51 protein-coding genes (1 of these 51 running past the window's edge) are annotated in these 55,023 nt (G+C 74.4%); 37 read left to right on the top strand and 14 right to left on the bottom strand.

Annotated features, from left to right (window positions below):
• The first annotated feature begins 172 nt into the window (after positions 1-172).
• From ABZ836_RS14660 to ABZ836_RS14630, 7 genes are all read left to right on the top strand, one after another.
• Positions 173-1,126: a WYL domain-containing protein gene (locus ABZ836_RS14660; RefSeq protein ID WP_361142114.1), complete on the top strand. Its 954-nt coding sequence runs from the start codon at positions 173-175 to the stop codon at positions 1,124-1,126.
• Between the two features lie 14 nt (positions 1,127-1,140).
• The gene (locus ABZ836_RS14655; protein ID WP_356138085.1) at positions 1,141-2,208 is read left to right on the top strand and encodes a WYL domain-containing protein; all 1,068 of its coding nucleotides are present in this window, start codon (positions 1,141-1,143) and stop codon (positions 2,206-2,208) included.
• A gap of 21 nt (positions 2,209-2,229) precedes the next feature.
• Positions 2,230-2,424, top strand: coding sequence for a hypothetical protein (locus ABZ836_RS14650; protein ID WP_356138123.1), 195 nt, complete (start codon positions 2,230-2,232; stop codon positions 2,422-2,424).
• A gap of 272 nt (positions 2,425-2,696) precedes the next feature.
• On the top strand, positions 2,697-2,975 hold the full coding sequence (gene tatA, locus ABZ836_RS14645; protein WP_356138083.1) for a Sec-independent protein translocase subunit TatA: 279 nt from the start codon (positions 2,697-2,699) through the stop codon (positions 2,973-2,975).
• A gap of 94 nt (positions 2,976-3,069) precedes the next feature.
• Positions 3,070-3,972, top strand: a complete 903-nt coding sequence (gene tatC, locus ABZ836_RS14640; protein ID WP_356138081.1) for a twin-arginine translocase subunit TatC — start codon at positions 3,070-3,072, stop codon at positions 3,970-3,972.
• A gap of 41 nt (positions 3,973-4,013) precedes the next feature.
• On the top strand, positions 4,014-4,907 hold the full coding sequence (locus ABZ836_RS14635) for a diacylglycerol kinase (RefSeq protein ID WP_361142111.1): 894 nt from the start codon (positions 4,014-4,016) through the stop codon (positions 4,905-4,907).
• Positions 4,908-4,966: 59 nt separating this feature from the next.
• Positions 4,967-7,774, top strand: coding sequence for a DEAD/DEAH box helicase (locus ABZ836_RS14630; RefSeq protein ID WP_356138077.1), 2,808 nt, complete (start codon positions 4,967-4,969; stop codon positions 7,772-7,774).
• Positions 7,775-7,846: 72 nt separating this feature from the next.
• On the opposite strand, the gene ABZ836_RS14625 is transcribed toward ABZ836_RS14630, so the two are convergent.
• The 3 genes from ABZ836_RS14625 to ABZ836_RS14615 all read right to left on the bottom strand — a co-directional run bounded on the left by ABZ836_RS14625 (position 7,847) and on the right by ABZ836_RS14615 (position 10,811).
• Positions 7,847-8,770, bottom strand: coding sequence for an RluA family pseudouridine synthase (locus ABZ836_RS14625; protein ID WP_356138075.1), 924 nt, complete (start codon positions 8,768-8,770; stop codon positions 7,847-7,849).
• A gap of 139 nt (positions 8,771-8,909) precedes the next feature.
• The gene (locus ABZ836_RS14620) at positions 8,910-9,779 is read right to left on the bottom strand and encodes a siderophore-interacting protein (protein ID WP_356138073.1); all 870 of its coding nucleotides are present in this window, start codon (positions 9,777-9,779) and stop codon (positions 8,910-8,912) included.
• 126 nt (positions 9,780-9,905) lie between these two features.
• Positions 9,906-10,811, bottom strand: coding sequence for a 5'-3' exonuclease (locus ABZ836_RS14615; protein WP_356138121.1), 906 nt, complete (start codon positions 10,809-10,811; stop codon positions 9,906-9,908).
• Positions 10,812-11,012: 201 nt separating this feature from the next.
• Here ABZ836_RS14615 and ABZ836_RS14610 point away from each other — a divergent pair, with 201 nt between their 5' ends.
• The 3 genes from ABZ836_RS14610 to ABZ836_RS14600 all read left to right on the top strand — a co-directional run bounded on the left by ABZ836_RS14610 (position 11,013) and on the right by ABZ836_RS14600 (position 15,616).
• The gene (locus ABZ836_RS14610; RefSeq protein WP_361142108.1) at positions 11,013-12,098 is read left to right on the top strand and encodes a betaine/proline/choline family ABC transporter ATP-binding protein; all 1,086 of its coding nucleotides are present in this window, start codon (positions 11,013-11,015) and stop codon (positions 12,096-12,098) included.
• The gene (locus ABZ836_RS14605) at positions 12,098-14,716 is read left to right on the top strand and encodes an ABC transporter permease/substrate binding protein (protein WP_361142106.1); all 2,619 of its coding nucleotides are present in this window, start codon (positions 12,098-12,100) and stop codon (positions 14,714-14,716) included. The genes ABZ836_RS14610 and ABZ836_RS14605 overlap by 1 nt, the downstream gene beginning before the upstream one ends.
• A gap of 270 nt (positions 14,717-14,986) precedes the next feature.
• The gene (locus tag ABZ836_RS14600) at positions 14,987-15,616 is read left to right on the top strand and encodes an XRE family transcriptional regulator (RefSeq protein ID WP_361142104.1); all 630 of its coding nucleotides are present in this window, start codon (positions 14,987-14,989) and stop codon (positions 15,614-15,616) included.
• 16 nt (positions 15,617-15,632) lie between these two features.
• On the opposite strand, the gene ABZ836_RS14595 is transcribed toward ABZ836_RS14600, so the two are convergent.
• On the bottom strand, positions 15,633-16,805 hold the full coding sequence (locus tag ABZ836_RS14595) for a C4-dicarboxylate ABC transporter (protein WP_361142102.1): 1,173 nt from the start codon (positions 16,803-16,805) through the stop codon (positions 15,633-15,635).
• Between the two features lie 70 nt (positions 16,806-16,875).
• Between ABZ836_RS14595 and ABZ836_RS14590 the strand changes: the two genes are divergently transcribed.
• Positions 16,876-17,847: a LysR family transcriptional regulator gene (locus ABZ836_RS14590; RefSeq protein ID WP_361142100.1), complete on the top strand. Its 972-nt coding sequence runs from the start codon at positions 16,876-16,878 to the stop codon at positions 17,845-17,847.
• A 9-nt stretch (positions 17,848-17,856) separates the two neighbouring features.
• Here the strand turns inward: ABZ836_RS14590 and ABZ836_RS14585 are convergent, their stop codons facing one another.
• Entirely contained in the window at positions 17,857-18,555 is a 699-nt protein-coding gene (locus tag ABZ836_RS14585) for a gamma-glutamyl-gamma-aminobutyrate hydrolase family protein (RefSeq protein ID WP_356138061.1), read from the bottom strand.
• A 259-nt stretch (positions 18,556-18,814) separates the two neighbouring features.
• On the opposite strand from ABZ836_RS14585, the gene ABZ836_RS14580 reads away from it, so the two are divergent.
• Genes ABZ836_RS14580 through ABZ836_RS14565 form a run of 4 tightly spaced genes read left to right on the top strand, consistent with a single transcriptional unit; the run spans position 18,815 to position 23,780 of the window.
• Positions 18,815-20,179, top strand: a complete 1,365-nt coding sequence (locus tag ABZ836_RS14580) for a glutamine synthetase family protein (RefSeq protein WP_361142098.1) — start codon at positions 18,815-18,817, stop codon at positions 20,177-20,179.
• An 8-nt stretch (positions 20,180-20,187) separates the two neighbouring features.
• Positions 20,188-21,582, top strand: a complete 1,395-nt coding sequence (locus ABZ836_RS14575; protein ID WP_361142096.1) for an aldehyde dehydrogenase family protein — start codon at positions 20,188-20,190, stop codon at positions 21,580-21,582.
• On the top strand, positions 21,579-22,400 hold the full coding sequence (locus ABZ836_RS14570; protein WP_361142094.1) for a 3-oxoacyl-ACP reductase: 822 nt from the start codon (positions 21,579-21,581) through the stop codon (positions 22,398-22,400). The genes ABZ836_RS14575 and ABZ836_RS14570 overlap by 4 nt, the downstream gene beginning before the upstream one ends.
• Positions 22,401-22,427: 27 nt before the next feature.
• Complete coding sequence (locus ABZ836_RS14565) at positions 22,428-23,780, top strand: HAD family hydrolase (protein WP_361142092.1); 1,353 nt, start codon at positions 22,428-22,430, stop codon at positions 23,778-23,780.
• Positions 23,781-23,826: 46 nt separating this feature from the next.
• Here the strand turns inward: ABZ836_RS14565 and ABZ836_RS14560 are convergent, their stop codons facing one another.
• Entirely contained in the window at positions 23,827-25,029 is a 1,203-nt protein-coding gene (locus ABZ836_RS14560; RefSeq protein ID WP_356138052.1) for an amino acid deaminase/aldolase, read from the bottom strand.
• A gap of 206 nt (positions 25,030-25,235) precedes the next feature.
• Between ABZ836_RS14560 and ABZ836_RS14555 the strand changes: the two genes are divergently transcribed.
• From ABZ836_RS14555 to ABZ836_RS14545, 3 genes are all read left to right on the top strand, one after another.
• Entirely contained in the window at positions 25,236-26,333 is a 1,098-nt protein-coding gene (locus ABZ836_RS14555) for a hypothetical protein (RefSeq protein ID WP_361142090.1), read from the top strand.
• A 116-nt stretch (positions 26,334-26,449) separates the two neighbouring features.
• Positions 26,450-27,613 carry a type VII secretion-associated serine protease mycosin gene (gene mycP / locus ABZ836_RS14550; protein WP_361142123.1) on the top strand — a complete coding sequence of 388 codons (1,164 nt, stop codon included), beginning with the start codon at positions 26,450-26,452 and terminating at the stop codon, positions 27,611-27,613.
• Between the two features lie 170 nt (positions 27,614-27,783).
• Entirely contained in the window at positions 27,784-28,509 is a 726-nt protein-coding gene (locus ABZ836_RS14545; RefSeq protein WP_356138049.1) for an SseB family protein, read from the top strand.
• A 48-nt stretch (positions 28,510-28,557) separates the two neighbouring features.
• Here ABZ836_RS14545 and ABZ836_RS14540 read toward each other — a convergent pair whose 3' ends face one another.
• On the bottom strand, positions 28,558-28,953 hold the full coding sequence (locus tag ABZ836_RS14540) for a DUF1844 domain-containing protein (RefSeq protein ID WP_356138047.1): 396 nt from the start codon (positions 28,951-28,953) through the stop codon (positions 28,558-28,560).
• Between the two features lie 426 nt (positions 28,954-29,379).
• Between ABZ836_RS14540 and infC the strand changes: the two genes are divergently transcribed.
• The 9 genes from infC to ABZ836_RS14495 all read left to right on the top strand — a co-directional run bounded on the left by infC (position 29,380) and on the right by ABZ836_RS14495 (position 39,584).
• Positions 29,380-30,024 (top strand): translation initiation factor IF-3, encoded by a 645-nt coding sequence (gene infC, locus ABZ836_RS14535; RefSeq protein ID WP_356138118.1) that lies wholly within the window; start codon positions 29,380-29,382, stop codon positions 30,022-30,024.
• A gap of 142 nt (positions 30,025-30,166) precedes the next feature.
• Positions 30,167-30,361, top strand: a complete 195-nt coding sequence (rpmI, locus tag ABZ836_RS14530; protein ID WP_007829094.1) for a 50S ribosomal protein L35 — start codon at positions 30,167-30,169, stop codon at positions 30,359-30,361.
• Between the two features lie 101 nt (positions 30,362-30,462).
• Positions 30,463-30,846, top strand: a complete 384-nt coding sequence (rplT, locus tag ABZ836_RS14525) for a 50S ribosomal protein L20 (protein ID WP_151774738.1) — start codon at positions 30,463-30,465, stop codon at positions 30,844-30,846.
• A 496-nt stretch (positions 30,847-31,342) separates the two neighbouring features.
• The gene (locus ABZ836_RS14520; RefSeq protein ID WP_361142087.1) at positions 31,343-32,215 is read left to right on the top strand and encodes an RNA methyltransferase; all 873 of its coding nucleotides are present in this window, start codon (positions 31,343-31,345) and stop codon (positions 32,213-32,215) included.
• A 50-nt stretch (positions 32,216-32,265) separates the two neighbouring features.
• The gene (locus tag ABZ836_RS14515; protein WP_356138044.1) at positions 32,266-33,441 is read left to right on the top strand and encodes an ATP-binding protein; all 1,176 of its coding nucleotides are present in this window, start codon (positions 32,266-32,268) and stop codon (positions 33,439-33,441) included.
• A gap of 209 nt (positions 33,442-33,650) precedes the next feature.
• On the top strand, positions 33,651-34,784 hold the full coding sequence (gene pheS / locus ABZ836_RS14510) for a phenylalanine--tRNA ligase subunit alpha (protein ID WP_356138042.1): 1,134 nt from the start codon (positions 33,651-33,653) through the stop codon (positions 34,782-34,784).
• Positions 34,784-37,294: a phenylalanine--tRNA ligase subunit beta gene (gene pheT, locus ABZ836_RS14505; RefSeq protein WP_356138041.1), complete on the top strand. Its 2,511-nt coding sequence runs from the start codon at positions 34,784-34,786 to the stop codon at positions 37,292-37,294. The genes pheS and pheT overlap by 1 nt, the downstream gene beginning before the upstream one ends.
• A gap of 264 nt (positions 37,295-37,558) precedes the next feature.
• Positions 37,559-38,911, top strand: a complete 1,353-nt coding sequence (locus ABZ836_RS14500) for a transcriptional regulator (RefSeq protein ID WP_361142084.1) — start codon at positions 37,559-37,561, stop codon at positions 38,909-38,911.
• A 127-nt stretch (positions 38,912-39,038) separates the two neighbouring features.
• Positions 39,039-39,584, top strand: a complete 546-nt coding sequence (locus ABZ836_RS14495; RefSeq protein ID WP_361142082.1) for an NUDIX domain-containing protein — start codon at positions 39,039-39,041, stop codon at positions 39,582-39,584.
• 167 nt (positions 39,585-39,751) lie between these two features.
• Here ABZ836_RS14495 and ABZ836_RS14490 read toward each other — a convergent pair whose 3' ends face one another.
• The gene (locus tag ABZ836_RS14490; RefSeq protein WP_361142080.1) at positions 39,752-40,009 is read right to left on the bottom strand and encodes a hypothetical protein; all 258 of its coding nucleotides are present in this window, start codon (positions 40,007-40,009) and stop codon (positions 39,752-39,754) included.
• 114 nt (positions 40,010-40,123) lie between these two features.
• Complete coding sequence (locus ABZ836_RS14485; RefSeq protein ID WP_356139175.1) at positions 40,124-40,585, bottom strand: universal stress protein; 462 nt, start codon at positions 40,583-40,585, stop codon at positions 40,124-40,126.
• 111 nt (positions 40,586-40,696) lie between these two features.
• Here ABZ836_RS14485 and ABZ836_RS14480 point away from each other — a divergent pair, with 111 nt between their 5' ends.
• Entirely contained in the window at positions 40,697-41,791 is a 1,095-nt protein-coding gene (locus ABZ836_RS14480; protein WP_361142078.1) for a hypothetical protein, read from the top strand.
• An 86-nt stretch (positions 41,792-41,877) separates the two neighbouring features.
• Here the strand turns inward: ABZ836_RS14480 and ABZ836_RS14475 are convergent, their stop codons facing one another.
• Positions 41,878-42,927, bottom strand: a complete 1,050-nt coding sequence (locus ABZ836_RS14475; protein WP_361142076.1) for a lactonase family protein — start codon at positions 42,925-42,927, stop codon at positions 41,878-41,880.
• 385 nt (positions 42,928-43,312) lie between these two features.
• On the opposite strand from ABZ836_RS14475, the gene ABZ836_RS14470 reads away from it, so the two are divergent.
• The 4 genes from ABZ836_RS14470 (at position 43,313) to ABZ836_RS14455 (ending at position 47,665) form a co-directional block, all read left to right on the top strand.
• Positions 43,313-45,154, top strand: a complete 1,842-nt coding sequence (locus ABZ836_RS14470; protein ID WP_361142075.1) for a glycoside hydrolase family 15 protein — start codon at positions 43,313-43,315, stop codon at positions 45,152-45,154.
• Positions 45,151-46,569, top strand: coding sequence for a glucose-6-phosphate dehydrogenase (locus tag ABZ836_RS14465; protein ID WP_361142073.1), 1,419 nt, complete (start codon positions 45,151-45,153; stop codon positions 46,567-46,569). Before ABZ836_RS14470 ends, ABZ836_RS14465 begins: the two co-directional genes overlap by 4 nt.
• 11 nt (positions 46,570-46,580) lie before the next feature.
• Positions 46,581-47,126, top strand: a complete 546-nt coding sequence (locus ABZ836_RS14460; RefSeq protein WP_356139168.1) for a gluconokinase — start codon at positions 46,581-46,583, stop codon at positions 47,124-47,126.
• A gap of 125 nt (positions 47,127-47,251) precedes the next feature.
• Positions 47,252-47,665 carry a hypothetical protein gene (locus tag ABZ836_RS14455; protein ID WP_361142071.1) on the top strand — a complete coding sequence of 138 codons (414 nt, stop codon included), beginning with the start codon at positions 47,252-47,254 and terminating at the stop codon, positions 47,663-47,665.
• A 79-nt stretch (positions 47,666-47,744) separates the two neighbouring features.
• Here the strand turns inward: ABZ836_RS14455 and ABZ836_RS14450 are convergent, their stop codons facing one another.
• Positions 47,745-49,175, bottom strand: coding sequence for a DHA2 family efflux MFS transporter permease subunit (locus tag ABZ836_RS14450; RefSeq protein WP_361142069.1), 1,431 nt, complete (start codon positions 49,173-49,175; stop codon positions 47,745-47,747).
• Positions 49,176-49,342: 167 nt separating this feature from the next.
• Between ABZ836_RS14450 and ABZ836_RS14445 the strand changes: the two genes are divergently transcribed.
• Together ABZ836_RS14445 and ABZ836_RS14440 are read left to right on the top strand one after the other, a co-directional pair.
• Positions 49,343-49,855, top strand: a complete 513-nt coding sequence (locus ABZ836_RS14445) for a MarR family winged helix-turn-helix transcriptional regulator (protein ID WP_356139163.1) — start codon at positions 49,343-49,345, stop codon at positions 49,853-49,855.
• Positions 49,852-50,211 carry a DoxX family protein gene (locus tag ABZ836_RS14440; RefSeq protein ID WP_361142066.1) on the top strand — a complete coding sequence of 120 codons (360 nt, stop codon included), beginning with the start codon at positions 49,852-49,854 and terminating at the stop codon, positions 50,209-50,211. Before ABZ836_RS14445 ends, ABZ836_RS14440 begins: the two co-directional genes overlap by 4 nt.
• 27 nt (positions 50,212-50,238) lie before the next feature.
• Here ABZ836_RS14440 and ABZ836_RS14435 read toward each other — a convergent pair whose 3' ends face one another.
• On the bottom strand, positions 50,239-51,777 hold the full coding sequence (locus ABZ836_RS14435; protein ID WP_356139159.1) for an MFS transporter: 1,539 nt from the start codon (positions 51,775-51,777) through the stop codon (positions 50,239-50,241).
• Positions 51,777-52,328 carry a helix-turn-helix domain-containing protein gene (locus tag ABZ836_RS14430; RefSeq protein ID WP_356139157.1) on the bottom strand — a complete coding sequence of 184 codons (552 nt, stop codon included), beginning with the start codon at positions 52,326-52,328 and terminating at the stop codon, positions 51,777-51,779. The genes ABZ836_RS14435 and ABZ836_RS14430 overlap by 1 nt, the downstream gene beginning before the upstream one ends.
• Before the next feature lie 138 nt (positions 52,329-52,466).
• Here ABZ836_RS14430 and ABZ836_RS14425 point away from each other — a divergent pair, with 138 nt between their 5' ends.
• Both ABZ836_RS14425 and ABZ836_RS14420 read left to right on the top strand, forming a co-directional pair.
• Positions 52,467-53,123: a TetR/AcrR family transcriptional regulator gene (locus tag ABZ836_RS14425; RefSeq protein ID WP_361142064.1), complete on the top strand. Its 657-nt coding sequence runs from the start codon at positions 52,467-52,469 to the stop codon at positions 53,121-53,123.
• Entirely contained in the window at positions 53,120-54,109 is a 990-nt protein-coding gene (locus ABZ836_RS14420) for an EamA family transporter (RefSeq protein ID WP_361142062.1), read from the top strand. The genes ABZ836_RS14425 and ABZ836_RS14420 overlap by 4 nt, the downstream gene beginning before the upstream one ends.
• 193 nt (positions 54,110-54,302) lie before the next feature.
• On the opposite strand, the gene ABZ836_RS14415 is transcribed toward ABZ836_RS14420, so the two are convergent.
• On the bottom strand, positions 54,303-54,743 hold the full coding sequence (locus ABZ836_RS14415; RefSeq protein ID WP_356139153.1) for an arsenate reductase ArsC: 441 nt from the start codon (positions 54,741-54,743) through the stop codon (positions 54,303-54,305).
• A 95-nt stretch (positions 54,744-54,838) separates the two neighbouring features.
• On the opposite strand from ABZ836_RS14415, the gene ABZ836_RS14410 reads away from it, so the two are divergent.
• A protein-coding gene (locus ABZ836_RS14410) for a metalloregulator ArsR/SmtB family transcription factor (protein ID WP_356139151.1) crosses the window boundary here: on the top strand, positions 54,839-55,023 show its 5' portion. The gene runs 124 nt beyond the window's last position; 185 of the gene's 309 nt are visible here — the first part of the coding sequence; it begins with the start codon at positions 54,839-54,841; its stop codon lies beyond the right edge, outside the window.

Here is a 55,023-nt window from a genome sequence, read left to right as displayed (position 1 = left end):
CTTCTCCCCCGGCCCCCCCCCCCGCGCGTCTGCCCCCCCCCTAACCCCCCCGGGGGGGGGGGCGCGGGCGCCCCCCCCCGCCCCCCCCCCCACCCCTCGGCTTTCCCCCCGGCCCTCCGAAACGGTACGGTCGGCCGTCGGAAGTGTGTGAGGGAGAGGGCGTAGGGCGTCGATGGCGATTGCCAAGGCAGAGCGGCTGATGAACCTGGCACTGTGCCTGCTGGGCACCCGGCGGCCGCTCAGCAAGCGGGAGCTCCGCGCCTCCCTGGAGGCCTACCTGGAGGCCTCCACCGACGAGGCGTTCAACCGCATGTTCGAGCGGGACAAGGACGACCTGCGGGAGCTCGGACTGGTCATCGAGACCGTCGAGAACCTCGACGGCGAGATCGGCTACCTCGCCCGCCACGACTCCAACCAGCTGCCGCCCATCACCCTGGACGCCGAGGAGGCCGCCGCCCTGGGCCTGGCCGCCAGCGTCTGGCAGCAGGCCCGGCTGGCCGGCGCGGCCAGCGGCGCCCTGCAGAAGCTGCGCGCGGCCGGACTGCCCGAGGACGTGGACCCCTACGCGGCCCACGGCGCCCTCGAACCGCGCATCCCGGTCCACGAGGCCGCGTTCGAGCCGCTGATGCTGGCCTGCCGCGACCGCCGCCCGGTCGTCTTCGACTACCGCAAGGCCACCGCCGTCGCCCCCGAGACCCGTCAGGTCGAGCCCTGGGCGCTGGAGTGCTGGCGCGGACACTGGTACCTGGCCGGCTGGGACCGCGACCGCGGCGCCGAGCGGGTCTTCCGGCTCTCCCGCATCACCGGCAAGGTCCGCGCCCGCGCGGGCGCCTTCACCGCCGAGGTCCCCGACGTGGTCGGCATCCGCGAGACGGTCGCCCGCTGGGCCGGCGAGAGCGCCGACCGGTCCGCCCTGATCCGGCTGCGCACCGGCTGCGGCTACCCGCTGCGCGCCCGCGCCACCGCCGTCCGCCCGCTCGGCGACGGCTGGGACGAGGTGGAGATCCCTTACGGCCACGGGCTCGACGCCCTGCTGGTCGAGTTCGGGCCCGACGTGGTGGCACTGGAGCCGGCCGAACTGCGGGCCGACGTGATCGACCGGCTGCGCGCCGTGGCCAAGGGCTGAGGGGGAACAGCAGCATGACGACCAGCCGGGGCAGCCGCCCCGCCAACGCCATCGACCAGACCCGGCGGATGCTCTCCCTGGTCACCTACCTCAGGGAGCGCCCCGGCGCCCGGGTCGCCGACGTGGCCCGCGCCTTCGGCGTCAGCGGGGACGAGCTGATCGCCGACCTGGAACTGCTGCCCATGTGCGGGACCAGCTTCCGCGGCGGCGACCTGCTCGACATCGACACCGACGGCGAGCGCATCTGGTGGCACAACCCCGCCGCGCTCGCCGCCGAGGCCGCCCAGCCGCTGCGGCTGGCCTCCGACGAGGCCACCGCGCTGCTGGTCGCCGCCCGCGCCGTGGCGACGCTGCCCGGCCTGCGCGAGGGCGACCGGCAGGCGCTGCTGCGGGCCACCGCCAAGGTGGAGGCGGCGGCCGGCGAGACCGCCGAGGCCAGCTCCCGGCTCTCGGTGACCTTCGAGTCCGAGGGCGGCGTCTTCGCCGACGTCGACCGGGCCATCTCCGAGGGCCGCCGGCTGTGGATCCGCTACTGGTCCCCGGCCCGCGACGAGGTGACCGAGCGGGAGATCGACCCGATCCGCCTGGTCAGCGTCGGTCACACCTACGTCGAGGCCTGGTGCCGCCGCTCCGAGGCCCGCCGCACCTTCCGCCTGGACCGGGTCGCCGAGATCCGCATCCTCGACGAGCCCTCCGAGCCGCCCCGGATCGAGCCGCGCGACCTGTCCGCCGGACTGGTCCAGCCCTCCGCCGACGACCCCGAGGTCGTGGTCGAGGTCGGCCCGGCCGGGCGCTGGGTCGCCGAGTACTACCCCCACGAGGGCGCCGAGGAACTGCCCGACGGCGGCCTGCGGATCACCATCCGCACGCCCGCCCCGGAGTCCCTGCGCCGCCTGGCGCTGCGGCTCGGCCCCGACGGGCGGATCGTCGCCCCCGCCGAACTGGCCGGGAGCGCCCGGGACGCCGCCCGCGAGGCGCTGGCCGCGTACGGGGAGGGCGGCCTGTTCGAGGCCGCCGCCCCGGTGTGCCCCGCCGCTCCGGCGGACCCGGCCGGCGCGGGCGCCGCCCCGGCCGGAGCGTAGGCTCGTCCCATGTCCGGTGCGATGTTCTGGGCGATGCTCGCCGTCGCCCTCGGTTTCCTGGGGCTCACCGTCCTCGCCTTCTTCGCCGTGCGGGTCTTCGTGGAGGCCCGGCGGCTCGGTGCGCAGGTGGAGGACTCCGCCCGGCGCATCGGCGGCGCCGCCGCCGACCTGGAGGAGGCGGCGGAACGGACGGCCAGGGCGGCGAGGACCCTCTGAAGCCCTCACCTGCGAGGAGCCGTGGCCGGATGCGCGCGGTGCGGCGGGGAGGCGCGGTGGGCGGGCTGCGTGAGTCTGTTCGAGCGAGGGCGGGGGCGGGTACGCTGCTGTCTCGCGGGCCGGAAACGAGGCATCGGCTCGTGTGACCGGGAGTACGCCCCGGGGACGCCCGTCGTTCATCCCCGGACGTTACGATCGCTGGCGGAGGCCGGACTGCTGTCCGCTCCGACAGCCAAACACCCCCAGTGGCCTCGGTGAGAAGGTAAAGACTTATGGGACGGCTCGGACCTACCGAGATCATTCTGATCCTCGTCGTCATCCTGCTGCTGTTCGGCGCCAAGAAGCTGCCCGACATGGCGCGGTCCCTCGGCAAGTCGGCCCGGATCCTCAAGAGCGAGGCCAAGGCCATGAAGGACGAGGGCAAGAAGGACGAGGCGGCCCCCGCGGGCCCGCCCTCGGACGAGCCCGCGCAGCGCGTCATCCAGGCCGCTCCCGGTGACGTGACGACCTCGCGCCCGGTGAACGAGCCGACCGACACGACCAAGCGCTGACGTCCGGGCCGGACTCCTTCCGGCCTGCCGCACGAGATGAGGATGTGGGTTGCTCAGGTCTGCCCGCAAACAGGAGAAGGACCCTGAGGGGCGGATGCCCCTGACGGAGCACCTTCGGGAACTCCGCAGCCGGTTGTCCAAGGCGGTCGTCGCGATCGTCGCCGTGACGATCGGCGCGGTGTTCTTCAGCGAACAGCTGATGGACTTCCTCGCGGCTCCGGTGCCCATCTGCGAAGGCGGATTCGCGCAGAGCAAGGGCGGCAACTGCGCGGTGCTGTCGTTCAACACGCTCGCGTCGCCCTTCACCGTGACGGTCAAGGTCAGCCTCATGGCGGGCCTGATCATCGCCAGCCCGGTCTGGCTGTACCAGCTATGGGCCTTCGTGGCCCCGGGTCTGCACCAGCACGAGCGGAAGTACACGTACACCTTCGTGGCCGCCGCCGTGCCGCTGTTCGTGGGCGGCGCCTGGCTCGCGTACGTGGTGCTGCCGGTCAGCGTCAAGGTGCTGCTGAGCCTCACGCCCGACGTGGCGTCCAACATGCTGACGCTGGACGACGTCCTGGACTTCACCGTCCGGATGGTGCTGATCTTCGGTCTCGCCTTCGAGCTGCCGCTCCTGCTGATCATGCTCAACATGGTCGGCGTGGTCACCGGCAGGCGGATGGCCGGCTGGTGGCGCGGTGTGGTGATGGGCGTCTTCGTCTTCGGCGCGATCGCGACCCCCACCACCGACCCGGTCGGCATGCTCGCGCTCTCCGGCCCGATCGTGGTGCTGTTCTTCCTGGCGGTCGGCTTCTCGCTCCTCAACGACAGGCGACGGGCGCGCAAGAACAAGGACGCCGCCCTCTCCGACGACGAGGCGTCCCAGCTGGACCTGACACCGGAGAGCATCGACGAGGTGCAGCCGGTCGCGGCCGCGCCGATGCTGCCGGAGCAGGCGGGCGGCGGGCGCGCGGAACTGCCGGGCAAGGTCAACGGTTACGACGACGTGACCTGACCGGGCTCCCCCCGGGGCCGCGGACCTCGTAGGGTGCCGCCGTGACCAGCGACATCACCCTCTTCGTCAACCCCACCGCGGGCCGCGGCCGGGGCGCCCACGCGGCGCAGCCGACCGCTTCGGCGTTGCGGGACGCCGGGTTCTCCGTGCGCACCGTCCTCGGCCTGGACGCCGACGACGCGCTGGTCCGGGCCCGCGAGGCCGTGGCCGCCGGCACCGGGGCCCTGGTCGCCGTCGGCGGCGACGGCCTGGTCCACCTCGCCCTCCAGGCGGTGGCCGGCACCGGCACCCCGCTCGGCGTGGTGGCCGTCGGCACCGGCAACGACTTCGCCGGCGCGCTGGGCCTCCCGCAGCGCGACCCGGCCGCCGCGGCCCGGCGGATCGCCCGGGACCTCAAGGAGTCCCGGCTCACCGACGTCGACCTGGGCCGGGCGAACGGGCGCTGGTTCGGCACCGTGATCGCCACCGGCTTCGACTCGCGGGTCAACGACCGGGGGAACCGGATGAGGCTGCCGGTCGGCCGCTTCCGCTACGACCTGGCGATCCTCGCCGAACTCGCCGCCTTCCGCCCCCTGGCGTACCGGATGACGCTGGACGGGGGCGCGACCCGTGACGTCGAGGCGACGCTGATCGCGGTCGGCAACGGCTCCTCCTACGGCGGCGGGATGCGGATCTGCCCCGGGGCGGATCCGCGGGACGGGCTCTTCGACGTGACCGTGGTCGGCGGCTGCGGCCGGAGCACCCTGCTGAAGGTCTTCCCGCAGGTGTACAAGGGCACCCACGTCGACCACCCGGTGGTCACCACCCACCGGGCGGCCCGGATCGAGCTGGTCGCCCAGGACCTGACCGCCTACGCCGACGGCGAGCGCCTCGGCCCGCTGCCGGTCACCGCCGAGTGCGTCCGCGGCGCCGTGCGGGTGGCGGGGGCGGGCTGACCGCGCGCCCGCAAAAGATCGTTCGGTTGTCGGCGCCGACGGGTACGCTCGAACGTACGATGACAGAGGATCTCTCCCCCGCCGAACGGTACGCGGCAGCCCGCAGGCGCGCCGCGGAGCAGGCCACCGCACTCGGCACGTTCCGCGAGATGTACGACTTCGGCCTCGATCCGTTCCAGATAGAGGCCTGCAAGGCGCTGGAGGCGGGCAAGGGCGTGCTGGTGGCCGCCCCCACGGGCTCCGGCAAGACGATCGTCGGCGAGTTCGCCGTCCACCTGGCCCTGAACCAGGGCAAGAAGTGCTTCTACACCACGCCCATCAAGGCGCTCTCCAACCAGAAGTACTCCGACCTGTGCCGCCGCTACGGCGCCGACAAGGTCGGTCTGCTCACCGGTGACAACAGCGTCAACTCCGACGCCCCCGTGGTCGTGATGACGACCGAGGTGCTGCGGAACATGCTCTACGCGGGCTCGCAGACCCTGCTGGGGCTCGGCTACGTGGTGATGGACGAGGTCCACTACCTCTCCGACCGGTTCCGGGGCGCGGTCTGGGAGGAAGTGATCATCCACCTCCCCGAGTCCGTCACCCTGGTCTCGCTCTCCGCCACGGTCTCCAACGCCGAGGAGTTCGGCGACTGGCTGGACACCGTGCGCGGCGACACCCAGGTGATCGTCTCCGAGCACCGCCCCGTGCCGCTGTTCCAGCACGTGCTCGCCGGGCGCCGGATGTACGACCTGTTCGAGGAGGCCGAGGGCCAGAAGAAGGCCGTCAACCCGGACCTGACGCGGATGGCCCGCCTGGAGGCCAGCCGTCCGTCGTTCCAGGAGCGCCGCCGCGGCAAGATGATCCGCGAGGCCGACCGGGAGCGGGAGCGCCGCCAGCGCTCCCGGATCTGGACGCCCGGCCGCGCCGAGGTCATCGAGCGGCTCGACGCCGAGGGCCTGCTCCCGGCGATCACCTTCATCTTCAGCCGGGCCGGCTGCGAGGCCGCCGTCCAGCAGTGCCTCCACGCCGGGCTGCGGCTCAACGACGAGGACGCCCGCGAGAAGGTCCGCGCCCTGGTGGAGGAGCGCACCGCCTCCATCCCGACGGAGGACCTCCACGTCCTCGGCTACTACGAGTGGCTGGAAGGCCTCGAGCGCGGCATCGCCGCACACCACGCGGGCATGCTGCCGACCTTCAAGGAGGTCGTCGAGGAACTCTTCGTGCGCGGCCTGGTCAAGGCGGTCTTCGCCACCGAGACGCTGGCGCTGGGCATCAACATGCCCGCCCGCTCCGTGGTGCTGGAGAAGCTGGTCAAGTGGAACGGCGAGACCCACGCCGACATCACCCCCGGCGAGTACACCCAGCTCACCGGCCGGGCCGGCCGGCGCGGCATCGACATCGAGGGCCACGCCGTGGTGCTGTGGCAGCGCGGGATGAACCCGGAGCACCTCGCCGGTCTCGCGGGCACCCGCACCTATCCGCTGCGGTCCAGCTTCAAGCCCTCGTACAACATGGCCGTGAACCTGGTCGAGCAGTTCGGGCGGCACCGTTCGCGGGAGCTGCTGGAGACCTCGTTCGCCCAGTTCCAGGCCGACAAGTCGGTGGTCGGCATCTCGCGCCAGGTCCAGAAGAACGAGGAGGGGCTGGAGGGCTACAAGGAGGCCATGACCTGCCACCTCGGCGACTTCGAGGAGTACGCGCGGCTGCGCCGTGAGCTCAAGGACCGGGAGAACGAGCTCGCGAGGCAGGGCGCCAACGTGCGCCGTGCCGAGGCCGCCGCCTCCTTGGAGAAGCTGAAGCCCGGCGACATCATCCACGTGCCGACCGGCAAGTACGCGGGGCTCGCGCTGGTCCTCGATCCCGGTCTGCCCGCAGGCCGCACCAACGGCCACCGCGGCTTCGAGCGGCACGACGGGCCGCGCCCGCTGGTGCTCACCGCCGAACGCCAGGTCAAGCGACTGGCCGACATGGACTTCCCGGTGCCGGTGGAGGCGCTGGACCGGATGCGGATCCCCCGGTCGTTCAACGCGCGCTCCCCGCAGTCCCGTCGCGACCTGGCCTCCGCGCTGCGGACCAAGGCCGGTCACATCGCGCCCGAGCGGCACCGCAGGCGCCGCGCCGAGGCAGCCGACGACCGCGAGATCAAGCGGCTGCGCACCGCGCTGCGGGCGCACCCCTGCCACGGCTGCGACCAGCGCGAGGACCACGCCCGGTGGGCCGAGCGCTACCACCGGCTGCTGCGCGACACCTCGCAGCTGGAGCGGCGCATCGAGGGGCGGACCAACACCATCGCCCGGACCTTCGACCGGATCGTCGCCCTGCTGACCGAGCTGGACTACCTGCGCGGCAACGAGGTCACCGAGCACGGCAAGCGGCTGGCCCGCCTCTACGGCGAGCTGGACCTGCTGGCCAGCGAGTGCCTGCGGGCCGGTGTCTGGGAGGACCTGAAACCGGCCGAGCTCGCGGCCTGCGTCTCGGCGCTGGTCTACGAGTCCCGGTCCGGGGACGACGCGATGGCGCCCAAGGTGCCCTCCGGCAAGGCCAAGGCGGCGCTGGACGAGACGGTCCGCATCTGGGGGCGGCTGGACGCGCTGGAGGAGGAGTTCCGCATCCGGCAGACCGAGGGCGTGGGCCAGCGGCAGCCGGACCTCGGCTTCGCCTGGGCGGCCTACATGTGGGCCTCCGACAAGGGGCTGGACGAGGTGCTCCGGGAGGCCGAGATGCCGGCCGGCGACTTCGTCCGCTGGTGCAAGCAGGTCATCGACGTGCTCGGCCAGATCGCCGCTGCGGCCCCCTCCGAGGGGTCCACGGTGCCCAGGGCTGCCCGCAAGGCCGTCGACGGCCTGCTGCGGGGCGTGGTGGCCTACTCCTCGGTGGGGTAGACGGGCGCCGGGGCGGACGATCTTCCGCGGCGGGCGCCGGGTCGGCGGGCGCCGGGTCAGGGCGGGCGCGGGTCAGGAGGGGAAGCCCTCCAGCTCGCGCCCGCTGCGGAAGGTGTGGCGCACGCCGGTCACCGGGTCGGTGAAGCCCAGGGCGCGGGCCAGCAGCTGGAGCGGCCGGGAGAAGTCCCCGGGCGCGGCCGGCGGCAGCACCTCGGGGTACAGCGGGTCGCCGAGGATGGGCACGCCCAGCGAGCAGAGGTGGACGCGCAACTGGTGCGTCCGGCCGGTGTGCGGGAGCAGCCGGTACCGGGCCAGGCCGCCGCGCCGCTCCAGCAGCTCCACCCGGCTGACCGCGTTGGCCTCGCCCTCCACCTCGCGGGCGGTCAGCGATCCCCGCTCCTTCACCATCCTGCTGCGCACCACCCGCGGCAGCTCCAGCGCGGGGTCGAACGGAGCGATCGCCTCGTACTCCTTGGTGACCCGCCGGTCCCGGAAGAGCGACTGGTAGGCGCCCCGCTCCTCGGGCCGCACGGTGAACAGGACCAGGCCGGCGGTCTGCCGGTCCAGCCGGTGCGCGGCCGTCAGGGCGGGGATGCCGAGGTCACGCCGCAGCCGGGCCAGCGCCGTCTCGGCGACATGGCCGCCGCGCGGGGTGGTGGCCAGGAAGTGCGGCTTGTCGGCGACCACGATGTGCTCGTCCCGGTACACGACCTCGACGGGGAACGGCACCGGTTCCTCGTCGGGCAGGTCGCGGTGGAACCACACGCACAGCCCCGCCCGGTAGGGCGTCGCGGGATCCACCGGGCGGCCGTCCGCGCCGACGATCTCCCCGGCGGCGAACATCGCGTCGAGCAGTGCGGGACCGGCCGCCAGCCGGGCCCTCAGATGCTCGCCGACCGTCGCCCCCGGGCCTCCCGCGGGAAGCCGGAGCCGCACCGCGTCGACACCGTCGCGCTGCGGCAGGGGGGAGGGCGGGGCGGAGGCTCGGCGGGGCATCGGCGTTCGGGTTTCGTGGTGCGGCGGCGGAGGCGGAGCGGGCGGCGGTGGGGGGTCGGTGTCCGGCGGCGGGACGTCCGGCCGGGCGGGGCGTCGGGCCGGGCGGGGCGTCGGGCCGGGCGGGGCGTCGGGCCGGGCGTCAGGCGGCCGCGGGGGAGAGCACCGGGGCGTCCGCGGGGGCGCCCTCCTGCTCCGCCTCGACGGCGGCGTTCCACTCCGGCTTCGCGGCCTGCCAGCGGTCCTCGGTGTGGCCCAGACGCCAGTAGCCGGAGACCGAGAGGTCCTCGCGGGGGACCTGGCGCTCGACGCGCAGCAGCCGGCGCAGGTCGCGCACGAAGCCCGCCTCGCCGTGCACGAAGGCGTGCACGCGGCCCTCGGGCCACACCAGCGACTCGACGGCCGGGACCAGCAGCGAGCCCACCGGCGCGTCACCGCGGTGCAGCCAGACGATCTTGGCGTCGCAGTCGACCGGCTGCTCGTCCTCGGGACCGGCGACCTCCACGAACGCGTGGACCTCGGCGCCCTCCGGCAGTGCCTCCAGGGCGGCGGCGATGGCCGGCAGCGCGCTCTCGTCACCGGCCAGCAGGTGCCAGTCGGCCGCCGGGTCCGGGGCATAGGCGCCGCCGGGGCCCAGCATGACGAGGGTGTCGCCGGGCCGCGCGCGCAGGGCCCAGGGGCCGGCCAGGCCCTCGTCGCCGTGGACCACGAAGTCCACGGTCAGCTCGCGCGCCGCGGGGTCCCAGGCGCGCACCGTGTAGGTACGGGTGACCGGCCACTGCTCGCGGGGGAACTCCTCGCGGATCCGGGCCATGCTGAAGGGCTCGGGGTACTCGACGCCGTCGGCGGGGAAGACCAGCTTGACGTAGTGGTCCGTGCACGTCCCGGCCTCGAACGCCGCCAGGCCGTCGCCGCCGAAGACCACCCGCTGCATGTGCGGAGTGAGCCGCTCGGTGCGGATCACCCGCCCGACGTGCGGCTGAGGAGTCTTGCGGACCGGGCGCGCTGCCATGACGGGCCTCCCTGCTAGTTAGCTTAGGCTCCCCTAAGCTAACACCGAATCACGGTCGATGACCTTGTGCGGCGGTAAAGTTTCGCCGCGTTTCCCGGCTCGTCCCCGGCGGGGAGGCCGTCGCCGTCACCCCTCCAGCGTGGTGAGGAGGCGCTGCAGCGAGCCGCCCAGGTTCCACCGCGCGGCGAGGGCCCGGACCGTCTCGGGGTCGCGCGGCGCCCTGGGCAGCGCCACCTCCACCTCGGGCAGCGGCACGTCCGAGGCCACCCGCACCACCTTCGGGGCCACCGCCAGGTACGGACGCGACTCGTCCAGGCGGCGGCGCTGCGCCGGAGTGAGCCCGGAGGCGGGGTCGTCCACCGCGGCCACGATCCCGGCCAGGTCGCCGAACCTCTCCAGCAGTTTGGCCGCGGTCTTCTCGCCGATGCCCGGGACGCCCGGCAGGCCGTCGCTGGGGTCGCCGCGCAGCAGCGCCAGGTCGGCGTAGCCGCCACCGTCCACGCCGTACTTCTCCCGCAGGGCCGCCGCGTCCATGATCTGCGGGTTGCCGACGCCCTTCACCGGATAGAGCACGCGGATCCCCCGGGCGTCGTCCACCAGCTGGAACAGGTCGCGGTCACCGGTGACGATGTCCACCGGGCCGGTCGCGCGCGCGGTGAAGGTGCCGATGACGTCGTCGGCCTCGTACCCGGCCACGCCGACCCGGGCGATGCCCAGGGCGTCCAGCACGGCCTCGATCACCGGGACCTGCGGCGAGAGGGTGTCCGGGACCACCTCGGTGTCGGGGCCCTGGGCGGTCTCCTCGGCCACCCGGTGGGCCTTGTAGGAGGGGATCAGCTCCACCCGCCAGGCCGGCCGCCAGTCCGCGTCCATGCAGGCCACCAGCGCGTCGGGGCGGTGGTCCTTCACCAGGCGGTCGATGAAGTCCAGCAGGCCGCGCACGGCGTTCACCGGCATGCCGTCCGGCGCCTTCACCGATTCGGGGACGCCGAAGTAGGCGCGGAAGTAGAGGGAGGCGGTGTCGAGAAGCATCAGTCGTCCGGTCACGCCTCGCCATCTTGCCGTACCGGTGGTTGGGCCATGTCTCGGGCGGGACACGAATGTAAGCGTGCCGTGAAGGCGGCTTGAACAAGCGTTTGCCTTGGACGGGGTCGGGCAGGCACGGCTCTTGACCCGACCCGTTGCACATGCCAATGGACCTCCGATGTCGGGTGGTAGGACGAAGGGCTGAACGTGTCATCCAGGTTGCGGGCCGAGCACGTCTACAAGGTGTTCGGCAGAAGACCCGAGCAAGCGGTGGAGCGACTGCGCAAAGGCGCCGATCGTGAAGAGCTGAGGACCGACGGCGTCACCGCCGCCGTGATCGACGCCTCGTTCGCGGTGGAACCCGGCGAGATCTTCGTGGTCATGGGACTCTCCGGATCCGGCAAGTCCACGCTGCTGCGCATGCTCAACGGGCTCCTGGAGCCCACCACCGGAACCGTGAGCTTCGACGGGCAGGATCTGGCCGCGCTGAGCGCCGCCGAGCTGCGCACCCTGCGCTCACGCCGGATCAGCATGGTCTTCCAGCACTTCGCGCTCTTCCCCCACCGCACCGTGGTGCAGAACGCCGCCTACGGCCTGGAGGTCCAGGGCGTGCCGCGCGCCGAGCGGGAGCGGCGCGCCACCGAGGCGCTCGCGCTGTGCGGGCTGGAGGGCTGGGAGACGTCCTGGCCCGACGAGCTCTCCGGCGGCATGCGCCAGCGCGTCGGCCTGGCCCGCGCGCTGGCCACCGACGCCGACCTGCTGCTGATGGACGAGTCGTTCAGCGCCCTGGACCCGCTGATCCGCCGTGAGATGCAGGACCAGCTCCTGGACCTGCAGAAGACCCTCCACAAGACCATCGTCTTCATCACCCACGACCTCAACGAGGCGATGCGCCTCGGCGACCGGATCGCCGTGATGCGGGACGGCGAGATCGTGCAGATCGGCACCGCCGAGGACATCCTGGTCCGCCCGGAGGGCGAGTACGTCGCCTCCTTCATCCGGGACGTGGACCGCTCCAAGGTGCTCACCGCGGCCTCCGTGATGGACACCGCCCCGCGCAGCGACGCGGCCGACTGCAGCTGCCCCACCGCCACGCCCGACACCCCGGTCGAGGAACTCTGCGCGCTCGGCGCCCGGTCCGGCCACCCGGTCGCCGTGCTCGACGAGGACGGCGGGCTGGTCGGCTCGGTCTCCCTGGAGCGGCTGGCCGGCGTGATCGGCGACATCCCCCAGGACGCGGAGGCGGTCGCCTGCGACGCCGGCAGCGGTGACCCGAAGGGGGTGGCCGCCTGATGCCGCGCATCAGCTTCGGCCAGTGGGTCGACGCGGGGGTCGACTGGCTCCGCGAGAACGTCGCCTGGTTCTTCGACTTCTGCAAGGCCGTCTTCCTCGGCGCCTTCGACGGCATCAACGCGGTCCTCCAGGCTCCCGAGCCGCTGATCCTGGCCGGCATCCTCGCCGTCGTCGCCTGGCGCCTGCGCGGCCTCGCGGCCGGTGTCCTCTCCTTCCTGGGCTTCGCCTTCATCGACGCCCTGGGCCTGTGGTCCGACTCCATGATCACGCTGGCGCTGCTCCTGGTGGCGACCGTGATCGCCCTGGTGATCGGCGTGCCGCTCGGCATCTGGGCCGCCCGCTCGGACCGGGTGAGCGCCGTGGTCCGGCCGGTGCTGGACTTCATGCAGACCACCCCGGCGATGATCTACCTGATCCCGGCGATGCTCTTCTTCGGCACCGGCGCCCCGGCGGGCGTCGTCGCCACCCTGATCTTCGCCCTGGCGCCCGGCGTCCGGATGACCGAGCTGGGCATCCGCCAGGTCGACCCGGAGCTCGTCGAGGCGGCCGAGGCCTTCGGCACCACGCGCCGCAACATCCTGCTCCGCGTCCAGCTCCCGCTGGCCCTGCCCACCGTGATGGCGGGCGTCAACCAGGTGATCATGCTGGGCCTCTCCATGGCGGCCATCGCCGGCATGGTCGGCACCGGCGGCCTCGGCGGCGCCGTGAACTCCGCCATCGGGCAGCTCGACGTGGGCCTCGGCGCGGAGGCCGGCATCTCCATCGTGATCCTGGCCGTCTACCTGGACCGGATGACCGGCGCGCTGGGCCGCGAGGTCTCCCCGCTGGGCCGTCGCGCCGCCGCCGCGGTCCGCGCGACCGGCTACGCGCGGTTCCTCGGCCACCGTCCGCGCCCGGTCGTCGCCGGGGTCGGCGTGGTCGTGCTCGCGATGGTCGCCGGTCTGCTGGGCGTCTTCGGCGGCACCGCCGCCGGACCCGCGACCGCGGACGACCCCGGCAACGTCGGCAAGGGCGAGAAGATCACCATCGGCTACGTCACCTGGGAGGAGGCCGTCGCCTCCACCTTCGTCTGGAAGAACATCCTGGAGCAGCGCGGCTTCGAGGTGGAGACCCAGCAGTACGAGGTGGCCCCGCTCTACACCGCGCTGGCCAACGGCGACATCGACTTCCAGACCGACGCCTGGCTGCCCACCACCTCCGGCCCCTTCCTGGAGAAGCACGGCGGCAAGGTCGAGCGCCTGGGCGCCTGGTACGGCCCGACCTCGCTGGAGCTCGCCGTCCCCGCCTACATGGACGGCATCGACTCCATGGAGGACCTCAAGGGCCGCGCCGACGAGTTCGACGGCAGGATCACCGGCATCGAGCCCAGCGCCGGCGAGATGGCCCTGCTGAAGGACAAGGTGCTGGACGCCTACGGCCTGGAGGGCGAGTACCAGGTCCAGGCCAGCTCCACGCCCGCGATGCTCACCGAGCTCAAGCGCGCCTACGAGGCGAAGGAACCGATCGTGGTGACGCTCTGGTCGCCGCACTGGGCGTACAACGACTACGACCTCAAGAAGATCAAGGACCCCAAGGGCGTCTGGGGCAAGGGCGACAAGATCTACACCCTGGCCCGTGACGGCTTCTCCGGCGAGAACCCGGTCGTCGCCGACTGGCTGCGCGACTTCCGGATGGACGAGAAGCAGCTCACCGGCCTCGAGGCGGAGATCAACGCGGCGGGCAAGGGCAACCACGACAAGGCCGTGAAGGACTGGCTGAAGAAGCACCCCGAACTCGTCGACGAGTGGGCGCCGCTGCCGGGCGGATCCGGGGGCGGCAAGGAGACCGAGCACCCGCTGGAGGTCGCCTGGTTCCCGTGGGAGGAGGACATCGCGATCACCTACCTGTGGAAGCACGTCCTCGAGGAACGCGGCTACACGATGAACCTCAAGCAGATGGACGTCGGCCCGGTCTACACCGGCCTGGCGGGCGGGGACATCGACCTCAACTTCGACGCCTGGCTGCCGCACGCCCAGGGCAACTTCTGGGAGAAGAGCAAGGACGACCTCGTCGACCTCGGCAGCTGGTACGAACCCACCTCGCTGGAGATCGCGGTGCCGTCCTACGTCGAGGGCATCGACTCCATGGAGGACCTGAAGGGCCGCGCCGACGAGTTCGACGGCAGGATCGTCGGCATCGAGCCCGGCACCGGCCAGATGAGCCTGCTGAAGAAGGACGTGCTGCCGGCCTACGGGCTCGAGGAGGAGTACGAGGTCGTCGACAGCTCCACACCGGCCATGCTCACCGAACTCAAGCGCGCCTACGCGGAGAAGAAGCCCGTCGCGGTCACCCTGTGGTCCCCGCACTGGTCCTACGACGAGTACGAGCTCACCAAGGTCAAGGATCCGAAGGGGGCCTGGGGCGAGGGAAACAAGATCCACACCATCGCCGCGAAGGACTTCCCGGAGCAGTACCCGCGGCTCGCCGGCTGGATCAAGGGCTTCCGTATGACCGAGAAGGAACTGGCCTCCCTGGAGGCCGAGATCGTCCGCAGGGGACAGGGCAAGGAGCCCGAGGCCGTCGCCGCCTGGCTCGAGGAGCACCCCGACGTGCCGAAGCGGATGACCTCCGGCACCTGACGGCTCCCGGCCGGAAGCCTCCTCGTGCACAGGGAGGATTCGAACGGCCACGTAGTGCTACGCTCCCACCCCGGTTGCCCTCGCGGCCGGGGTGGGAGTCCGTTCGTACCGGACCGTCGCGCCGCGGACGCGGGACGTGACGGTCCGTCGAGTTCCGTTTGGCCGGAGGGCCGGGGGTCAAGGAAGTCCGGAGAAGGACTTCCCGCACCATGGAGTTACGCGCGGGCCGTCCCGGCGCGCGCCGACACAGCGAGGGAGGGAGCCGGAGCGATGGGCGACCACAAGGAACAGCCCCTGCGGGTGGGGGCGGCCGTCCGGCGGCGCCGCCGCGCGCTGGAGCTCACCCTCGCCGCGGTGGCCGAGCGGAGCGGCCTGTCCGTGCCGTTCCTCAGTCAGATCGAGAACGAGCGGGCGCGGCCCAGCCAACGGTCCCTGGAGAAGGTCGCCGACGCGCTGCGCACCACGGCGGTGGAGCTGCTGGCCGCGGCCGACCCGGCCTGCAGCGTGGACGTGGTGCGGGGCGAGGGCTTCGGCGACGACTCCCGCGGCGGCGCGTCCGGCACCGGGCCGCACACCGGCGACGCGACCCTGGGACCGGCCGGGGCGGAGGTGCGGACCCGGACCCTGGTGCGCGGACACCACCAGATGCACGCCACCGAGTTCAGCGGGGAGTACGACGCGGGGCGGGAGTTCCAGCACCGCAACGACGAGCTGATGTACGTCGCCGACGGGGCGGTGGAGGTCGAGGCCGAGGGCCGCGCCTACCGGCTCGGGCGCGGTGACACCCTGTACCTCACCGGCGGGGTCCGGCACCGGTGGCGGGCCACCGAGCCGGGGACGCGGGTGGTGGTGGTCGCGGTGGCCGAGCACATCGAGGCCACGCAGGACCGGGCGCGCTGACGCCTCCCCGCGGTCGCTACACCGTGACCGGCGGCGGGACCTGGCCCGTGGGCGTGGGCGTGGGCGTGGGCGCGGACGCGGGCGGGGGCACGGGCTCGCGCGGCGGCGCGGGGCCTACGGGTGGCGCGGGAGGGGCGAGGAGACGGCCCCGGAGCAGGCCCCGGACCGTGTGGAAGGCCGCGGCGGCCCAGGCCGTGACCAGGGCCGCGAAGAGGAGCACCGCGAGGGCGTCGAACACGGCCAGCCCGGTCCGAAGCCCGAGCGCCGTCGCGCCGGTGACGCAGGTGCCCACCGGGAAGGTGAACGCCCACCAGGTCATCGCGAACCCCATCCCGGCGCGCACCGCCCGCACCAGCAGCGCGGTGGCCAGGGCCAGCCAGAGCAGGGCGAAGCCGGTCACCGGCACGCCGTAGAGCACCGCAACCGCCTCCAGCGCCCCGGCGAACGGACCCGGCACGGTGCCCGGCGCGGCCACCGCGAAGTTCCCCACGGCGGTCGTGGACTGGCCCAGCGGGCCGAGGACCAGGAACAGCGTCGGGGTGAGGGCGAGCGGCAGCGGCCCCGCGGTGAGCAGACGGGCGACCACGGCCGGCAGGACCACCAGCACCGCCAGCAGACTGAGACCGAACAGCGCCAGGCACAGGACCAGCAGGGTCTGCCGGGCGGCGCCCCCGGGCAGGTGCGGGACCAACTGCGGGCCGAGCGCGGCCGAGACCATCGGCGCGACCAGGGGCAGCAGCCAGGCGGGCGCCGCGTCCGCCGCGGACGGGCGGTGGCGCACGATCATCAGGTACGGCACCGCGACGGCCGCGACCAGCCCGGCCACCGTGCCGGCCGTGAACAGCGTGAGGCCCACGGCGACGGCGGCGGGCAGCCCGATCCAGTCCCGCCCGACCGCGAGCGCGCCGCCGCCGACCGCCAGCAGCGCCATCGCCGCGCAGCCGTAGAACGGGGCGACGGCCGGGTCCAGCAGGTGACGGAGGGCCTGGTCGCGGTGGTGGCGCCAGTGGAGCGCGCGGGCGGCCAGCAGGACCGCCAGCATCAGCGCGGAGAGCGCCCACACGGCGGTCCACAGCGTCCGCGGCACCCACGGGCCGAGCGGCAGACCGGCTCCCGCCGTGCCGACCACGGCGGTCCCCATGACGGACGCGTACCAGTTGGGGCCGAGATGACGTACCGCGCGGATCATGTCCCCATCGTCCGCGGGGGCGGTCCGGACCGGGAGAGGCATCCTCCCTATGGGGGCATAAGCTGAGGTTATGAGCAGCTCCGACGATCATCACGCCGTCGCGTCCCCGGCCTCCGGGGCCGGCCACGCGGCGGCATCGGACGTCCCCGGATCGCTGGCCCACCGGGTGCCGGACCTCGGGGCGCTGGAGCTGCTGCTGGCGGTGGCGCGGCTGGGGAGCCTGGGCCGGGCCGCCCGGGAGCTGGGAATCTCGCAGCCGGCGGCCAGCAGCCGGGTGCGGTCCATGGAACGCCACCTGGGGCTGGCCCTGGTCGACCGCTCGCCGCGCGGGTCGCGGCTCACCGACACCGGGCAACTGGTCGCGGACTGGGCCCGCAAGGTCGTGGAGGCCGCGGCGGCGTTCGACGCCGGCACACGGGCCCTGCAGGACCGGCGCGACTCGCGGCTGCGGGTGGCGGCGAGCATGACGATCGCCGAGTACCTGCTGCCGGGCTGGTTGATCGCGCTCAGCGAGCGGCGGCCCGGCACGGCGGTGTCGCTGCACGCCGGGAACTCGGCGGAGGTGGCGCGCCGCGTCCGCTCCGGCGAGGCGGACCTCGGGTTCGTCGAAGGGCTCTCCGTGCCGGAAGGGCTGGACTCGGCGGTGGTCGCCCACGACCTGCTGCTGGTGGTCGTCGCCCCCGGCCACCCCTGGGCGCGGCGCCGGCGACCGGTGCCGGGGGAGGAGCTGGCCGGCACCCCGCTGATCCTGCGGGAGGAGGGGTCCGGGACGCGGCAGGTCCTCGAGGACGCCCTGGGCGGGGTGGCCCGCCCGCTGATCGAACTGTCCTCCACCACGGCGGTGAAGTCGGCGGCGGTCGGCGGCGCGGGACCGGCCGTGGTCAGTGAACTGGCGGTCGCCGAGGAGGTCGCGGCCCGGCGTCTGGTCCCGGTGACCCTCGACCCGGAGGTCCGCCTCCGCCGGGACCTCCGCGCCGTCTGGCCCGTCGGCCACCGCCCGGTGGGACCGGCCAGGGAACTGCTCTCCCTGACCCGCGTCTGAGGCCCCCGCTCACGCCCGGACGCGCGCCGCCGAGCCGACCAGGGCACTCAGCAGGCGGAGGTCGGTGCACATCTCGGGGTGCCACTGGACGCCCATGACCCAGTCGGCGCCGGGGCGTTCGACGGCCTCGACCGTCCCGTCGGAGACGGCCCGCGCCGAGACGACCAGGCCCGCCCCCAGCCGCTCCACCGCCTGGTGGTGGTAGGTCGGCACCGACGTCACCTCCGGCACCAGCTCGGCGTACCGCGTCCCGGCCACCGGCATCACCTCGTGCCGCCCGAACACCCCCGGCGCCTCCGCGTGGCCGTCCACGTGCTGCGTCAGCGTGCCCCCCAGGGCGACGTTGAGCAGCTGCATCCCCCGGCACACCCCCAGCAGCGGCACCCGCGCCCGGAGCGCCGCGTGGATCAGCGCCAGCTCCCACGCGTCCCGCTCGGGCGCCGGCGGCCCGGTGCGCGGGTCCCGCCGCGCGCCGTAGTGGGAGGGGTCGACGTCCGGCCCGCCCGCGACGAGCAGCCCGTCCAGGCGTGCCACCGCCTCCGCCGCCCGCCCGGGCACGTCCGGCGGCAGCAGCAGCGCGATCCCGCCCGCCCGCTGCACCAGCCGGTGGTAGCCGGACGGCAGCAGCGCCGCGTCCAGCTCCCAGGAGCCCCACCGCACCCCCGCCTCCAGGTAGGTGCTGAGCCCGATCAGCGGACGCTCGGACATGCGGCTGCCTCTCTCCCTGGTTCCGCCGGCGCGGCCCCGGTGGTGCCGCGCCGGCCGGGTCCCGCCCTTCCGGCCGGTCCTGCCGCACACCCTGATCGCTCCGGCCCGCCTTTTCAACCGGAACACCACCGGTCACGGTCGGCGGCGGCGGCCCCAGGAGTCCCGCCGCGCCCCCTTCCCTCGCCCGCTCCGCACGCCCTACGTTATGGATTCCGGCAGGCCGCAGGGCCTGTGCGCGAGCCCGAAGGAGGACCACCCCGTGGCCGACCGCACACCCCCGCTCGGTGTGGACGAACTCAAGGCCCTGGTGACGGCCGGGGAGATCGACACCGTCGTCCTCGCCTTCACCGACATGCAGGGGCGGTTGCAGGGCAAGCGGTTCGCCGCCCGGTTCTTCCTCGACGAGGTGCTCGACCACGGCACCGAGGGCTGCAACTACCTGCTCGCCGTGGACACCGAGATGAACACCGTCGACGGGTACGCCATGTCCTCCTGGGACCACGGCTACGGCGACTTCGCCATGTACCCCGACGTCAGCACCCTGCGCCGGATCCCCTGGCACCCCGGCACCGCCCTGCTCACCGCCGACCTCGCCTGGGCCGACGGCAGCCCGGTGGCCGCCGCGCCCCGCCAGATCCTGCGCCGCCAGCTCGACCGGCTGGCCGCCCACGGACTCACCGCCAGGGCCGGCACCGAGCTGGAGTTCATCGTCTTCAAGGACACCTACGAGCAGGCCTGGGACGCCGGCTACCGCGGCCTCACCCCCGCCAACCAGTACAACGTCGACTACTCGGTCCTCGGCACCGGCCGGATGGAACCCCTGCTGCGCCGCATCCGCAACGAGATGGCCGCCGCCGGGATGACCGTGGAGTCCGCCAAGGGGGAGTGCAACCCCGGCCAGCACGAGATCGCGTTCCGCTACGACGAGGCGCTGACCACCTGCGACCAGCACGCCCTCTACAAGACCGGCGCCAAGGAGATCGCCTCCCAGGAAGGCGTCTCCCTCACCTTCATGGCCAAGTACAACGAGCGCGAGGGCAACTCCTGCCACGTGCACCTGTCGCTCTGGGACGGCGACGGGCGCAGCGTGATGTCCGGCGACGGCGAGCACGGCATGTCCGACACCATGCGGCACTTCCTGGCCGGACAGCTCGCCGCGCTGCGGGAGTTCACGCTGCTGTACGCGCCCAACATCAACTCCTACAAGCGGTTCCAGCCCGGCTCCTTCGCGCCCACCGCCGTCGCCTGGGGCCAGGACAACCGCACCTGCGCGCTGCGCGTCGTCGGCCACGGGCAGTCGCTGCGGTTCGAGAACCGGCTGCCCGGCGGCGACGTCAACCCCTACCTGGCGCTGGCCGGGATGGTCGCGGCCGGACTGCACGGCATCGAGCGCAAGCTGGAACTCCCCGACGCCTGCCCGGGCAACGCCTACGCCGCCGGGTACCCGCGGGTGCCCGGCACCCTGCGGGACGCGGCCGACCTCTGGGAGCACAGCGACCTGGCCCGCGCCGCCTTCGGCGACGAGGTGGTCGACCACTACCTGAACATGGCCCGTGTCGAGGTCGCCGCCTTCGACGCCGCCGTCACCGACTGGGAGCTGCGCCGCTCCTTCGAACGACTGTGAGACCGCGCATGACCGACTCCTCCCCCCTCGACGTGCTCGACCCCGCCACCGGGGAGACCATCGCCTCCGTCCCCGGCGCCACCGCCGCGGACGTCGACGACGCCGTGCGCCGGGCCGCCCGCGCCCAGACCGGTTGGGCGGCGCTCGCCCCGGGCGAACGGGCCCGGCAGCTCCGCCGCTTCGCGGCCGTCGTCGACGAACACCTGGAGGAACTCGCCCAGTTGGAGGTCCGGGAGGCCGGACACATTGTCGGCAACGCCCGCTGGGAGGCCGGCAACGTCCGCGACCTGCTGGACTACGCGGCCGGCGGCGTGGAACGGCTCACCGGCCGCCAGATCCCGGTCGCCGGAGGCATCGACGTCACCTTCCTCGAACCGCTCGGCGTGATCGGCGTGATCGTGCCGTGGAACTTCCCGATGCCCATCGCCGCCTGGGGCTTCGCCCCCGCCCTGGCCGCGGGCAACGCGGTGGTCCTCAAGCCCGCCGAGACCACCCCGCTCACCGCCCTGCGCCTGGCCGAACTGGCCCTGGAGGCGGGACTGCCCGAGGACCTGCTCCAGGTGCTTCCCGGACGCGGCGACGTCGCGGGCGAGGCGCTGGTGCGGCACCCCGGCGTCGCCAAGATCGTCTTCACCGGCTCGTCCCGGGTCGGCCGACGGGTGATGGCGCTCTGCTCCGACCAGGTCAAGCGGATCACCCTGGAACTCGGCGGCAAGAGCCCCAACATCGTCTTCGCCGACGCCGACCTGGAGGCCGCCGCGGCCGCCGCCCCCATGGCCTTCCTCGACAACGCCGGCCAGGACTGCTGCGCCCGCACCCGGATCCTGGTGCAGCGGCCGGTGTACGACCGGTTCCTGGAACTGCTGGAACCCGCCGTCGAGTCGGTGCGGGTGGGGGACCCGGCCGACGAGCGGACCCAGATGGGCCCGCTGATCTCCCGCGCCCAGCTCGAGCGGGTCGGCGCCTACGTGGAGGGCGCCCGCGGCGACGGCGGCACGCCCGCGATCCGCGGCAGGGCGCCCGAGGGGCCGGGCTTCTGGTTCCCGCCGACGGTGCTCACCGGTCTCTCCCCGGAGGCCCCCGCGGCGTGCGAGGAGATCTTCGGGCCGGTCGCCGTGGTGCTGCCCTTCGAGGACGAGGCGGACGCCGTCCGGCTCGCCAACGGCACCGAGTACGGCCTCTCCGGCTCGCTGTGGACCCGTGACGTGGGCCGCGCGCTGCGGGTCTCCCGCGCCGTGCGGGCCGGCAACCTGTCGGTCAACTCCCACTCCAGCGTCCGCTACTGGACCCCCTTCGGCGGCTTCGGCGCGTCCGGCATCGGCCGCGAACTCGGCCCGGACGCCCTGGCCGCCTTCACCGAGACCAAGAACGTCTTCATCAGCACGGAGGGCACCGACCGATGAGCGACACCAGCCCGACCGGCACCGGCCGGACCGGCACCGACAGGGAAGTCGTCTGCCGCCGTCTCGTCGGCCGCACCGCCGTCGTCACCGGCGCCGGCAGCGGCATCGGCCTGGCCACCGTCCGGCGGCTCGCCGCCGAGGGCGCGCACGTCGTCTGCGGCGACGTCGACGAGACCACCGGCAAGGCCGCCGCCGAGGAGGTCGGCGGCACCTTCGTCCAGGTCGACGTCACCGACCCGGAGCAGGTCGAGGCCCTGTTCAGCACCGCGTACGAGACATACGGCTCGGTCGACATCGCCTTCAACAACGCCGGCATCTCCCCGCCCGACGACGACTCCATCCTGGACACCGGCCTGGAGGCGTGGAAGCGGGTCCAGGAGGTCAACCTCACCTCGGTGTACCTGTGCTGCAAGGCCGCCATCCCCTACATGCGGCGACAGGGCCGGGGCTCCATCATCAACACCGCGTCCTTCGTCGCCCGGATGGGCGCGGCCACCTCGCAGATCTCCTACACCGCCTCCAAGGGCGGCGTGCTCGCCATGTCCCGCGAACTCGGCGTGCAGTTCGCCCGGGAGGGCATCCGGGTCAACGCCCTGTGCCCCGGGCCCGTCAACACGCCCCTGCTGCGGGAGCTGTTCGCCAAGGACCCGGAGCGCGCCGCGCGCCGGCTGGTGCACATCCCGGTCGGCCGGTTCGCCGACGCCGAGGAGATCGCCGCCGCGGTGGCCTTCCTCGCCAGCGACGACTCCTCGTTCGTCAACGCCACCGACTTCCTGGTGGACGGCGGCATCTCGGGCGCGTACGTCACGCCCCTGTAGCGGACGCCGGTGTACGGTCCCGGACATATGGGACACCTGACGCACCGTCGCCTGCTCCTCCGTGCCGCCCGGACCCTCGCCGCGGCCACCACCCTGGTGGCCGCGGCGGTTCCGTCCTCGGCCGCGCCGGCCGCCCCGCCCGCGCCGGCCGCCCCGCCCGCCTCGGCCGCGCCGACCGCCCCGTCCGCCGGGGACGCGCCGGCCGCCGGGGTCGGCCGTGAGAGCCGCTGCCCCCGGCTCACGGGGGAGTGGAGCGGTGACAACCGGGAGCGGCTGCAGCGGCTGATCGACACCCGCGGCCCGTGCGCCACCGGCCGGCGCGGCACGCCGCCGGTCGCGGTCTTCGACTGGGACAACACCGTCGTCAAGAACGACGTCACCGACGCCACCCTGTCGTGGGCCCTGCGCCACGACCGGCTGCGGCGGCCCGCCGACTGGTCCGACACCAGCCCCTGGCTCACCCCCGCCGCCGAGACCGCCCTGCGCACCGCCTGCGGGCGCAAGCCGGCGGGCGGGGCCATGCCGACCTCCGCGATGCCGGCCTGCGCCGACGAGATCTCGCTGATCCGCGAGACCGCCCGCACCGCCGCCGGCGAACCCGCCTTCGCCGGGAACTGGAACCACCGCCGCACCGTGCCCCAGTACGCCTGGGTGCCCCGGCTGTTCGCCGGCCTCACCCCGCAGGAGGTCCGCGAGATCGCCTCCGCCGCGCGCAAGGAGGCGCTGGCCGCGCCGGTCGGGTCCACCGTCCGGCTGGGCACCCGGTCCGTGCCGGGCTGGGTCCGCCCCTACGAGCAGCAGCGGGAGCTGATCCGGGCGCTGCAGCGGGCCGGGTTCGCGGTGTACGTGGTCTCCGCCGGGTTCGAGCCCGTCACCGAGGTCTGGGCGAAGCCTGTCGGGGTGGACGCCGCCCACACCGTCGCCATCCGCGCCGTCACCGACGCCCGCGGCCGGATCACCCTGGACGCCGAAGGCTGCGGGGCGGTCGGCACGAACAGGGGCGAGGTCATCCCCTACGTCGACGGCAAGCGCTGCTGGGTCAACGAGGAGATCTACGGGGTCCGCGGCGCCGCCGCCTGGCAGCGGCAGCAGCCCGCGCGACGTCCCCTGCTGGGCGCCGGGGACGCGGACACCGACGTCACCTTCGTCGGCGACGCCTCCGGACTGCGGGTGGTGCTGGACCGGCGGAAGCCGGAGATCCTCTGCCGGGCCCGCGACAACGCCGACGGCCGGTGGCTGGTCCAGCCGATGTTCATCCGGCCGCTCCCCGCCGAGCGCGGCCACCACCCCTGTTCGACGACCGCCTTCACCCGCCCCGACGGCACCGGCGCGCCGGTCCGGCGGGACGACGGCACGGTGATCCCCGACCAGCCGCTGTAGGACCGCCCGGCGGGCGGCCCGGCGTGGTGCGGGGTGAGCCGGCGGCTCACAGGAAGGTCATGCCCTCGCCCCGGTAGGTCGGCACCGTGCGGACGACCCGGTCGCCCTCGACCAGGTGGAGGGCGGCGAAGCGTTCGCACAGCTCGCCCGCCTTGGCGTGGCGGAACCACACCCGGTCGCCCACGAGCAGGTCGTCCGCCGCCGACCCCATCAGCGGCGTCTGCACCTCCCCTGCGCCCTCCATCGGGTCGTACCGCAGCCCCTCCGGCAGGTACGGCTGGGGGAGCCGGTCCCGGCCGGGGGCGCCGGAGGCCGGGTAGCCGCCGCCCAGGACCGTCACCACGCCCACGCCGGGACGCCGGACCACCGGCTGGGCGAACAGGGCGGCGGGCCGGGCCCGGAAGGACGTGTAGTCGTCGAACAGCCGCGGCGCGAACAGGCCCGAGCCGGCGGCGATCTCGGTGACCGCCTCCTCCGCCGCCGTGTGCTGCACGCTGCCGGTGCCGCCGCCGTTGACGAACTCCAGGTGCGGCGCGGCCTCCCGCACCGCGCGGACCGCAGCCGCCCGGCGCGCCGCCAGTTCACGCCGCGCCGCCGACTGCATCAGCCGCACCGCGCGGGACTTCAGCGGCTTGCCCGCCACCGCGTCCCCCACCCCGGCGACGTGACCCTCGTACGCCATCAGGCCCACCAGCCGGAAGCCGGGGCGCCCCGCCACCGCCCGCGCCATCTCCGCCACCTGCTCGGGGGCGTGCAGCGGGGAGCGCCGGGCGCCCACCCGGACCCGTCCGCCCAGCAGCCGCAGCGAGGTGTCCAGCTCGAGGCAGACCCGGACCGTCTCCCCGCCCGCGCCCCGCGCCTCCTCGATCAGCCGCAGCTGCGCCGGGTCGTCCACCATCACCGTCACCGCGGCGGCCAGCTTGGGGTCGGAGCACAGCTCCGCGAAGGCGGAGCGGTCCGCGGACGGATAGGCGCACAGCACGTCCTCGAAGCCCGCCCGGGCCAGCCACAGCGACTCGGGCAGCGTGAAGGACATGATCCCGGCGAACCCCGGGCGGGCCAGGACGCGTTCCAGCAGGGCGCGGCAGCGCACCGACTTGCTGGCCACCCGGACCGGTTTGCCGCCCGCCCGGCGGACCAGGTCGTCGGCGTTGGCGTCGAAGGCCTCCACATCGACCACGGCCAGAGGGGCGTCGAGGTGCGCGGTGGCCCGGTCGTACCGGGTGCGATCGGTGGCTCGGGCTGTCATGGACGCAGACTGCCAGGCATGCGCACGCCAGGGTAGGGGGACGATCCGGGCAGATGCCGCGACGCCGAGAACCGGTTCCCCGGCCGGGCGCGTCTGGCCGTAGAGTGACGCGCACACCAGGCACGGAGGCGGGGGTGGAGATGAGCACGGAAGCGCGCCGTCCGTTCCCCCCGGCCCGGCCGCCGCACGATCCCCCACCCTCTCCCATGACCGTTCCCCCGCACCGCCGCGAGAGCGCGGACCCGGCCCGCGACCGGACGCCGCCGCCACCCGCCGCGTCCGCGCGCTTCCCCGACGCGCCGCCCGCCGTGGGCTCCCGGCCGACGGCCCAGGAGACCACCGTCCGGCTGCGTCCGGTCCCGCCCGGCCCCGCCGCCCCGTCGCCGCCCGCTTCCGCCCCGGTGCCGGGCGTTCCCGCCCCGGTGCCCCCGGCTTCCGCCGCTCCGCCGGCCGCCCTGTCCGCCGAGCGCCCGCCCGCGCGGCCGCCGTGGGCTCCGCCCGTCGCCGGGACCTCCGCGACGGTGACGCCGCCGCCCGTTCCCGGCGCCCCGTTCCGTCCGCGGGGACGGGGGCGGATGGGAGCGGCCCTGGCCTGCGGACTGCTCGGGACAGGACTGCTGGCCGCCGGCACCACCGCCGCGATCACCAGCGGCGGGGAGGGCGGGGGGGACGCCTACGCGGAGGCCCGCGCCCTGTGGCGCACCACCCCGGTCGACGAGCTCTTCCCGCCCACCGTCAAGGGCCGGGACCTGGGCCCCGGCGGCGCGGACCGCACCTGGAACCGCGTCGCGGTCGCCCCCGACAGCGGGTGCTCCGACGCCTTCGACCCCGCGCTGCACAAGACCCTCGCAACCGTCGGCTGCGAACGCCTGCTCCGCGCCACCTACACCGACGCCACCGGCAGCCACCTGGTCACCGTCGGCCTGCTCTTCACCGAGGGGGACGCCGACGAGATGCGGGCCCTGCGCACCCGGGTCCGGGAGGACGGGCTGGACGTCAGCGCCGACCGGCTGCCCCGCCCGTACGCGGCCGAGGGCACCCCCGCCGAGGGGTTCGGCGACGGCCAGCGCGCGGCCTGGGCGCTGGACGTGCTGACCGAGACCCCCGTGATCGTCTACGCCGTCTCCGGCTGGGCGGACGGACGGGCGGTGGAGAAGCCGGTGCCCGCGCCGGAGGCCCTCCAGGGCTCCACCAACGCCGCCCCCGCCCAGGCCGGGCTCGGTCACGACGCCGGGCGGCTGGCCGGCCTGTTCGCCCAGGACCTGCGCAGGACCGTCGCCCCCTACCGGGAGACCCCCTCGTGACCGACACCGCCGCCGCCGACGCCGCTGCTGCCGCCGTCGACGCCGCCGACGTGAACGACACGCCGGGGCCGGTGCCGCCCGCCGCCGGGCAGGCGCGGGCCTCCGGCCGCGGCCCGGTGCGCCGGGGCCGCCGCCGCGGCGCCGCGCTGGCCGCCGTGCTGGGCGCGACCCTGGTGCTGCTGCCCCTCCCCGCGGCGCACGCCGACCTGATCCGGGACGGGCAGTGGGCCCTGCGGGAGCTGCGCGCGGAGCAGGCCTGGCGGACCACGCGCGGCGAGGGCGTCACCGTCGCCGTGCTCGACACCGGCGTGGACCCCGACCACCCCGACCTCGCGGGCAACGTCCTGCCGGGCAAGGACCTGGTCGGCTTCGGCGCCGGACCGGGCGACGACGCCTGGGCCGGGCACGGCACCGCCATGGCGGGCATCATCGCCGGTCACGGCCACGGCTGGAACGACGGCGACGGCGTCATGGGGCTGGCGCCCGAGGCGCGGATCCTCCCGGTGCGGGTGATCCTCGAGGAGGACGACCCGCAGCTCGCCAAGGCCCGCCGCACCCGCGCCGACGCGCTCGCCGAGGGCATCCGCTGGGCCGTCGACCACGGCGCGGACGTCATCAACCTCTCGCTGGGCGACGACTCCCGGTCCGCGCACCCCGAGCGGGAACAGGACGAGGCGGTCCAGTACGCCCTGGCCAAGGGGGTCGTGGTGGTGGCCTCGGCCGGCAACGGCGGCGAGTCCGGCAACCGGGTGTCCTACCCGGCGGCGTACCCGGGGGTCATCGCGGTGACGGCGGTCGACCAGGACGGGAAGCGGGCCGACTTCTCCACCCGCCGGTGGTACGCCACGGTCAGCGCGCCGGGGGTGGACGTCGTCACGGCCGACCCGGACGGGCAGTACTACGAGGGCTGGGGCACCAGCGCGGCGGCGGCGTGGGTGTCCGGGGCGGCGGCGCTGCTGAAGTCCGCGCACCCGGACCTGTCGCCGGCCCAGGTGAAGCGGCTGCTCGAGGACACGGCGCGCAACGCGCCCGACGGCGGGCGGGACGACTCCCGGGGGCACGGGCTGCTGGACCCGGTCGCGGCGCTGCGGGCGGCGGAGAAGGCGGAACCGGAGGAGCGGCGGCCGGCGCACCCCTACCGCGAGCGGTACTTCGGGGACGGGCCCGAGGACGCGGCCGGGGGCCCCGGCGCGCCCGGGTGGGCGTACCCCGCGGCGGGGGCCGGCGTGGTCCTCCTCCTCGGCGCGACGGCCCTCGCCCGCGGCCGCCGCGGCGCCTGACCCCGCGTTCACCGGGCGGCGGCGGGTGGCCGCCCCGCCTGCCGGGCGCGGTGGAGCCGGCCGCCCGCCGCGCCGGGGCGACCGGTGCGCGGCGGTGGGGCCCCTACGGCCCGCCCCGCAGGGCCTTGGGTCCCGCCCGGCCGTGCGGAGCGCGGGGATAGGGTCGGGGCGTGAAGAAGAACATCCCTGATCCCGGGTTCGCGGACGACGACGGGTCCGCGGATCCGCGGCTCGCCGCGGCGCTGCGTGCGTGGTCCGAGGACCGCACCGCCCACGGCCCCGTGCTGGAGGCCCTGAAGGACGCCCGCCTCCTCGTCCCCGTCGTCGCCGTCCTCGGCGAGGTGGAGGAGGACGAGAACGGTCTGCGCCGGGAGAAGACCAGCGACATGGCCGTGCCGACGCTGAAGGCCGGCCACCGCACCGCGCTGCCCGCCTTCACCTCCACGGAGGCGCTCGCCCTGTGGGACCCGGAGGCCCGGCCCGTCGCCGTCCCGCTGCACCAGGCGCTGCAGGCCGCCGCGCACGAGAAGGCGGACACCGTGGTCCTGGACCTCGCCGGTCCGGTGCCGTACGAGCTCAACCGCCCCGCGCTGCTGGCGCTGGCCGAGGGCCGGACCTCCGTGGACCCGCCGGCCGACCCCGCCGTCGCCGCCGCGGTGCGCGCGGCCGTGGCGGCCGAGCCCGCCGTCGGCCGGGCGTACCTGGTGCCGGGGGAGCGGGACGGGATGCTGGCACTGGTCCTCGACGACCCGGAGGCCGCGGCCGCGGTGGTCCGCTCCGTCGCCGGCCGGCTCGCCGCCGACGAAACACTGAGGGCCCGCCTGCTGCGCGGTCTCGACCTGGCGGTGGTGCCGGCCGGGACCCCGCTGCCGGGCGAGCCCCTCTACGTGCGCTAGACCCCTGAGGACTACGTGACGTGCGCCAGACCCCTGAGGACGGGGCCGTCAGCCCCAGACGGGGCCCGTGTACTTCTCGCCCGGGCCCTGTCCCGGCTCGTCCGGGACGGCCGAGGCCTCGCGGAAGGCGAGCTGCAGCGACTTCAGGCCGTCCTTCAGCGGGGCGGCGTGGAAGGAGCTGATCTCGGTGGCGCTCGCGTCCAGCAGGCCGGCCAGCGCGTGGATCAGCTTGCGGGCCTCGTCGAGGTCCTTGTACCTGTCGCCCTCCTCGGTGAGGCCGAGGTTGACCGCGGCGGCGCTCATCAGGTTGACGGCGACCGTCACGATGACCTCGACGGCCGGGACCTCCGCGATGTCGCGGGTCATGGCGTCGAAGTCGGGCGTCGCGGCGGTGTCGGCGTGTTCGGCGTGCTCGTGCGCGCCCGAGGGGGAGGTCTCACTCATGGGTGACACGATAGGCGCAGGCCCCGCGCGTCCCGCGCCCGGGAGCCGGGGGCCGGACCCCGGCGGGCACCGGTTAGCGCCCCACCCCCGGAGCTGCTAACCTAGGGTGACGACCGGCCGGACACGTGCGTCGCGAAACCCTTCGGGACCGCGGAACCGGCCCACAAGTGGAGTCCTTCGAACTCCCACCTGGCTGCCCTCCGGGCGGCGGGTCACCGGTCAGCGAAGGCCGTCCGTTCCAGGACGTCGTTCGCCGAATGCGCGCCCCGCGACACTCGCGGCGGTGCTCCGGTAGCAGTTCGAGGAGCCCCGCCTGTGAGACCGTGCGGGGCATTTTTCTTGTCCCGGCGCGGTTAGGTCCGACGAAGACACAGACGTCCGCGGCTGTCATGCCAGGCTGCCGCGTGGTGCTACCGAGGAGGATCCATCAGCGCCGAGCCCCGCATCAACGACCGGATTCGCGTTCCCGAGGTGCGACTTGTCGGTCCCAGCGGCGAGCAGGTCGGGATTGTCCCGCTTGCCAAGGCCCTGGAGCTTGCGCAGGAGTACGACCTGGACCTGGTCGAGGTCGCGGCGAACGCCCGTCCGCCCGTGTGCAAGCTCATGGACTACGGGAAGTTCAAGTACGAGTCGGCCATGAAGGCCCGTGAGGCGCGCAAGAACCAGGCGCACACGGTCATCAAGGAGATGAAGCTCCGGCCGAAGATCGACCCGCACGACTACGACACCAAGAAGGGTCACGTCGTCCGGTTCCTCAAGCAGGGCGACAAGGTCAAGATCACGATCATGTTCCGCGGTCGTGAGCAGTCCCGTCCCGAGCTGGGCTACCGACTGCTGCAGCGTCTCGCGGAGGATGTCGCCGACCTCGGGTTCGTCGAGTCGAACCCGAAGCAGGACGGCCGCAACATGATCATGGTCCTCGGTCCGCACAAGAAGAAGACCGAGGCGATGGCCGAGGCCCGCGAGGCCCAGGCGGCCCGCAAGGCGGAAGCGAAGGCCAACCCCGGCAAGTCGCAGAACGCCGCCGAGGCCCCCGCCGACGGCCAGGCCGAGGCTTCGTCCGACGCCTGATCATCCAGGGCGCCCGATCCTTCGATCAGGCCTCAGGGTGTGTCCACCGAAAAACAGCGACGCTCCACAGGTGCCCGGCCTGGCCGCCGAGAGGCAGCCGAACCGGGCACCGGAGCGCCACCGACGAGGAGAGAACGGCGCTATGCCGAAGAACAAGTCGCACAGCGGTGCCAGCAAGCGCTTCAAGGTCACCGGCTCCGGCAAGGTGCTCCGTGAGCGCGCCGGCAAGCGCCACCTGCTCGAGCACAAGTCGTCCCGTCTGACGCGTCGCCTCACCGGCAACGCCGAGATGGCCCCGGGCGACGCCAAGAAGATCAAGAAGCTTCTCGGCAAGTGACGTCCCGGCGGCCCGGCCGCCGTCACGTCAGTCAGACCGGGACCCAGTCGTTTCCGGGCCGTGTGAGCATCGACCACGGCCCCGCTACAAGGAGTTAAAAAGTGGCACGCGTCAAGCGGGCAGTCAACGCCCACAAGAAGCGCCGGGCGATCCTCGAGCAGGCCTCCGGCTACCGCGGTCAGCGTTCGCGCCTGTACCGCAAGGCCAAGGAGCAGGTCACCCACTCGCTGGTCTACAACTACAACGACCGCAAGAAGCGCAAGGGCGACTTCCGTCAGCTGTGGATCCAGCGCATCAACGCCGCTGCCCGCGCCAACGGCATGACCTACAACCGCTTCATCCAGGGTCTGAAGGCCGCCAACGTCGAGGTGGACCGCAAGATCCTCGCGGAGCTGGCCGTCAACGACGCCACCGCGTTCGCGGCGCTGATCGAGGTCGCGCAGAAGGCGCTCCCCGCGGACGTGAACGCGCCGAAGGCCGCGTGACGTCTGCCGGTGACCACCGGCTGTGACACCCCGGACCCGCAGGCCTGACGGCCTGCGGGTCCGGACGTGTGTGGGCCCCGGCCCCACGACCCCCGCGTTCCGCGCCCCGGACGCCCGCCGACGGGACGCCCCGCCCGCGGACGCCTGCCGGAGGGACACCTCGCGCCGGACGTTCCGTGCGTCGACGCTCCGCGCCGGATGTCTCGTGCGTGGACGCCTGCGGACGTGACGTTCCGCCGGCGGGTGTCTCGGTGCGTGGACGCCCGCCGTCGTGACGTTCCGCGCCGGGGGTCACGTGCGTGGACGCCCGGCGACGGGACGCTCCTCGCGCGGGACGCCCGCGTGCGGGCCACCGCGCCTCCCGGACGCCGCCGTCCGTGCGGGTGGGGCGTTCCGTGTCCGTCCCGTTCCGTGCCGGCGCCCGCGGGTCCCTCCCCGCGGGGCCCCCTTACCACCGACGCCCGAGTTCCGCCGTCCCGCCACCGAAGGTGAGTACATGCCCTCCGCAGCCCCCGAGCTGATCTCCCCGCGTTCCCCTCGCGTCGGCGCCGCCCGGCGGCTGGCGAAGCGGAACTTCCGGAGCAAGGAGCGGCTGTTCCTCGCCGAGGGCCCCCAGGCGGTCCGCGAGGCCGCGGCCCACCGAGGCCCCGGCGGCCCCGGCGGCACGTCCACCCTCACCGAGCTGTTCGCCACGCCCGAGGCCGCCGACCGGTACCCCGACATCGTCGACGACGCCCGCGCGGCCGGCGCCCGGGTGCACCTGGCGGACGAGCAGGTGATCGCCGACATCTCCACCACGGTCACCCCGCAGGGCCTCGTCGGCGTCTGCCGCTTCGTGGACACGCCGTTCGAGGAGATCCTCCGCGCCCGGCCCAAGCTGGTCGCCGTGCTCGCCAACGTCCGCGACCCCGGCAACGCCGGCACCGTCCTGCGCTGCGCCGACGCGGCCGGCGCCGAGGCCGTGGTGCTCACCGACGCGTCCGTGGACCTCTACAACCCCAAGGCCGTCCGCGCCTCCGTCGGCTCCCACTTCCACCTGCCGGTCGCGGTCGGCGTGCCCGTCGAGCGGGCCGTCGCCGGGCTCAAGGAGGCAGGGGTCACCGTGCTCGCCGCCGACGGCGCCGGAACCCACGACCTGGACCACGAGCTGGACACCGGCTCCATGGGCGGCCCGACCGCCTGGGTCTTCGGCAACGAGGCCTGGGGCCTGCCGGAGGAGACCCGCGCACTCGCCGACGCCGTGGTGCGCGTGCCGATCCACGGCAGGGCCGAAAGCCTCAACCTCGCGACCGCCGCCGCCGTGTGCCTCTACGCCTCCGCCCGTGCACAGCGCGCCGCCGGAGGGTGCCGCTCCGTCACCGGCAGCTAGTAGGGTGACTGCCTCGGGGGCCCTCCCAACAGGCAGAGGCGGGTACGGGGATGAGCGTCGGCACCAGTACGTCGAAGGGCACGCCGTCCGGCACGGCGCCGGGCGCGCCACCCCGGCGCGGCAACGCGCCCGGCCCTCCCGGAACCGTCCCCGACGTCCTGCCGCCGGACGGCACCGTGTGCCCCGACGACCTGCCCGACGGCCTGGTCGTCGCCGACGAACGCGGCCGGGTGGTCTGCTTCAACGCCGCCGCCGAACGGATCACCGCCACCCCCGCGCAGGAGGCCGTCGGGCTCTCCCTGGAGCGCGCCCTGCCGCTGGAGGACCTGGACGGCCGCCGCTGGTGGCGGCTGACCGACCCCTACGGCGGCCTCGCCACCCGCACCCGCCAGCCGGAACGCAACCTGCTGCTGCCCGGCGGCCGTGAGGTCCTGGTCTCCGCCCGCTACGTGCGCGAACGCCCCGGCGGCCCGGTGCGCCGGGTGGTGGTGTGCCTGCGCGACACCGAGGCCCGCCGCCGCACCGAGCGCAGCCACGCCGAGCTGATCGCCACCGTCGCCCACGAACTGCGCTCGCCGCTGACCTCGGTGAAGGGGTTCACGGCCACCCTGCTCGCCAAGTGGGAACGCTTCACCGACGACCAGAAGCGGCTGATGCTGGAGACCGTGGACGCGGACGCCGACCGGGTCACCCGCCTGATCGCCGAGCTCCTCGACATCTCCCGCATCGACTCCGGCCGCCTGGAACTGCGCCGCCAGCCCGTCGACATCGCCGCCGCCGTGGACCGCCACATCCAGGCGTACGTCGCGGCCGGCCAGAGCCCCGACCGGTTCCGGCTCCACGTCGAGCGGCCGCTGCCCGACCTGTGGGCCGACCCCGACAAGGTCGACCAGGTGCTCGGCAACCTGCTGGAAAACGCCGTGCGCCACGGCGGCGGGACTGTCACCATCGAGATCACGGCCCAGGCCTCGCCCCGCGAGGGGGTGGAGGCCGCCACGTCGGTCACCGTGAGCGACGAGGGCCCCGGCATCCCGGAGGAGTCCATGAACCGCGTCTTCACCCGCTTCTGGCGGGGCAGCAAGCGCGGCGGCACCGGCCTGGGGCTCTACATCGTCAAGGGCATCGTCGAAGCCCACTCCGGCGTCATCACGGTCGGGCGGGCCGCCTCGGGCGGCGCCCAGTTCCGATTTACCCTGCCCGTGGGCACCCCGGCGCACCTCCTCTGAAGGACCTCCTCCGGAGATCCGGGCGCCGGACCGCGGCCCACGGGCACGTCCGCACATACCGGCCCCGTTAGACTCGGCCCTTGGCACCTTGGTGTCCCCGCCTTCTGGGACACGGCCGCCGGGACACGCCGCCCCCACCGGGACGGCGGCCGGGACAGCCGTCCAAGCGGGGCCACTCCAGCCAGCCAATCGGAAGAGCACGGGAAGAGATGTCGGCACCGAATAAGTCGTACGACCCGGTCGAGGTCGAGGCGTTGAAACCGGAAAACATCGAGCGCATGCGGGACGAGGCGCTCGCCGCCTTCGCCGCCGCCGACTCGCTCGAGGCCCTCCAGGAGGCGAAGACCGCCCACGCCGGCGGCACCTCGCCGCTGGCTCTCGCCAACCGCGAGATCGGCGCCCTGCCGCCGCAGGCCAAGGCCGAGGCGGGCAAGCGCGTGGGCCAGGCCCGCGGCGCCGTCAACAAGGCGCTCGCCACCCGCCAGGCGGAACTGGAGGCCGAGCGCGACGCCCGTGTGCTGGTCGAGGAGTCGGTGGACGTCACCCTCCCCTACGACCGCGTCCCGGCCGGCGCCCGCCACCCGCTCACCACCATGATGGAGCGCGTCGCGGACGTCTTCGTGGCCATGGGCTACGAGATCGCCGAGGGCCCCGAGGCCGAGGCGGAGTGGTTCAACTTCGACGCCCTGAACTTCGGCCCGGACCACCCGGCCCGGCAGATGCAGGACACCTTCTTCGTCAACGGCCCCGAGGGCGCCGAAGGCGCCGAGGGCGAGTCCGGCGTCGTGCTGCGCACCCACACCTCCCCGGTGCAGGCGCGCGCCCTGCTCGACCGCGAGCCGCCGGTCTACGTGGTCTGCCCCGGCCGCGTCTACCGGACCGACGAGCTGGACGCCACCCACACCCCGGTCTTCCACCAGATCGAGCTCCTCGCCGTCGACGAGGGCCTGACCATGGCCGACCTCAAGGGCACCCTGGACCACATGGTGCGGGCGCTGTTCGGCGCGGACATGAAGACCCGGCTGCGGCCGAACTTCTTCCCGTTCACCGAGCCCTCCGCCGAGATGGACATGCTCTGCTACGTCTGCAAGGGCGAGTCCGTCGGCAACCCCGACCGCCCCTGCCGCACCTGCTCCAGCGAGGGCTGGATCGAGCTCGGCGGCTGCGGCATGGTCAACCCGCGGGTCCTCACCGCCTGCGGCGTCGACCCGGAAAAGTACAGCGGCTTCGCCTTCGGGTTCGGCATCGAGCGGATGCTGATGTTCCGCCACAACGTCGAAGACATGCGAGACATGGTCGAGGGTGACGTCCGGTTCACCCGGCCGTTCGGGATGGAGATCTGATGCGGGTCCCGCTTTCTTGGCTGCGGGAGTACGTCGACCTGCCGGCGACTCAGACCGGGCGCGACGTCCAGGCCAAGCTCATTTCGGCCGGTCTGGAGGTCGAGACCGTCGAGCAGCTCGGCGCCGACCTCAAGGGCCCCCTGGTCGTCGGCCAGGTGCTGACCATCGAGGAGCTGGAGGGCTTCAAGAAGCCGATCCGCTTCTGCACCGTCGACGTCGGCCAGGCCAACGGCACCGGTGAGCCGCAGGAGATCGTCTGCGGCGCCCGGAACTTCTCCGTCGGCGACAAGGTCGTCGTGGTCCTCCCCGGCGCCACGCTGCCCGGCGGCTTCCACATCGCCGCCCGCAAGACGTACGGCAGGACCTCGCACGGCATGATCTGCTCCAGCGACGAGCTGGGCATGGGCGACGACGGCACCAAGGGCATCATCGTCCTGCCGCCGGAGCACGAGGTCGGCACCGACGCCATCGAGCTGCTCGAGCTGGTCGACGAGGTCCTCGACATCGCCGTCACCCCCGACCGCGGCTACTGCCTGTCGATGCGCGGCGTGGCCCGCGAGGCCGCCACCGCCTACGGCCTGCCGCTGCGCGACCCGGCGCTGCTGGACGTGCCCGCGCCCAACGCGTTCGGCTACCCCGTCCAGATCACCGACCCGCGCGGCTGCGACCGGTTCACGGCCCGCACCGTCACCGGCATCGCGCCGGGCACCCGGTCCCCGATCTGGCTGCAGCGTCGCCTCCAGAAGGCCGGCATGCGCCCGATCTCGCTGGCCGTCGACATCACCAACTACGTGATGCTGGAGCTCGGCCAGCCGCTGCACGCCTACGACCGCACCCTGGTCCAGGGCGCGATCGGCGTGCGCCGCGCCGAGAAGGGCGAGAAGCTCACCACCCTCGACGGCGTGACCCGCACCCTCGACGCCGAGGACCTGGTCATCGTCGACGACCGCGGGCCCATCGGCCTCGCGGGCGTCATGGGCGGCGCCAACACCGAGATCGGCGACGGCCGGGAGAACCACACCACCGAGGTGGTCATCGAGGCCGCGCACTTCGACCCGATCGCCATCGCCCGCACCGCGCGGCGGCACAAGCTGTCCAGCGAGGCCTCCCGCCGCTTCGAGCGCGGCGTCGACCCGCTGGCCGCCTCCGCCGCCGCCCAGCGCACCGTCGACCTGCTGGTCCTCCTGGCAGGCGGCACCGCCGACGCGGGCGTCACCGAGGTCGTCGCGCCCAGCGCGCCGCGTACCGTCACGATCCCCGCCGACCACCCGGACAAGGTGGCCGGCATGGCGTACGGCCGGGAGACCGTGGTCCGCCGCCTCCAGGAGATCGGCTGCGACGTCTACGGGCAGGACGAGCTGGTCGTCACCGTGCCGTCCTGGCGGCCCGACCTGACCGACCCCAACGACCTCGCCGAGGAGGTCATCCGGCTCGAGGGCTACGAGAACCTGCCCTCCACGCTGCCGCGGCCCCCGGCCGGACGCGGACTCACCCCGCGCCAGCGGCTGCACCGCCGCGTCGGGCGCGCGCTGGCCGCCGCCGGATACGTCGAGGCGCCGAACTACCCGTTCCTCGGCACCCAGGTCCTCGACCAGCTCGGCGTCCCCGCGGACGACCCGCGGCGCACCCTGGTCACCCTCGTCAACCCGCTCTCCGACGAGGAGCCGGCGCTGCGCACCACGCTGCTGCCGGGCCTGCTCGGCGCGCTGCGGCGCAACGACGGCCGCGGCTCGCACGACCTGGCGCTGTTCGAGACGGGCCTGGTCTTCCACCCGAAGGCCGAGCGTTCCGTCCCCGGCACGCCGCCGGTGCACCGCCGTCCCACCGCCGAGGAGCTCGCGGACCTGCAGGCGGCGCTCCCCGAGCAGCCGAAGCACGCCGCGGTCGTCCTCGCGGGCGCCCGGGAGCAGGCCGGCTGGTGGGGCGCGGGCCGCCCGTCCGACTGGGCCGACGCCGTCGAGGCGGCCCGGATCCTCGCCCGTGAGGCCGGGACCGAGCTGATCGTCCGCAAGGGCCAGTACGAGCCCTGGCACCCGGGCCGCTGCGCCGAGCTGGCCGTGGTGATCGACGGCGAGGAGCGTGTGATCGGCCACGCCGGCGAGCTGCACCCCGGCGTGCTGAAGACGCTGGGCCTGCCGCCGCGGACCTCCGCCATGGAGATCGACCTGGACGCGCTGGAGCGCGCCTCGGCCGGTCCGGTGGCCGCGCCGCGGATCTCCTCGATGCCGGTCGCCACGCAGGACGTGGCGCTCGTCGTCGACCAGGCGGTCCCGGCCGCCGAGGTCGAGGCGGCGCTGCGCGAGGGCGCGGGCGAACTGCTGGAGGCCATCCGGCTGTTCGACGTCTACCGCAACGAGGAGCAGCTCGGCGACGGCCGCAAGTCGCTCGCCTACGCGCTGCGGTTCCGCGCCGCCGACCGCACGCTCACCGCGGACGAGGCCTCGGCCGCGCGCGACGCCGCGGTGGCCACGGCGGCCGAGCGCTTCGGCGCGGTGCTGCGCGGGGCGTAGCCTCCGCCGCTCCGGCACCCGGCCGACCGCGGGCCCGTCCTCCAGCTCGGAGGGCGGGCCCGCGGCGGTTCCCGGGGAAGGGAGACGGCGGGCCGGCGTCGGTGGCGTGAGGGGGGAAGACGGCGGCCCGCCGAGGAACCAGGGAACCGGCCGCCTCCGGCGTGGCGGAAGCGCGCGTACCGGGCCGGATGTGGCGTTCCGTTCGCACCCCGTGTGAATCGGGACCCACTACCCTGGCGGAACCGAGGCACCGGAGGCACCCACATGACCCCGAGACAGCCCAACACCCTGCTGGACGCGCTCCTCGACGAGGCGGGCGTCTCCCACGCCGGCCTGGCCACCCGGGTGAACGCCGCCGGCCGGGCACGCGGGCTCGAACTCCGCTACGAACACACGGCGGTGGCCCGCTGGCTGAAGGGCCAGCGGCCCCGCGGCCAGGTCCCCGACCTGATCTGCGAGGTGCTCTCCGCCCGCCTGCGCCGCCCCGTCACCCTGGACGACATCGGCCTCGGCGTGCCCGGCGCGCCCACCTCCCCGCACGCCGGCTCGCTGTCCGGTTTCGTGGACCGCGCCACCGCGCTGTGGCGCTCCGACGAACTCCAGCGGCCGCACGTCCTCGGCGCCCCCACCGTCACCGGAACGCCCGCGGTGATGCCGGTGTGGGAGTGGGAGAACCCGCCCGAGGACACCGACGTCTCCCGCGGCGGCCACCTGCGCGTCTCCCACGACGACATCGAGATGCTGCGCGCCGCCCGCACCCACTACGAGCACATGTACCGCAAGGCCGGGGGAGTGGCGACCCGCGCCCGCGTGGTCGGCTTCCTCAACAGCGAGGCCGCGCCGCTGCTGCGGGGCAGCTACCCGGACGCCACCGGACGCCAGCTCCACCGGGTGACCGGCGCGTTGGTGGCGGTCGCGGGGATCTGCGCCTACGACTCGGACGCCCAGGGGCTCGCCCAGCGGTACTTCCACCAGGCGCTGCGGCTGGCGAAGGCCAGCGGGGACCGCGGGCTCGGCGCGTACGTGATCGCGCTGCTGGTCAACCAGGCGCTGTTCATGCGGGAGTTCCGGCAGGCGGTGGCCTTCGCGGAGGCCGCGTTACGCACGGCCGGGAAGCACATCACCCCGGCCCTCGCCTCCGACCTCTACGCCATGCAGGCCAAGGCGTACGCACACCTCGGCGACGGCCCCGGAGCCCTCTCCCGCATCCGGCGGGCCGAGGAGGCCGCCGAACGCATCCACCGCGGCCACGAGCCGGACGAGACCGGCTATGTCCAACCCGGTCTGGTCAACGTGCAGGTGGCGGAGGCGCTGCTCAGCCTCGGCGACCTGACGGCCGCGAGGGAGCACGCCGAGGCCGCCGTCGGCACCCCGGCGCACGACCGGGGCCGGGTGCACCGGCTGGCCATGCTCAGCCAGATCGAGCTGCGGCGCGGCGACGCGGACAAGGCGGTGGTCACCGCGGTCGAAATGGCGCGGCTCGCCCGGGGGATGGAGTCCCAGCGGCTGCGGGACCGGCTCCGCACGGTGCGCGAACACCTGCTGCGCAGCGACTGCGCGGGCACCGTCGAGGCGGCCGAACTCATCGACCTGGCGCTGCGGGTGCCGTTCCCCTAGGTCCTGTCCGGGCCCCGCGGGCGGCCCGCGCACGCCGTGATGCGCCCCTGTCGCCCCTGCTGTCGGGCGCCGTCCTGCTGCGATATTGCCACTCACTCGTCGGAAAACGTCGAAAGGTGGCAGAAAGATGCAGTGGGCGAAACTGAGCGAACAGCCGGTGTACGGGAACCGCTGGTTCGACGTGAAGCTGGCGGACGTCCGGCTGCCGGACGGAAGGCACCTGGACCACTACCTGATCCGGATGCGGCCGGTCGCCGTGGCCACGATCGTCAACGAGGCGGACGAGGCGCTGCTGTTGTGGCGGCACCGGTTCATCACCGACAGCTGGGGGTGGGAACTGGCCGCCGGGGTGGTGGAGGAGGGCGAGGACCTCGCCGCCGCGGCGGCGCGGGAGCTGGAGGAGGAGACGGGGTGGCGGCCCGGGCCGCTGCGCCACCTGATGAGCGTCGAGCCCAGCAACGGACTCACGGACGCGCGGCACCACGTCTACTGGGCCGACAGCGGTGAGTTCGCGGGGGAACCGGTGGACGCCTTCGAGTCCGAGCGGCGGGAGTGGGTCCCGCTGAAGGTCGTCCCCGACCTGGTCGCGCGGGGGGAGGTCCCCGGCGCGAACATGGCGGCGGCGCTGCTCCTCCTCCACCACCTCCGCCTCGGCCACGACGCCGCCGCCTGACGCCGTCCCGCGGCGCCGCTCCCGCCCCGCTCCCGCCCCGCTCCAGTGCCGGCGGGCCGGGGCGGGGGCGGCGGTCCGGCCGACCCGGAGCCGGCCCCACGGCGCCACCGCTCCTCCACGGCCACGGCCACGGTCACGGCCACGGCCACGGTCACGGCCACCGGGGGTCAGTGGGGGAAGGCCTGCCAGGCGGTCAGGGCCAGGGCCGCGACGGAGGTGAGGGTGGCCACGGAGCGCAGGGGCCACCGGTTGCGTTCCAGCGCGGTCACCCTCGCGGCGAGCGCCTCCAGTTCCCTCGCCGTCTCCTCGGCCCGGTGGCCGAGCAGCGCCAGCCCGCCGTCGACGCGTGCCTGCGCGACGTCGCAGCGGCGGCGCAGCTCGGCCACCTCCTTGTGCACCACCGGCGGTTCGGGGGTGGTGTTCACGGTCTAGCTCCTCTCTCGAGTCGTACCGGCAAGCAAACAGCGCCGGCCGACCGAGCGGGAGAGTGTGCACGTGGCATATGCGCACCCCCGGCTCACACGGTGTGTGAAACCCGGTCACCCACCGTGGCCGGGGCGGACCACCACCACCGGGCACGCCGCGTGCTGCACGCAGTGCTGGGACACCGACCCCAGCAGCAGCCCCGAGAACCCGCCGAGCCCGCGGGCGCCGACCACCAGGATCTCCGCGCCACGGGAGGCGTCGATCAGCACGCCCGCCGCCGTGCCGTAGCGCACCTCGGAGCGGACCGCGACCGGCGGCCGCGGGCCCACCGTCGCGGCGACGGCCTCCTCGAGCTCGTCCAGCGCGCGGGCCTGGAGCGCCGCCTCGTCGCTGACCGGCGGAGGGAGCCAGCCGAGGCTGCCGTGGAAGTGCGGGAAGTCCCAGGCGCTCAGCGCCTCGACCGCGCCGCCGGTGTACCCCGCCTGGCGCACCGCCCACCGCAGCGCCTCCTTGGACGCGTCCGAACCGTCGACGCCGACCACGATGCGGCCGGGTCCGTCCTGCTGGTCGGTCATGGCTCCTCCTCGGCCGGGCGGCGGGCGCCGCCGCAGTGTCTGTCATATCGTCGCAAACAGTACATACCGGACGGCGACGTGGAAGGGGTAGGCCGACCCGGCCTGGACATCATGGAACTTGCGTTTCTTCAGCCTCTGTACGAGAGCGAAGGCCCTGTGGTCTCCGTCCACCTGGACACCACGCGTTCCTCGCACGACGCCGACAAGCAGATCGAACTGCGCTGGCGCTCCGCGCGCCGCACGCTGGCCGAGCAGGGGGCGGACGAGGAGACCCTCGCCGCCCTCGACGAGGTGGTCGGCGGCGTCGCCGAGGTGCCCGGCCCGCAGGGCGAGGCACTGTTCGCCGCCGGCGGCCGGGTCCTGGGCGCCTTCACGCTCGCCGAGCCCCCCGCCGCGGACAGCGCCCGGGTGCTGCCGGTCCCCGACCCGCTGGGGCTCGCCGTCGACCGGGACCACCAGCTCCCGCACGTGGTGGTCGCCGTGGACCGTGAGGGCGGAGACGTGTACGCCTACCCGGCCGCGGCCCACGAGGCGTCCTACCGGCGGACCTTCAACGGCAGCACGCTCCACATCACCCGCGTGAAGGCGGGTCGGGAGGCGCAGAAGTCCTACCACCGCCGCTCGGTCCAGGTCTGGTCCGAGAACACCGAGCAGGCGGCCGACGGCGTGCGGGAGGCGGCGGCCGACGTGGACGCCGCGGTCGTCCTGGTGGCGGGCGACCCCAAGGCGATCGGTCTGCTGCGCGAGCACCTGGCCGACCGGCCGCCCACCGGGAAGGTCGTCTACGTCGAGGGCGGCCGCTCCGACTCCTCGGCCCGGGAGTCCCTGCGGGAGAGCGCCGACGAGGCGATCCGGGAGGCCATGACGGCCAGCCACCGCGAGGTGCTGGAACGGCTGGAGGCGGAGACGGCCGGCGGCCGCGCCCTGCAGGGCATCCCCGCCGTGCAGCAGGCCCTGTCCGAGGGACGGGTGGAGACGCTGCTGCTCTCCGCCGACCGTGCGGCCGACCCCGACCTCTACGCCTCCCGCACCGACCCCCAGATCCTGGGCACCGACCCGGCCGAACTCGGCGACGCCTCGTCCCTGTTCACCGCCCCGGCGGGAACCCTGCTGCTGCGCGCGGCCGTGCTGAGCGGGGCGAACTTCACCGAGCTGCTGCCCCCGGCCACCGCCACCGACGGGGTCGCCGCGCTGCTGCGGTACTGACGGCGCGTCCGGGCCCGGGGCGGCGCCCACGGGCCCGCACGGTCACCCGGTCGCGGTCACCCGGTCGCGGTCACCCGAGGTCGCGGTCACACGAAGAGGACGCTGGAGGCCGCGGGCACGTCCACGGCCCCGGCCCGCCGCGGCACGCCGTCCTCGTCGAGGTCGAACCAGGTGACGTCGCCCGAGCGCTCGTTGGCCGCGTAGAGCCGCCTGCCCGACGGATCCAGCACCAGGTCCCGCGGCCAGCTCCCGCCGCACGGCACCGAGGTGAGGACCTCCAACCGCTCGCCGTCCTCGTCCACGGAGAGCACCACGACGGTGTCCGTGCCCCGTACCGCCGCCCACAGCCGCCGGCCGTCGCGCGAGATCACCGGTGCCGACGGCTGGACGTGGACGTCGGAGCCGTCGGGGAAGAGCGGGAACTCCGCCACCGGCCGCAGCTCGCCCGAGGCACCGTCCCAGCGGCACACCGTGACGACGGGCCGCAGCTCGCCGAGGACGTAGGCGTGCGTGCCCCGCGGGTGGAGCACCAGGTGGCGCGGGCCCGTGCCCGGCGGCAGCGGCACCGAGGCGTGCAGGCGCGGTCCGCCGGTCGCCGGGTCCAGTTCGCAGACCCGCACCGCGTCGGTGCCGAGGTCGACGCTCAGCACCCAGCGCCCCGACGGGTCCGGCACCACCTGGTGCGCGTGCGGGCCCTCCTGCCGCTCCGGGTCCGGCCCTGACCCCTCGTTGCCCAGCACGCCGCCCGGCGCGCCCGGCACGCCGTCGGCGCCCAGCGGCAGCGCGGTGACGCTGCCCGAGCCGTAGTTGGCCGTCACGACATGGCCCGCCACCACGGCGAGGTGGGTCGGATCGGCGCCCCGCACCGGCACCGGCACGCCGAGCGGCACGGGTGCGGGCCCGGCGACGTCGAACGCGGCCACCGCCCCCTCGGTCCGCTCGGAGACGCAGTAGAGGACCGGCCCGCCGTCGGCCCGCCGCCCGAGGGCGAGGTAGGACGGGTCGGGCACCGTGTCGACGACGGCCGTCGGGGTCAGCGCTCCCGTGCCGGGATCCACCGTCGCCTGGACGATCCCCCGTCCGCCGCTCGACGTGAAGGAACCGATGAAGGCCCGTGGGGCCGCAGTGCTCGTCATGCCGGTCAGCCTAGGAGCCGCACGGCCGGGCCGCCCGCGGGTCCACCCGCCGGGATGCCACGAACGCACCAACCACCGCGGGGACCGTTTGCGGCCCGCCCGAGCCTCGGGAAGGGTGACAACGACAGGCCGTGGCGCCGGCCCGTGACGACCGCGGGCGCCGTGGCGGCGCCGGCCCGTGACGACCGCGGGCCGCGACGACCACAGGCCGCGGCAGCGGCGGACCGCGACGGCCACGGGCCGCGAGGACGCCGGGCCGTGCGGCAGGCGGGCAGGCAGGCGTGCGGGCAGGCGGGCAGGCAGGCGTGCGGGCGTGCGGGCAGGCAGGCGTGCGGGCAGGCAGGCTGGCGTGCGGGGCGGACAGGGCGCGGAGGGAGGAGACGGCATGCAGGATCCCGACCCGGCGTACCGCCCGGTGCGCCGGCCCGACGGCTACCTCCCGCTGGAGGACCTCGGCCTGATCGGTGACGGCACCACCGCGGCACTCGTCGGCCTCGACGGCTCCGTCCCCTGGATGTGCCTGCCGCGCTTCGACTCCGCCCCCGTCTTCTGCGCCCTGCTCGACCACGCGCGCGGCGGCCACTTCACCGTGGCGCCCGAAGACCTGACGGAGGCACGGCAACGGTACGAGCCGGACACCGGCGTGCTGCACACCGAGATGCGCAGCCGCACCGGACTGGTCCGGGTCACCGACGCGCTGGTCCTGCGCTCCGGCGCCGACATCGGCGAGGACGTGTCCTCCGGCCGCAGCGAACTCGTCCGCTCGGTGCGGGTCCTCGACGGCGAGGTGCGCCTGCGGGTGGACGTCGAACCCCGCGGCGGCGCGCGCACCGACCAGCTGTTCAGCGGACTCGAGCTGCGCCCCGCCGGCCGGCCCGACCTGCGGCTCCACCTGCGCTCCAGCCACCGGCTGGACGGGCGGCACACCGTCCACGAGCTGCGCCGGGGCGACCGCCTCGACCTCGTGCTCTCCTGGGGCCGCTTCCACCGGCACCACCGCTTCGACGCGGAGACGGTGCTGGGCGAGACGGCCGACGCCTGGCGGCGGTGGATGCGCTCCTTCGCCTACGAGGGCCCGCAGGACGCGCTGGTGCGGCGCGCCGCCATCACCCTCAAGCTCTGCGACGACTGGGTCAACGGCTCGCTCGCCGCCGCTCCCACCTCCTCGCTGCCCGCCCCCTTCGGCGGCGTCCGCAACTGGGACTACCGCTACACGTGGATCCGCGACGCCGCGTTCACCGTGTTCGCCATGCGCCGCATCGGCTTCCAGGGCGAGGCCGACGCCTTCCTCGGCTGGGTCCTCGACGCGTTCGAGCAGAGCCGTGTGCCGCGCATCATGTACACCCTCGACGGCGGCCCGGTGCCGGAGGAGACGGAGGACGCCGGACTCGAGGGCTACCGCGGCTCCGCCCCCGTCCGCTGGGGCAACGGCGCGGCCGACCAGAGCCAGCACGACGTGTACGGCGAGATCCTGGACTGCGCCGACCAGTGGCTGCGCCGCGGCGGCGAACTCCAGCCCGCCGTGTGGGCCGGACTCGCCCGGCTCGCCGACGCCGCCGAGAACGCCTGGCGCCGCCCCGACCAGGGCATCTGGGAGATCCGCAGCGAGGGCCGACCCTTCACCTACTCCGCCGGGATGTGCCAGGTGGCCCTCGACCGGGCCGCGGGCATCGCCGAACGCTTCGGGCTGCCCGGCGACGCCGGCCGCTGGCGGGCCGCCTCCGAACGGCTGCGCACCCTCGTCCTGGACGGGTCGTGGGACGAGCACGCGCAGACGCTGAGCGCGCACCTCCACGGCGGCGGCGTCGTCGACGCCAGCCTGCTCAACCTTCCGCTGCGCAAGGTCGTCCCGGCCGACCACCCCAGGATGGTCGCCACCACCCGCGCCGTCGCCGAACGCCTCTCCGCGGGCAACGGCCTCCTCCACCGCTACCTGCACGAGGACCACCCCGACGGACTGCCCGGCGACGAAGGGGCCTTCGTGCTGTGCAGCTTCTGGATGGTGGACAACCTGGCGGCCCAGGGGCGGCTGGAGGAGGCCGAGGACCTGTACGCGTCCCTGTGCGCGCGAGCCAGCCCACTGGGGCTGCTCTCCGAGCAGATCGACCCGACCACGGGAGCATTCATGGGCAACTTCCCGCAGGCCTTCAGCCACATCGGGGTCATCGCGAGCGGCGTCAACCTCGCACGGGCGCGGGCCCGCACCACGGAAGGCGGCAGGCGATGACCGTCCGACGACTCGCCGTCCTCGGCGGCACCGGCGACCTGACCGGCCGCTACCTCCTCCCCGGCCTGGCCGCCCTGTACGCAGGCGGCCACCTCGACGACCGGTTCACGATGACCGCCGCCGGCCGTGACGAGCACGACGGCGAGCAGTACCGGCAGTGGGCGGCCGCCCAGCTCGAACGCCACGGGGCCGGCCTGCCCGCCGACGCCGTGCGCGCGGTCACCGCGGCCTGCGACTACCGCAGGGCCGACGTCACCGACCCCGCCGAGGTGGCGGCCGTCGTCGCCGGGGACGAGCCGGTCGCCGTCTACCTCGCCCTGCCGCCCGCGCTGTTCGCCCCCGCCGTCACCGCCCTGCACGACGCCGGACTGCCGCCCGGCAGCCGCATCGTGACGGAGAAGCCGTTCGGCGAGAGCCTCGCCGACGCGCGGGAACTCAACCGGCTGCTGGCGGACGTGCTCCCCGAACGGGCCGTGTTCCGCGTCGACCACTTCCTCGCCATGACCACCGTGCAGAACCTGCTCGGCAGCAGGCTCGCCAACCGGGTCCTGGAACCCATCTGGAACGGCACCCACATCGCCGAGGTCGACATCGTCTGGGACGAGACCCTCGCCCTGGAGGGCCGGGCCGGCTACTACGACCACGTCGGCGCGCTCAAGGACATGATCCAGAACCACCTCCTGCAGATCCTCTGCCTCGTCGCCATGGAACCGCCGCTCACCCTGGGCGAGCGCGACCTGCGCGACCGGAAGGTGGACGTGCTGCGCTCGGTGCGCCGCCTGACCGACGCCGACGTCGTGCACCGCACCCGCCGGGCCCGCTACTCCGCCGGCCGCGTCGGCGACCACGACGTGCCCTCGTACACCGACGAGGAGGGCGTCGACCCGTCGCGGCGCACCGAGACCTTCGCCGAGGTCGAACTCGAACTGGACAGCTGGCGCTGGGCCGGCACGCGGTTCCGGCTGCGCACCGGCAAGGGGCTCGGCCGCGACCGCATGGAGGTCGCGGTGCGGTTCCGGCCGGTCCCGCACCTGCCGTTCGGCCACGACGACCACGTGCGGCCCAACGTGCTGCGGTTCGGCCTCGACCCGGAAAGCCTCAGCATGGACATGAACGTCCTCGGCTCGCAGGTGGAGAGCCTCACCCAGGTCTCCCTGAGCGCCCGGATGGACCCGCCCGAACTCCCCGCCTACGGCCGCCTGCTCCTCGACGTGCTGCGCGGCGACCCCGCGCTGTCCATCCGCGCCGACGAGGCCGAGGAGGCCTGGCGGGTCGTGGAGCCGGTGATCTCCGCCTGGGAGCGGGGCCTGGTCCCCCTGGAGGAGTACCCGGCCGGCTCCGACGGCCCGGCCCGGCGGCACACCCCCGAGCGGCGGGAGGACCTCCTCCACCAGGACGCGGTCCTGCCGCCGTGACCCCGCCGCCCGTGGAACACGAGACAGGCGCCGGCCGCGGTGGAGGACGGCCCTGCGTGGTCGTCCTCGGCGTCTCCGGCGCCGGGAAGTCCACGGTCGCCCGGCTCCTCGCCGACCGCCTCGGCGTGCCGTTCGCCGAGGCCGACGACTTCCACCCGCCCGGCAACGTCCGCAAGATGGCCTCCGGCGTCCCCCTGGACGACGAGGACCGCCGGGCCTGGCTGGAGACCGTCGGACGCCGGCTCGCCGACCACGCGGCCACCGGCAGCGGGGGAGTGGTGGCCTGCTCCGCGCTGCGGCGCCGCTACCGCGACGTGCTGCGCTCCGCCTGCCCCTCCGCCCTCTTCGTCCACCTCACCGCCCACCGGGACGTCCTCGCCGCCCGCCTGCACGACCGCACCGGGCACTTCATGCCCGAGTCGCTCCTCGACTCGCAGCTCGCCACGCTGGAACCCCTCCAGCCCGACGAACGGGGTGTCACCCTCGACGCCGCGCCGCCGCCGGAGACCGTCGCCGACCGCGCGGCCGAGGCCGTCGGGGCGGCCGCCGGTCCGTGACCGCCGCCGGCCGGGCGGCGTCACCCGGACGGGCCGGTGCGGTCGCCGCCCGCACGCCACGGGACCACGCTGGCACCGTGGCGGAAAACGCCGCTGGTTCCGCACCCGGACGAAAGGTGACAGCCATGGCGGGCATCCCCGGTGAGGTGCGACCCGACAGGACAGGCCCCGACGGCGGACGGCCCTCCACCCCCGGGGAGTTCGCCGGCATCGGCATGGTGCTCAGCGGTGTGCTGAGCATCCTCCAGGGCATCGCCGGGGTCGCCCGGGACCGCCTCTTCGGCACGCCGACGCACTACGAGTACCGCTTCGACCTCACGTCCTGGGGCTGGATCCACCTCGTCGTCGGCGTCGCCCTGCTGGTCGTCGGCGTCGCCCTGCTGCGCCGCGTCCCGTGGAGCCGGTCCGCCGGGCTCGCGCTCGCCTCGATCAGCCTGGTCAGCCAGTTCATGTTCGTCCCGTACTACCCGGTGTGGTGCATCGCCGTGATGGTCCTGGACCTCATGGTCCTGTGGACCCTCGCCCGGCTGGCCGACTGACGCGGCCCGGCGCCCGCCCGGCGGGCAGGCCCGGACCGCGAGGTCGTGACCGCACGGTTCCCCCGAGGCCGTGCGGCTCTCAGGCGTCCACGGACTCCCGCGCCCCGGCGCCCCGCACCGACGCGGCGGCCCGGGCGGCCCGGTCCGGCATGGTGAACGCGAAGGCGGCGGCGACGGCGGCGACCCCGGCGAGCACCAGGTAGGCGTCCTGGAAGGCGGAGACCGGAGGCCGGGCCTCCGCGCCCATGCCCACGGCCGACGCCGAGGCCAGCACCGCGATCGCCACCGCCGGGGCCGCCGCGCCGGCGGCCTGCCGGACCACGGTGTTCAGCGTGGAGGCGTGCGAGACGTCGGCCCTGCCGATGCCGGTGAACGAGGCCACCGTGGTGGGCATGAAGACCCCGCCCATCGCCGCGCCCAGCAGGAACATCAGGCCGCGGAAGGTCCAGAGCGAGGAGTCCGCGTCCAGCCGGGAGAACGCCACCAGCACCAGCGCCACACCGAGCAGGCCGTAGCCCGCGAGGCGGCGCGGGCCTATCCGGGCGTACAGCGGGGTGACCAGCTGCATGGTGAGCAGCACGCCCAGCGCCTCGGCGAAGGTGCTGGAACCGGACTCCCAGGCACTCAGCCCCAGGCCCTGCTGGAGGAAGAGCGGGCCGAGGAACATCGCCCCCATGAAGGCGAGGAAGCCGAGGAACGCGGTGACGTTGGTGTCGCGGAACAGGCGGTCGGTGAACAGCCGGAACTTCAGGGCCGGTTCCGGCACCCGCAGCTCGACGGCCACCGCGGCGGTCAGCAGCAGCGCGCCGCCGACCAGGCCGAGCAGCACCGGGACGCTCCCCCAGCCGGCCTCCGCGCCCTCGCTGACACCGAACATCAGCCCCGCGGTGCCGAAGGCCGTCAGCACCAGACCGGGCACGTCCAGCCGGCCGGGCACGTGGTCGCGGTGCTCCTCGAGGAAGACGAGGCCGAACACGAGCACGGCCACGCCGATCGGCACGTTGGCGTAGAACACCCAGCGCCAGGTCATGTTGTCGACCAGCCAGCCCGCCCCCATGGGGGCCAGGGCGGGCGCCACCTGCTGCGGGATGATCATGTAACGGGAGACCTTGACCTGCTCGGCCAGGCTGAAGGTGCGGTAGAGCAGCGCGCCGGTGACGGGCAGCAGGATGCCGGCGGCCAGACCCTGCAGGGCCCGCCACAGGACGAGTTCGCCCAGCGAACCGGCCAGGCCGCAGAGGCCGGAGGCGGCCGTGAAGACGGCGAACGAGACGAGGACGGTGCGGCGCCCGCCGAAGCGGTCGCCGAGCCAGGCCGACACGGGCACGGCCAGGCCGACGCAGACCGGGTACACCACCACGACGGCGTCGAGGCCGGCGGTGGCCAGGCCGAAGTCACGTCCGATGGAGGGCAGGGCGACGGTGGTGCCGGCTCCGTCCACGATGGACATGAACGCGGTGATCACACAGACGACGGGAACGACGATGCGTTGGTCGAGGCGAACGGGCATGTGCTGAGCATACTCAGTATGTGTAGGCTCAGCACATCCGCAGGAAGACGCGGGGAAGAGTTCGCGCCGGGTCCGAGCCGCCGCCCCGACCGCCGCACCGGGTGCGGTAGGAACGGGGGGTAGGGACACAGGCGCGGCGGGAGCCGCACGGAGCAGGGGAGCGACAGGTGAGGGACGTACCGGGGAGCAGTGACCCACTGGTCGACGAGTTGTTCGCGACCACCCACCGCCTGCGGCTCTTCGTCGACGGCAGACTGGCCGAAAAGGGCACCACCGTGGCCCGGTTGAGGGCCCTGAGGTTCCTCGCCCACGCCGACGAGCCGACGCGCATGCGCGACCTCAGCGACATGCTCGGCGTCGCCGCCCGCACCGCGACCAGCCTGGTCGACGCGCTGGAGCGGGACGGCCTGGTCGTCCGTCTCCCGCACCCCAGCGACCGCCGCGCCCACCTGCTCGCCCTCACGGACGCCGGCCGGGCCTGCCACGAGGAGGCGGAGAACATGGACCAGGAGGCCCTCAGCACCGCCACCGGCGCCCTCACGGACGAGGACCGCGCCCTGCTGCGGACCCTGCTGGCCCGCATTCGCGACACCGTCGCGGTCGCGGACGGGAGCGTCCCGGAGGGGAGCGTCGCCGAGGGTGCCGGGCGGTGGAGTCCGCGTGACGGAGGTGGCCGATGACCGCTCTGCCCGATCCCGTGTGGCCCGTGGCCGTGCTGGCCTTCATCCAGTTCGGCGACGGCCTCCTGTGCCTCGGGCCCGTGCCCTTCGTGCGGCGGTGCTTCGAGGAGGTGCGCTTCCCGCGGAAGTGGTGGTGGCTCACCCCGCCCCTGAAGTTCGCCGCGGCCCTGGGGCTGGTCGCCGGCATCCGGCTGCCGGTGCTGGGCGCGGTGACCGTGTGGGCGCTGGTGCTCTACTTCCTGGTGGCGATCGCCTTCCACGTCCGCGCCCGGGACTTCGGCCGGAACCTCCTCCTCAACGCGACGGGGATGCTCCTGATCTGCCTGCTGGTCGCCGTGTACAGCTTCGGCCCGTAGCGCCGCCCCCCCCCCCCGGCGGCCCGCTCAGTGCTCGACGGGCTCGTCGGTCAGTTCCTGGCCGCGCAGCAGGCGCCAGGCCATGACGGAGGCGAGCAGCAGCAGGACGGAGCCGACACCGGCGGCCAGGGCCACCCCGTCGACGAAGGACTCGCGCGCCGCCCGCAGCAGCTCGGCGGCCGCGTCACCGGGCATCTGCCCGGCGGCCACGACGGCTCCGGCGAGCGACTCGTGGGCCGCGTCCGGTGTGCCGGCCGGGCCGGTGAAGCCCTGGTAGACGTTGGTCACCACGGATCCCAGCAGGGCGATGCCCAGGGCGGTGCCCAGTTCGTACGCCGTCTCCGAGACCGCGGAGGCGGCGCCCGCCTGCTCCTTGGGAACGGCGGTGAGGATGACGTCCGAGGTGACCGTGAAGGCCAGTCCCGCGCCGAAGCCGACGGCCAGCAGCGCCGCGCCCAGCAGCGGATAGCCGGTGGTCCGGTCGAGCGCGGTCAGCGCGCCCAGGGTCAGGCCGATCAGGCCGACCCCGCCCGCGACGACCGCGCGCACCGAGTAGCGGCGTGCCGCGGTGCCGGCCAGCAGTCCCGCCGCCACCGAGCCCACGGCGGCCGGGAGTTCGGCCAGGCCGGCCTCCATCGGCGGCCTGCCCTGGACCAGTTGCAGGTACTGCGAGAGGAAGAAGAGCAGCCCCGACAGCCCCAGGATGGTCAGCAGGTTCGCCATCACCGCACCGCTGAAGCCGCGGTGGCGGAAGAGCCGGACGTCCACCAGCGGCACCGGAAGGCGGCGCTGGCGCCGGACGAACGCGTGGAGGGCGACCGCGCCCAGCAGACCCGCCGCGGCGGTGGGCCAGGTGAACCCGTGGGAGGCGGCCTCCTTCATGGCGTAGACGACACCGCCCATGCCGACCAGCGACAGCAGGACGCTGGGCACGTCCCACGGCCCCGGCGAGGGGTCGCGCGACTCGGGGAGCAGCTTGGCGCCGACGAGGACCAGCAGGGCCATCACCGGAAGGTTGATCAGGAAGACCGAACCCCACCAGAAGTGCTCCAGCAGGGCGCCGCCCACGATCGGGCCGAGCGCCATGCCCGCCGAGGCCGCGGCGCTCCAGATGCCGATGGCGAGGGAGCGTTCACGGGCGTCGTGGAAGACGTTGCGGATCAGGGCGAGGGTGGAGGGCATCAGCGTGGCGCCGGCGACACCGAGCAGCGCCCGGGCGGCGATCATCATCTCGGGCGTCTGCGCGTAGGCGTTGAGCACCGAGACCAGCCCGAAGGCGGTCGCGCCGATCAGCAGCAGGCGTTTGCGGCCGATGCGGTCGCCCAGACCGCCCATGGATATCAGCAGGCCGGCGATGACGAACGAGTAGGCGTCGCCGATCCACAGCAACTGGGTGCCGGACGGCTGGAGGTCCTCGCTCAGGAAGGGCGTCGCGAGGCCCAGCACGGTGGCGTCGACCGCCACCAGCAGCACCGCCAGGACCAGGACGCCGAGGGCCAGCCAGCGTCCGGGCCGCCCCAGCTCGCCGCTGTCCTTCCGTTCGGCCGTCCGCAGGTGACCGGTCATCACGCGTCCTCCTTTCGGACCGCACCGCCGAGCAGCAGCTCGACCACCATGCGGCCGGCGTCGTTGCGGGCCACCCGGCCGTCGGCGACGGCCCAGCTGCCGGCCGCCAGCAGCCCGTAGAGGGCCTCGGTGAGCCAGGCCGCGCTCAGGTCGATGCGGAACTCGCCGCTCTCCTGCCCCCGGCGGAACAGGCCGGTGAGGCGCTCCTCGACGCGGAGCCAGCCCGCGTTCAGCTCCTCGCCCTCGAAGAGCTGGTTCTCGGTGTAGAGGAAGGCGAGCAGGCCCGCGCAGGACTGCATCTCGCGGACCAGGCGGCGCACGGCGTCAACGGCCGGCCCCTCCTCGGGGCGTGCCGCCTCCAGGGCCGCCTCGCACTCGGCGATGCCCAGCTCCTCCAGGGCGCGGACCAGCGCGTCCCGCCCGGCGAAGTGCCGGTGCAGCGTCGCCCTGCTGATCCCGGCGGCCCGGGCCACCTCCTCCATCGTCGCCGTGGAGCGCCGGGTGAGGAGCTCGGCGGCGGCGCGCAGCACTGGGTCACGATCGAAGCTCATGACTCAACGGTACCTCATGTGAGACACGTATGTCTCACGGGCGGCTTTCACGTCTCAATGGGGAGCGGGGGGAGTGGGGGAGTGGGGCGAGGGGAGGGGGCTGGTTTGGGTAGACCGACCTACCTATAATCTGCTGACGTGATGATCGGAAGTGGCAGCGGGGGCGATGGCGTGGGGCTCGGCGACGCGGGGAACGGCGGCGACGTGCGTGAGGCGGAGGGCGGGCGGCGGCGGCCCGCCCGGGAGCGGCTGCTGGAGGCGGCCGCCCGGCGCTTCTACGCCGACGGCGTGGCGGCGACCGGAATCGACACGATCACGGCCGAGGCCGGCGTGGCCAAGATGAGCCTGTACAACAACTTCGCCTCCAAGGCGGACCTGGTCAGGGCCTATCTGGACGCACGCCACGAGGAGTGGCTCGGTCTCTACCGGGCCCGGCTGGAGCGGGCCGCGGGCCCCCGTGAAGGAGTGCTCGCGGTCTTCGACGCGTACGCCGACCACGCGGCGTTCGCCTACGAGCGCGGCTTCCGCGGCTGCGGGCTGCTCAACGCCGCGGCCGAACTCCCGGCCGGCGACCAGGGGCGGACGGTGGTCCGCGCCCACAAGGAGGAGGTGGAGCGCCTGATCGCCGGACACCTGGAACGGCTGGCGCCGGACCGGCCCGACGAGGCGCGCGCCACGGCGGAGCACCTGGCCTTCCTCCTGGAGGGCGCGATGGCGCGGGCCGGCCTGGAGGGCGACGCCGAGCGCGTCCTGCGCGCCCGCGCCCTCGCCGAGGCCCTGCTGGACCGGCTGTGAAGGGCGCCGGCCGCGGCGGGCCCGCGGGCATCGGCGCCCTGGGCGTGCTCACCGCCTCCGTGCTGTGGGGGACCACCGGCACCGCCGCCACCTTCGCCCCGGGGGTGGGCTCACTGGCGATCGGCGCCGTGGCGATGGGGCTCGGCGGGCTGCTCCAGGCCCTGGTCGCGGCCCGGCGGATCGCCCGGCACGCGCCGGCGCTGCGTGAACACCGGGCCCTGGTGCTGCTCGGGGCCCTGTCCGTCGCCGTGTACCCCCTCGCCTTCTACACCTCCATGCGCCTGGCCGGCGTGGCCGTCGGCACCGTCGTCTCGCTGGGCATCGCGCCGTTGGCGTCCGCCCTGATCGAGCGCGTGCTGGACGGCCGCCGGCTGACTCCCCGCTGGACGGCCGCGGCCTGCCTCGGCCTGGCCGGAACCGTCCTGCTGTGCCTCGCCGAAGGCGGCCACCGGGGCGCGGCAGGGACCTCCACGGCGGACACCCTGCTCGGCATCGGCCTCGGGGTGGTCGCCGCCCTCACCTACGCCCTGTACTCCTGGGTCGCGCACCGCCTGATCACCCGCCGCATCCCCTCCCGCGCGGCGATGGGCGCGATCTTCGGCCTCGGCGGACTGTTCCTCCTGCCCGTCCTGTTCGCCACGGGCGCCCCGCTCCTCGACTCCTGGGGCAACGCCGCGGTCGGCGTCTACATGGCGCTCGTGCCCATGTTCCTCGGCTACCTGCTCTTCGGCAGCGGCCTCGCCCGGGTGCCCGCCAGCACCGCCACCACCCTCTCGCTGCTGGAACCGGCGGTCGCGGCCGTCCTCGCCGTCCTGATCGTCGGGGAGCGCCTTCCGGCCGCCGGGTGGACGGGCGTCGCCCTCGTGGTCGCCTGCCTGGTCGTCCTGACCGCGCCCACCGGTGGCGGCCGTCGCCCGCTGGCCGCCGGCCGGGCCGCCACCACCGCTGGGCTCGAGGAAGCCGCCGCGGCGCACCGGGCCGACTGAGCGTCGTGCACCGGCCTGGAACCGGTGCGTCAGTCGGGTCCGGCCGGAGGAGCCTGAAGACGGCCCGGGCCGTGGCGCGCCGTGCCTGAGGCGTGCCACGGCCGACGGGTGCATCGCGGCCGGGGCGGCCGGTCCGCCCGCCGGCCGCGACGATGCCCGCCGCCGGTGGCATCTGCCCGGGTCGGGACGAGGTCTACTCCGGTCGGTCCGTGGTGCCTGTGGCGTCCGGCGTGTCCGGGGCGATCTCCGTGATCAGCCCCTCCACCAGCGTCCGGATCTCGTCCCGGATCGGGCGCACGGCCTCCACGCCCTGGCCCGCCGGGTCGTCCAGATCCCAGTCCAGGTAGCGCTTGCCGGGGAAGACCGGGCAGGAGTCGCCGCAGCCCATCGTGACGCAGACGTCCGACGCGCGGACCGCGTCGAGGGTGAGCACCTTCGGCGTCGCCCGCGAGATGTCGATGCCGACCTCCGCCATCGCCTCCACGGCGGCAGGGTTGACGCGGGCGCCCGGCGCGGAGCCCGCGGACCGGACCTCGACCCGGTCCCCTGCCAGGTGAGCCAGCCACCCCGCGGCCATCTGCGAACGGCCGGCGTTGTGCACGCAGACGAACAGGACGGACGGCTTGTCGGCCATGGTGATCGTTCCCTCTCGCCGCACGACGGGACCCGGCCGCCGCTGACTTCGGCCGCCGCTGGTATCGGCGGACGGCCGTGTGACAATATCAGCGCATGCTGACTTCAGTCGATCCTGATGTGATCCGGGCGCTGGGCGATCCCCTCCGACTGAGGATCGTGACCCTGCTGGCGCGCGAGACGCTCTGCACCACGCACCTCGTCGAGGAGACCGGAGCCCGGCAGACCAACCTGTCCAACCACCTGAGGGTGCTCCGCGAGGCCGGACTGGTGGAGACCGA

It is taken from the genome of Streptomyces sp. NPDC047130, assembly GCF_040643475.1.
GTDB lineage: Bacteria > Actinomycetota > Actinomycetes > Streptomycetales > Streptomycetaceae > Streptomyces.
The sequence above is the reverse complement of the archived record's forward strand: the minus strand, read 5'-3'. Positions and strand labels throughout refer to the sequence as shown.

What these genes read in the sequence shown, in the direction of transcription:
- ABZ836_RS14660 (WP_361142114.1), top strand. Translation starts at nt 173, where the DNA reads ATGGCGATTGCCAAGGCAGAGCGGCTGATGAACCTGGCACTGTGCCTG.
- ABZ836_RS14655 (WP_356138085.1), top strand. Translation starts at nt 1,141, where the DNA reads ATGACGACCAGCCGGGGCAGCCGCCCCGCCAACGCCATCGACCAGACC.
- ABZ836_RS14650 (WP_356138123.1), top strand. Translation starts at nt 2,230, where the DNA reads ATGTTCTGGGCGATGCTCGCCGTCGCCCTCGGTTTCCTGGGGCTCACC.
- tatA (WP_356138083.1), top strand. Translation starts at nt 2,697, where the DNA reads ATGGGACGGCTCGGACCTACCGAGATCATTCTGATCCTCGTCGTCATC.
- tatC (WP_356138081.1), top strand. Translation starts at nt 3,070, where the DNA reads ATGCCCCTGACGGAGCACCTTCGGGAACTCCGCAGCCGGTTGTCCAAG.
- ABZ836_RS14630 (WP_356138077.1), top strand. Translation starts at nt 4,967, where the DNA reads ATGACAGAGGATCTCTCCCCCGCCGAACGGTACGCGGCAGCCCGCAGG.
- ABZ836_RS14625 (WP_356138075.1), bottom strand. Translation starts at nt 8,770, where the DNA reads ATGCCCCGCCGAGCCTCCGCCCCGCCCTCCCCCCTGCCGCAGCGCGAC.
- ABZ836_RS14620 (WP_356138073.1), bottom strand. Translation starts at nt 9,779, where the DNA reads ATGGCAGCGCGCCCGGTCCGCAAGACTCCTCAGCCGCACGTCGGGCGG.
- ABZ836_RS14615 (WP_356138121.1), bottom strand. Translation starts at nt 10,811, where the DNA reads ATGCTTCTCGACACCGCCTCCCTCTACTTCCGCGCCTACTTCGGCGTC.
- ABZ836_RS14605 (WP_361142106.1), top strand. Translation starts at nt 12,098, where the DNA reads ATGCCGCGCATCAGCTTCGGCCAGTGGGTCGACGCGGGGGTCGACTGG.
- ABZ836_RS14600 (WP_361142104.1), top strand. Translation starts at nt 14,987, where the DNA reads ATGGGCGACCACAAGGAACAGCCCCTGCGGGTGGGGGCGGCCGTCCGG.
- ABZ836_RS14595 (WP_361142102.1), bottom strand. Translation starts at nt 16,805, where the DNA reads ATGATCCGCGCGGTACGTCATCTCGGCCCCAACTGGTACGCGTCCGTC.
- ABZ836_RS14590 (WP_361142100.1), top strand. Translation starts at nt 16,876, where the DNA reads ATGAGCAGCTCCGACGATCATCACGCCGTCGCGTCCCCGGCCTCCGGG.
- ABZ836_RS14585 (WP_356138061.1), bottom strand. Translation starts at nt 18,555, where the DNA reads ATGTCCGAGCGTCCGCTGATCGGGCTCAGCACCTACCTGGAGGCGGGG.
- ABZ836_RS14575 (WP_361142096.1), top strand. Translation starts at nt 20,188, where the DNA reads ATGACCGACTCCTCCCCCCTCGACGTGCTCGACCCCGCCACCGGGGAG.
- ABZ836_RS14570 (WP_361142094.1), top strand. Translation starts at nt 21,579, where the DNA reads ATGAGCGACACCAGCCCGACCGGCACCGGCCGGACCGGCACCGACAGG.
- ABZ836_RS14565 (WP_361142092.1), top strand. Translation starts at nt 22,428, where the DNA reads ATGGGACACCTGACGCACCGTCGCCTGCTCCTCCGTGCCGCCCGGACC.
- ABZ836_RS14560 (WP_356138052.1), bottom strand. Translation starts at nt 25,029, where the DNA reads ATGACAGCCCGAGCCACCGATCGCACCCGGTACGACCGGGCCACCGCG.
- ABZ836_RS14555 (WP_361142090.1), top strand. Translation starts at nt 25,236, where the DNA reads ATGACCGTTCCCCCGCACCGCCGCGAGAGCGCGGACCCGGCCCGCGAC.
- ABZ836_RS14540 (WP_356138047.1), bottom strand. Translation starts at nt 28,953, where the DNA reads ATGAGTGAGACCTCCCCCTCGGGCGCGCACGAGCACGCCGAACACGCC.
- rpmI (WP_007829094.1), top strand. Translation starts at nt 30,167, where the DNA reads ATGCCGAAGAACAAGTCGCACAGCGGTGCCAGCAAGCGCTTCAAGGTC.
- ABZ836_RS14520 (WP_361142087.1), top strand. Translation starts at nt 31,343, where the DNA reads ATGCCCTCCGCAGCCCCCGAGCTGATCTCCCCGCGTTCCCCTCGCGTC.
- ABZ836_RS14515 (WP_356138044.1), top strand. Translation starts at nt 32,266, where the DNA reads ATGAGCGTCGGCACCAGTACGTCGAAGGGCACGCCGTCCGGCACGGCG.
- pheS (WP_356138042.1), top strand. Translation starts at nt 33,651, where the DNA reads ATGTCGGCACCGAATAAGTCGTACGACCCGGTCGAGGTCGAGGCGTTG.
- pheT (WP_356138041.1), top strand. Translation starts at nt 34,784, where the DNA reads ATGCGGGTCCCGCTTTCTTGGCTGCGGGAGTACGTCGACCTGCCGGCG.
- ABZ836_RS14500 (WP_361142084.1), top strand. Translation starts at nt 37,559, where the DNA reads ATGACCCCGAGACAGCCCAACACCCTGCTGGACGCGCTCCTCGACGAG.
- ABZ836_RS14495 (WP_361142082.1), top strand. Translation starts at nt 39,039, where the DNA reads ATGCAGTGGGCGAAACTGAGCGAACAGCCGGTGTACGGGAACCGCTGG.
- ABZ836_RS14485 (WP_356139175.1), bottom strand. Translation starts at nt 40,585, where the DNA reads ATGACCGACCAGCAGGACGGACCCGGCCGCATCGTGGTCGGCGTCGAC.
- ABZ836_RS14480 (WP_361142078.1), top strand. Translation starts at nt 40,697, where the DNA reads ATGGAACTTGCGTTTCTTCAGCCTCTGTACGAGAGCGAAGGCCCTGTG.
- ABZ836_RS14475 (WP_361142076.1), bottom strand. Translation starts at nt 42,927, where the DNA reads ATGACGAGCACTGCGGCCCCACGGGCCTTCATCGGTTCCTTCACGTCG.
- ABZ836_RS14470 (WP_361142075.1), top strand. Translation starts at nt 43,313, where the DNA reads ATGCAGGATCCCGACCCGGCGTACCGCCCGGTGCGCCGGCCCGACGGC.
- ABZ836_RS14465 (WP_361142073.1), top strand. Translation starts at nt 45,151, where the DNA reads ATGACCGTCCGACGACTCGCCGTCCTCGGCGGCACCGGCGACCTGACC.
- ABZ836_RS14455 (WP_361142071.1), top strand. Translation starts at nt 47,252, where the DNA reads ATGGCGGGCATCCCCGGTGAGGTGCGACCCGACAGGACAGGCCCCGAC.
- ABZ836_RS14450 (WP_361142069.1), bottom strand. Translation starts at nt 49,175, where the DNA reads ATGCCCGTTCGCCTCGACCAACGCATCGTCGTTCCCGTCGTCTGTGTG.
- ABZ836_RS14440 (WP_361142066.1), top strand. Translation starts at nt 49,852, where the DNA reads ATGACCGCTCTGCCCGATCCCGTGTGGCCCGTGGCCGTGCTGGCCTTC.
- ABZ836_RS14435 (WP_356139159.1), bottom strand. Translation starts at nt 51,777, where the DNA reads ATGACCGGTCACCTGCGGACGGCCGAACGGAAGGACAGCGGCGAGCTG.
- ABZ836_RS14430 (WP_356139157.1), bottom strand. Translation starts at nt 52,328, where the DNA reads ATGAGCTTCGATCGTGACCCAGTGCTGCGCGCCGCCGCCGAGCTCCTC.
- ABZ836_RS14415 (WP_356139153.1), bottom strand. Translation starts at nt 54,743, where the DNA reads ATGGCCGACAAGCCGTCCGTCCTGTTCGTCTGCGTGCACAACGCCGGC.